Source organism: Yoonia sp. (assembly GCF_017854565.1).
Lineage (GTDB): Bacteria > Pseudomonadota > Alphaproteobacteria > Rhodobacterales > Rhodobacteraceae > Yoonia.
On the sequence record NZ_JAFMHJ010000015.1, the window covers coordinates 1 to 54,390 of the forward strand.

The following is a 54,390-nucleotide window of genomic DNA, read 5'->3' on the forward strand; positions in this document are numbered from 1 at the left end:
CAACTTCAAACCGCCGCCTGATCACGCCGTCACCAACTTTCGGGCATAGCTCTTCATCATGGAAGGTTGGCTTGTGTCGGTAGTTTTTTTGCTGAGTGGCTGAATGCCTGATCATCTGCCGCCGCCTATGATCAGGGCTGCATCAATCCTGCGTTTGTGATCGCGAAACCCTGCAGCGCCGATCGGATTCAAACGGCTGTCAGTCAGGCCATGTTCTTTTGCAGCAATGCAGGTATCGCGCTTTAGTCGCGGGTACCGGCGAACCGTTCTTCCCACTCTTCGCGTTCTTCATCCGTGATCTTGCGGAACAGGTTGTCGGGTACGGTAAAGCTTTGGCCAGCGGGCAGTGCCGCCACGGCGACCGCGATATCAGTGGGCCAGTCTTTGTCTTGGGTTTGCATGGCTGCGATCATTTCGGCCGCCGCATCCGGGATGAAGGGCGCAGAAAGAACGGCGTAGATGCGGATCAGGTTCAGTGCCAGACGAACCTGCATTGCCGCCGTTTCCGGATCGGTTTTGAATGTCGTCCATGGCGCGTTTGCCTGAAGGTATTCGTTACCCAACACCCAGATGGCGCGCAGTTCAGCCGCTGCTTTGCGGACTTCGATCCCATCCATGAACCCCTCGTAGGCGCGCAGGCGGGTTGTCAGGTCGGCAATCAGTTGTTCTTCGGCAGGGCCATAGCTGCCACCCGCGGGGACGATTTCGCCGAATTTCGAGCGGCAGAATTTCGTGATCCGGCTGACAAAGTTACCCAGCACGTCCGCAAGGTCTTTGTTGACGTCAGTCTGGAAGTTTTCCCAGGTGAATTCCGCATCAGAGCTTTCTGGTGCATGGCTCAGCAGCCACCAGCGCCAGTAATCCGGCGGCAGAATTTCCAGCGCTTGGTCCATGAATACACCGCGCCCGCGCGACGTGCTGAATTGACCGCCGTCATAGTTCAGGTAGTTGAAGGATTTGATGTAGTCGACCAGCTTCCAAGGTTCATTGGTGCCCATGATCGTGGCCGGGAACGACAGGGTATGGAACGGAACATTGTCTTTGCCCATGAACTGCGTATAGCGGACATCATCGGCGCCTTTGTCGGTGCGCCACCAGCGTTCCCAGTCCGTTCCTTTGCCCGCATCTTCCCATTCTTGCGCACAGGCAATGTATTCGATGGGCGCATCGAACCACACATAGAAAACTTTGCCTTCCATGCCGGGCCAGTCCGCGTCGCCCTTTTTGACGGGAATCCCCCAGTCAAGGTCGCGGGTGATGCCCCTGTCCTGCAGGCCGTCGCCGTCTGTGAGCCATTTTTTGGCAATAGATGTCGTCAGGATCGGCCAATCTTTCTTGCTGTCGATCCAAGCGGCCAGATCATTCTTCAGCTCGGATTGGCGCAGGTAGAGGTGCTTGGTCTCGCGCACTTCCAGATCTGTTGCGCCTGATATTGTCGAGTGTGGGTTGATCAGGTCGGTGGGGTCCAACTGCTTGGTGCAATTGTCACACTGATCGCCGCGCGCGCTTTCAAACCCGCAGTTGGGGCAGGTGCCTTCGATGTAGCGGTCCGGCAGGAACCGACCGTCGGCGACAGAGTAAACCTGTTCTTCGGTGACTTCCTTGATCAGGCCAACATCGGCCAAACGTCCAGCGAACGCTTGGGTCAGCTTGTGGTTTTGCGGGCTGGAGGACCGACCGAAGTGATCAAATGACAGCCGGAAACCATCAGCAATTTGCGCCTGAATGTCATGCATTTCGGCACAGTATTCTGCCACCGGCTTTCCTGCCTTGGCAGCAGCCAGTTCAGCGGGCGTTCCATGTTCGTCGGTGGCGCAGAGAAACAAGACCTCGTGTCCCCGCGCACGCTGGTAGCGCGCATAGAGGTCTGCAGGTAGCTGACTGCCGATAAGGTTTCCCAGATGCTTGATCCCGTTGATATACGGAATGGCAGACGTGATCAGATGGCGGGCCATGGGCGATATTCCTATACGTTTGCGTCTATCTAACGAGGCTGTGCCGTGAATGCCAGATGTTGTGTGGGTGCTGGTGTTTTGATGGGCTGTTGGCTAGGGTGTCGCCAGATAAAAACAGTAGGATTGACCGATGAAGACGCTGATTTCCGTTTTGTTTGCTGCCGTGATCGGCAGTGGTGCGAGCGCACAGGACTTTTACGCTGGTGCGACGCTTGACTATGGGCTGCCTCATTCGGGCGATGCGCAGACCGTTGGGTCGGTGATAGCCGGCGTCGGTCTGGGCGACGCCCAAATCGGCTATGGCGCAGAAGTCGAACTTGGGATGCATGTCGCGGGTGATGCCGATTACGACACGCAGCGATTCCGGTTTTGGGGCACGTATGGGCTGGGCGATATTTCTGCCCGTGTTGCGGGCGGCGTGACCCAGTTTGACACGGATAGTGGCATTGTGGATGGCTATAACCTTGGCCTTGGTGTGCAGCGCGATGTGTCGGACCGCCTGACAATGCGGGGCGAATTTATTCGTGATTTCCCCGACGACAGCGCGTTCCCTGCGGTGACCACGACCCGGATTGGCGTGACTTATAAATTCTAACTGTCTGGGTCGCGGCTGCGGCCCAGCAATCGGCCGATCACAAAGCTGGTGCGCGGCGCATAGACATAGCGCGTGCGATCTTCGGGCGCCCTGCGCACCCGCATCCGCAGGATGCCGAATATGATCAAGACGATATGGCCGATCGCGACAAAGTAGAACAACGCGGCCGGGCCAAACCCCGCGATTAGTGCCGACGTCGTGTAGGGGGCTGCAATCGCGCCTACTGCATAGAAAAACATCAGCGCGGCTGAGAGTTCGACCCGTTGGTCTGCGGTTGCAAAGTCATGGGCGTGGGCCGTCGCGACAGAATAGATCGGAAATGTCGTAAGGCCGAAAAACGCAGCTGCCCACAAGACGGCCATTGTGCCTTCGTTTGAGGTGGCGACCGTCGTTGCGCAGGAAGCGACCGCAGCGACGGATAGACCGATCATCACCCAGCGGCGGTCAAATTTGTCAGCAAGCCAGCCGATGGGGTATTGCGCAATGGCCCCACCAGCCACGTAGGCGGCCAGAAAATATCCGATTTGCTCAGCGCCCAATCCGACCCCTTGCCCATAAATCGGGCCGACCATCCGAAACGACGCGCTGGACAGGGCGGCAACAACGACCGCAGCCACCCCCAACGGCGAACACGCCCAGGCAAGGGCCGGGCGCAGGCGTGTCGCCTTGGGTGTCACGGGTTGGGTGGCGCGCGTCAGCACCAGCGGCAACAGCGATGCACAGCACAGAATCGTCAAAATATTATAGGCGATATACGTTTCAAGATCGGCCAGCGCCCCGATCATCAATTGCGCCACAAACGACGCGCCCATATCCGCGATACGGTAGCTGCCCATGGCACGCCCGCGCGTTTCATTGGTGACTTTGGCCTGCAGCCACGCCTCGATCACGGTATAGCACCCCGCGACGCAAACGCCGGACGCGATACGGAACAGGGCCCAATAGGCCGGGTCGGTCACGATCACATGCGCTGCCAGTCCGATCGCACCCATGGCTGTGAACGCGGCATACGCGCGACTGTGGCCGACGCTGCCCATCAACCGCGGTGCCCACCAGCAGCCGATGAAGAACCCAAAGAAATGGGAGGAACCCAAGAAGCCGACCTCGCCTGGAGAAAAGCCGCTTCTGAGGCCGGTCAAAGCATCAAGCGGGCCAACCCCGCCAGAGGAGAGTTGCAACAGGGCCACCGACAGGAACAGGGCCGCAAATGAGATGAGCATGCGCATGAGCGCGACCCTGCGTCAGGTTCTGCCGCGATACTAGGCCTTATTCGACGCGATGTGTCGCGAATGGTCATTGGGGCGGTGTTTTCAATTCGGTCTTGTCTCAGCGGTTGGCCACGCTAGGGTCTGCGCGAAACTGAATTGAAGGTAGGCAGATGAAAAAGATCCCTCTTGGCCGCAGCGATATCATGATCAGCGATTGGTGTCTGGGCTCCATGACCTTTGGCAATCAGACCCCGCAGGATGATGCGCATACACAGATTGATATGACAGTCGATGCGGGGATCAATTTCATTGATACAGCCGAGATGTATCCGGTGAACCCGATCCGGGCGGAAACGGTCGGGCTGTCCGAGACGGTGATTGGCAACTGGATCGCCAAGACGGGTCGCCGGGATGATGTGGTGATTGCGACCAAAGTATCGGGCAATAATCCCGGCTGGGTTCGCGAAGGGCGCGGCTATGACGGTGCGGTGATCCGCGAGGCGGTTGATGCGTCGCTGGAGCGGCTGCAAACGGATGTGATTGATCTGTATCAGATGCATTGGCCCGTGCGTGGGTCCTATATGTTTCGGCAAAACTGGACCTATGATCCGTCGGGGCAGGATCGGCAACAGACGCTTGATCATATGATGGATGTGCTGGGCGCGCTGGGCGATTGTGTCAATGCGGGCAAGATTCGTGCGATTGGTATGTCCAACGAAAGCGCGTGGGGTATGACGAAGTGGATAGATCAGGCCCAAGCGGCCGGTTTGCCGCGTATGTTTTCCGTACAGAACGAGTACTCGCTGCTATGTCGTTTGTACGATACGGACATGGCTGAGATGGCGGTGAACGAAGACGTCACGCTGCTGGCGTTTTCGCCGTTGGCATGTGGGCTGCTGACCGGAAAGTACCAAAACGGCGCAGTGCCCGATGGTAGCCGGATGTCGATCAATGGCGATTTGGGCGGTCGCATGACCGACCGCGTTTTACCGGTGACGCAGGCCTATTTGGACCTGGCTGCGGCGCACGGTCTGGACCCGGTGCATATGGCGATGGCTTGGCAGAGGACCCGCCCGTTCCCCGTTTCCACGATTTTTGGTGCAACGACGCAGGATCAACTAAGCCGGATACTTGCCGGACGGGACGTTGTGTTGACCGATGAGCTTGTCGCGGGGATTGATCAGCTTAACCGGGCCAATCCGATGCCTTACTGAACGTAAGGTGGGTCTTGACCCACCCTACGGGCGGGCACATTGCGTGGGCTTGCAGGCTTGTGTCCGCCGTTGTTTTCGGGGAATGTCCGCCCATACCTGAAGGAGGATCGCGCATGCCCTTGGCCATGAACCGCGAGGTTTTTATCACTTGTGCCGTGACCGGATCGGGTGCCACCCAAGACCGCAGCCCGCATGTTCCCCGTTCGCCGCGTGATATTGCCGCCAGTGCGATTGATGCGGCCAAGGCAGGCGCGGCTGTGGTGCATTGCCATGTGCGTGATCCAGAAACCGGCACGCCGTCGCGCGCGCTTGACCTGTACCGCGAGTTGGCAGAGCGGATACGCGCGGCCGAAGTCGATGTGGTCCTTAATCTTACGGCGGGGATGGGGGGCGATATCGTTTTCGGTGGATCGGAAACGCCGCTGCCGCCCGTTGCCGGGACCGATATGGTCGGGGCGACGGCACGTGTCGCACATATCGCGCAATGCTTGCCGGAAATATGCACACTTGATTGCGGCACGATGAACTTTGCCGAAGCCGATTATGTTATGACGAACACGCCGGGCATGTTGACTGCGATGGGGCGCATGATGACACAGCTTGGTGTCAAGCCAGAGATCGAGGCGTTTGATACCGGACATCTTTGGTACGCCAAACAACTGGTTGCCGACGGTGTTCTGGAACCTGATGCGTTGGTGCAGTTGTGTATGGGGGTGCCCTGGGGTGCGCCCGATGACCTGAATACGTTTATGGCCATGGTCAATAATGTGCCGGACAATTGGACGTTTTCGGCTTTTGGGCTGGGCCGATCACAGATGCCTTATGTTGCCGCGTCGGTTCTGGCGGGCGGGCATGTGCGTGTCGGGCTTGAGGATAATCTGATGTTGGATCGCGGCGTGCTGGCCACCAACGCGCAATTGGTCGAGAGGGCCGTCGGCATTGTCGAAAACCTTGGCGCGCGGGTGCTTGGCCCCGAAGAGGTGCGGGCCAAGCTGGGACTGGTCAAGCGTGCGCCGGTGGCCGCATGAGAGCGCTGATCTTGATCCTGTTGCTGGCGGGCTGCGGCAGCTTTGACGTTTACCGCGATACGGATGCGCCGATATCGTCCAAAGCTGTGTTCGCACCCGCGCGTTATGCAGGGCTTTGGCACGAAGTGGCCCGGTTTCCGGTTTTCTTTGAGGCGGGGTGTGTCGGTGTCACCGCCGAATACGGTTTGCGTGATGACGGGACGCTGTCGGTTCTGAACATATGCCGTAATGCTGATGGTTCCGAGCGGTCACGCATTGCGGGCACGGCGGAAATTGTGGGGCCGGGGCGGTTGAAGGTCCGCTTTGCGTCAGTGCCATTTGCTGCGGCGGATTATTGGGTTTTGTGGACCGATGACGATTATCAGACTGCGGTGGTGGGGTCGCCAAATGGTCGTGCGGGCTGGGTTTTGAACCGTAGTCCCGAAATACGGTCGGATCGCCTGAATGCAGCGCGTGATGTTTTGGCATTCAACGGTTATGACGTAAGCCGACTAATGGAGGTTTCCCAATGAAACGAGTCGTTTTGGTATGTGTCGTTGCGCTTGCTGCATGCGATGGGGTGCCCGCTGGCGGGTCACCGACGACATTTCGCGAATTTATGGTGATTGGCAATACAATGACGTTTGAGCAGTGCCGCGCACGCGGCGGCCTGATTATTCGCGATCCGGGCAGCCCCATGGTCGCCTGTGACCCGCATGTCGTCCGCGAGCCGGTTCCGGCGGATGAGTTTGATCATCCCGGCGCGCCGACCAGCGGCTGACAAGCAAAGGACGGACGATGCGGCAGGTTGCGGCGATCATTGGCGGCGGTGTTATTGGCGGCGGTTGGGCCGCGCGTTTCCTGCTGATGGGGTGGGACGTGCGTGTCTTTGACCCTGATCCTGACGCCGCGCGCAAACTGGGCGACGTGCTGGATAATGCGCGCAGGTCTTTGCCCGGCTTGTCGGACGTGGCGTTGCCTGCCGAAGGGCAGCTGACCTTTCATGATGCCATGTCCGAGTCTGTCAGCGGTGCTGCGTGGATTCAGGAAAGCGTGCCGGAACGTCTGACGCTCAAGCGCAAAGTGTATCAGACGCTGCAAGAGCATTGCGACCCAGCCGCTGTTATTGCGTCGTCTACAAGCGGGTTCAAGCCATCGCAATTGCAGGGATGTGCGACCCGCCCCGCGCAAATTATCGTCGCGCATCCGTTTAATCCGGTCTACCTTCTTCCTTTGGTCGAGGTTGTCCCAAGCGCGTTAAATCCACCTGATCTTGTCGAAAAAGCGAAGGCTGTTTTGACTTCTCTTGGTATGTATCCGTTGCATGTGCGTGCAGAAATTGACGCCCACATCGCGGACCGCCTGCTTGAGGCTGTGTGGCGCGAAGCGCTTTGGTTGGTCAATGACGGCGTCGCTACGACCGCCGAGGTGGATGATGCGATCCGGTACGGCTTTGGCCTGCGCTGGGCGCAGATGGGCCTGTTCGAGACCTACCGGATTGCTGGTGGCGAAGCGGGGATGCGCCATTTTATTGAACAGTTTGGCCCCTGCTTGGAATGGCCATGGACCAAGTTGATGGATGTGCCCAAGCTGACTGACGAGCTTATCGACAAGATCACGGACCAATCTGATCAACAATCCGGGGCTGTTTCGATCCGTGCGCTGGAACGGGCGCGCGATGACAATTTGGTGACCATCCTGCGCGGCTTGAAGGCGCGGGATTGGGGCGCCGGTACGTTGCTGAATGCCCATGACCGCCGGATTGAAGGGCCAGTGGCATTGCCCGACGACCTGAGCCACCCAATCGCTACGATGCAGCGCGCCGTGCCGCTTGATTGGACCGACTATAACGGCCACATGACCGAGGCGCGGTATCTGCATGCCTTCGGTGAGGCGACTGACCGGATGATGCTGCTGATTGGCTGCGATGCGGCCTATATTGCCGCCGGGGCAAGTTTTTTCACCGCTGAAACCCATATCCGGCATTTGGACGAGGTACACGCCGGTAGGGTCATCCTGATCGAGACGCAAGTGTTGGCGGGTGCGGGAAAAAAGATGCACCTTTTCCATCGTATGTCTACTGATGGCCGCCTGCTCGCCACTGGCGAACATATGCTGATCCATGTCAGCCTTGAAACACGGAGCGCATCAGAACCAAGCCCTGTTTTAGCGGCCACACTGGAACGTGTGGCACAGGCGCATGCCGCACTGCCCTTGCCGGAAGGCGCCGGAAAGGGAGTTGGCGTTCGTGGCGATTAAACGATGGGCGCAAGGTGCGCGCGCGTTCTGCGGCGTCGTGGCCTGTGCGGTAACAGGGCACTAGTGGAAATTTGGATCCCAATCACGTTGGGGGCGGCTGGCGCGCAAACCTTGCGGTTTATGCTGCAAAAACACTTGAAGACGACACAGTTGTCGACGGCTGGTGCGACTTTTGCGCGGTTTATCTATTCGTCGCCTCTTGTGATGCTGATTGCCGTTACATATGCGACGGCGACAGGGCAGGGTGCCCCCCAAATCCCTGTCGCGTTTTGGCCCTATGCCGTGGCTGGCGGAACATCACAAATTCTGGCGACGATGTGTATCGTTGCCCTGTTTGCGCACCGTAACTTTGCAGTCGGAATCACGTTCAAGAAGACCGAAGTATTATTAAGTGCATTGGTCGGCTTTGTCGTCTTGGGTGATGTGATCACCGGTGCCGCGCTTGGGGCGATTATTCTGGGTCTATTCGGTGTTTTGCTGTTGTCTGATCCGCCCGGCGGCATGGGCGCATGGTATCGGCGTATCGGCAACCGGGCGACGGCGCTGGGTCTGAGTGCAGGATTGCTTTTTGGGATTTCGGGCAACGGGTATCGCGGCGCGTCGTTGTCGTTGGGGGATGGGGATGTATTTTATCGGGCCATCGTCACGCTGGCCTTTGTGACTGCGTTTCAGACGGCCATCATGGCGCTGTGGCTGGGTTGGCGCGAGAAGGGGCAGATCCTGCGGGTCTTGCAGGCGTGGCGGATCGCCGGATTGGTCGGGTTGACCAGCATGGCAGGGTCAATCTGTTGGTTTACCGCTTTCACGTTGCAGAATGTGGCGTATGTGAATGCCCTAGGTCAGGTTGAACTGTTGTTTTCGCTGATCGTTGGTGCGTTTGTTTTCGGTGAAACGGTGACGCGACGGGAATGGCACGGGTTGCTGCTGTTGACGGGGAGCATCGTTTTGCTGGTGCTGGTCACCTAAAGCAGGCTTTGGGCACCAAGGCGACTGACCAGATGCGCCTCGTCATCGTTGCGAAAGAACGGAACACTGACAGGTGGGCCACCACGTTTGATATGGTTCACAAGTTCGGCCAGAACGACCTGCGTGATAAATGGGAGGTCAAAATGCCGGGCATCGCTCAACTGTACCCATTGCAGGTGGTTCAGTTCATCCTCGGCGTTTGAAAAATCATCGGGGTCAGTGATGAGGTCTTCGGCGGGCGCCAGAAAGAACCGCGCATCAAATCGGCGGGGCCTGCCCACAGGGGTGACAGCGCGGAAAAAGAACGTAAGGGCGGCGCCATTGGGCCGGTGACCGCTGGCCGCGAAGCCCCGCCAGCCTTGGGGGGCATCGTCCCACACCGCAGCTTGGCCAAGAACCTGGCCGGTTTCTTCCCATAATTCGCGGATGGCAGCGGCGGCAATCGCATTTGGTGCGACGTCGCTCGCGTGCAACAGGCGCGCTGCGCTGTCCGAATCAAGTGCGGTCAGGGGAACGCTTGCGTCGTTTGCATCAATGGCGCCGCCGGGAAAAACGAATTTACCGGGCATGAACGCGGCAGATGCACCACGCTGTCCCATCAAAACGGACGGTTGTGTCGCGGCGTCGCGCAACACGATAACCGTTGCCGCGTCGCGGATTTTTATTTTGTCCATTTGCCCGTCCTGCGTCGGCGTCATGCCGAGTGGCCAAACCCATGCATGCGTCGCGCCCATTGGATTCCGACAACCATCCCCTTGAGCCTTGGCAGAAGGTAAAGTGACAGGCCAACAGCGCCAACCGTCAACACGGTCGCCATCACCAGCGGCTCCGGTCGGAACTGAACCCACATGAAATGGATCGTAAAGCCAATGACATGGGCGACCAGGAGGATCGTCAAATACGCGGGGCCGTCATCGGCGCGGTGATGGAATAATTCTTCCTGACATACAGGGCAGGTATTGGCGACCTTGAGGTAACCGTCGAACATCAGGCCTTCGCCGCAGTTCGGACAGCGCCGGCACAGCCCGCGCCAGATGGCTGGTTTGGTTGGACGATCGTCGATAAGGGGCTCTTGGTCTGGCATGTTCAACTCCGGGGTATTTCTATCACATGGGCTATTGGTGGCTGTTTGGGAAGGGGTGCGCGCGATTTGCGGCGGCATGTCGCAAGCGATTGGTCCGGAATTTCAAAAACAAGCGACGGAATTGTTCATGCCACACGTTGAAGGTAGGTCAGCGGCGCAAAGTCGTGATGAAATGAAAAATGAGGAACGACAATGAAAACCAAGATTTTGATGGCAGCCCTTCTTTCCAGTGTCGTGATGACGGCAGGTGCCGCGCAGGCGCAAGGGCATCGCGAGCGTCCCGATTTTGCGAGCTTGGATGCGAATGGCGACGGACAACTGACGATGGACGAGATGGCGCAAAAAGCTGCGGCACGCTTTGCGGAGGTCGATGGCGATGCCGATGGAACCTTGTCCGCAGACGAGCTGACCGCTGCGGCGGCCAATAATGCCGCTGACCGGGCGGCGCGGATGATCGCGCATCTGGATGAGAATGACGATGGTGTCCTGCAACTGTCCGAAATGCAGCCACGCGGCGGAGAGCGGCGGGGCCGTATGCTCAGCCAAATGGACGCTGATGCTGACGGTGCCATTAGCGAGGAAGAGTTCCAAACCGCCAAAACGCGGCGTGATGAATGCCGGAGCAACGGTCATGGACCACGTGGGCGCGGATGATTTGCAGCTTGGAGGGGGCTGCGATGCCCCTTCCGAATTGCTAGTTCCGGGTGATGCAGATAGCACAATCAACGATGAAAGCCGCACCCGATCTTATTGTGCCCGTCCCCGACGACGCGCTATTGATTGCATTCGCCAATGGTGATGCGGCAGCCGCGCGCGACTTGGCAACGCGGTATTTGCCACGGGTTCTGGCGCAGGCGATGCGCATGCTCGCTGATTTGGCCGAGGCCGAGGACGTGGCCCAGGATGCCATGATACGGCTTTGGAAAATTGCGCCCGACTGGCGGCAGGGTGAGGCTCAAGTCAGCACTTGGCTTTACCGCGTGGTCGCGAATTTATGCACGGATCGTTTGCGCAAAAGGCGCGGCACCATTGCGATTGACGCTGTTACGGAGCCTGCTGACGGTCGGCCCGGGGCTGTGGCGCATATGCAGACCAATGCCCGCCTTGTGGCTTTGGCCGATGCGCTGGCTCAGTTGCCTGAACGGCAGGCGCAGGCGGTTGCGCTGCGGCATCTCGAAGGGCTTGCGAACCCTGAAATTGCGCAAATTATGGACATCAGCGTGCGGTCCGTGGAAAGTCTGACAGCACGCGGTAAACGGGCTTTGGCCCATATAATGGCCGGACGGAAGGCAGAACTGGGGTATTATGATGACTGACCCAAATGATGATATGCTTGACGATATTTTTGCGCAGGCACGTGCCGTTACCCCGGATCCAAGCGCGGATCTGATGGCGCGGATACTGGCGGATGTGGTCAGCCCCGCATCTGAGGCCACGCTGGTTGCCGGGCCGGGCCTGTGGGCGCGTCTTTCGGGTATGCTGGGCGGATGGCCGGCACTGGGCAGCCTGTTGGCCGCGACGGTTGCCGGAATCTGGATCGGCGTGGCGCCCCCTGCCACGGTCGAGGATTTTGCGGCGTCTTTGCTGGGTGATGCGGTGACGGTGAGCCTGTTTGCGCAAGATGGCATTTTTGATCTAGGAGATTTGGCAGATGGTTGATCAAGTGCGCGCTGTGGCCCAGCCATCGCGGCTTTGGCGGATTGTCTTGGTGGGGTCTCTTGCCGTGAACCTTGCAATTGCGGGCCTGATTGTTGGCTCTGCATTTTCTGGCCGACTGGGCGGAGGGCCACCACGGACGTTTGATCTGGGTGTTGGGCCCGTTGTGCGCGCACTGGACCGTGACGAACGGCGCCACATCGGTCTTGCCCTGCGGCGTGATCGTGGACTGCGCGACCTTGATATGCGCGCAAATGCCTCGGAAATGCTCGCTCTGCTTCGGTCTGATCCGTTCGATCCTGAAGCCCTTGGCGCAGTTTTTGCAGGACAGAATGCACAGCTTGCTTTGCTGCAGCAGCGCGCCCAAGGATTACTGCTGGCGCGGATTACGGCGATGTCCGCGGAACGTCGGGCTGTTTTCGCTGATCGGTTGCAGGAGGAAATGTCGCGTGCGCGTGCGCCGGGTGCGGGGCGATCAGGCGGCTGACATGCTCATCGCGACTTGATCGCGACCAGCGGATTTTGCTGCATAGAGCGCTGCGTCTGCCTGATCACACATCTTGTTCAGTTGCCGCTGCTCGATCCCGCCACGACCGCTGACAGCGACCCCAACCGAGACCGTCACGCCCAGTCGCGGCAATCCTTCGCCCAGCGCGAATGGCTGGCAATTCACCAGCCTGCGCAAGCGATCAGCGGCACCGCGCGCTTGTGCTGCGGTGGTGCGGGGCATCGCGACCAGGAATTCTTCACCACCAATGCGAGCCACCAGATCAATTGCGCGCAGGTTTTCGCGCAGCCGATCAGCCAGTTGGACAAGAACGTTGTCCCCGGCTGCGTGGCCATATGTGTCGTTGATGGATTTGAAATGATCAATGTCGATCATCATGACCGCAAGATCGAGACCCGAGTTCTTTGATTGCCGGGCAAGCTGTGCCAGATGCGGTTCCACATAGCGCCGATTGTACAGCCCGGTAAGCGGGTCGGTGATCGCTGCGTGAAGCCCATTGCGCACGGTATCGCGTAGCCGATCATGAAGCAGTTTGCGACGGATCAAAGCCTTGCATCTTAAAGTGATCTCTCCGGCAGAGGTGCCCCATGTGACAATGTCGTCCGCGCCGAGATCCAGAAACATCGCGGCCAGCTCTGGCTGATCGCGGGGCACAATTATAAGTTGTGTGGACTGGCGTGTCTCTGACCGGGACCGCAGATCAGATACCAGACTGAACAGTGTATTTTTCGGCCCGTCGACATCGGTGCCGTCAATGATGAAAAGATCAGGGACGGGTGTGACACCCGCCGCCTTCAGAACACAGCCAGGATCAAGCCGACGCATCGGCTGGGCCAGCCCATGTTTGAGGGTTTCGGTGAGTTGTGTCGCTGTCGTGCCTTCGGGTGACAGCAGGGCGACATGTGCAGCCGTTCCAAACGCAGCAGCTACTTCTTCGAAGCCCAGTGCGCGGCTTGTGCTGTCGCGCAGCAGTAATTCCTGACTGGCGCTGCGGACACGCAGCAGGCTGCGTATGCGAGCCAGCAAAAGGGTGTCATTCATGGGCCGAGGCAGCACGTCGTCGGCACCAACGTCCAGTGCGGCAAGGCGCGCCTTGGAGGTGTCGGCGACACCCACGGCGATGATCGCGATAGATGCGGTTTCGTGGTCCGACCTGAGCGCCTTGCAAAATTCATGCCGGTCTTCAGCCGGATCCGACAGGTTGATCAAAATCAGATCGGGCCGGTTCGCTATGATGATCGCCTGGGCCTCGATCCGCGTCGAGCAAGCGTCGACACTGAACTGTGCAGACAGCATTTTTACCTTTAACACGATACGATTGGTTGCAACTGTATCGACAATCAGGATTCGACCGGACATTTCTGTATCCTTATGTGGGGCTGCCACAGGTGTTTCGATACAATTTCGTCGAGAATGGTTAAAAAACGGTTGCCGGTTGAGTAGGGACTTTGAATGAAAGAAGAACGTGCGCAGGTTATCGCGCTTCAGGCGCTCAGCTGGTTGGCTGGCAATGAAGAGCTTTGGCCGGTTTTTTTGGGTTCAACGGGCGGGTCGGTCGATGACTTGCGCGAAAATGCTACTGACCCGGCATTTCAAGCCGCGATACTTGAGTTCATCACCATGGACGACGATTGGGTGATGGCGTTTTGTGACAGTATTGGATTGGGCTATGATCAACCGCTCAGGGCGCGCTATGCGCTGCCGGGGGCCGAAAACGTGCATTGGACCTAAAGATCAATTTCAAGCGTGCCGTCGGGCTCTGCGGCGCGGCTTTGGCACAAGATCATTTCACCCGCTTGTTGCGCCTTGGACAGGACGAAGTCACGGTGCTCGACTTTGCCACTGACGACGCGGCATTTACAGACCCCACACAGGCCATCCGCGCATTTGACATCCACATGTACCCCTGCGGCAATCAGGGCGTCAGCGGCGGATTGGTCAACGCAAACGCCTATATTGCGTCCGTCCTTTAAAGTCAGAGTAAAGGGATGGTTCGCGTATTCCGGTTGCTCTGGCGCTGCGAAATACTCCAAGTGGCGCGCGTCCTCGGGGTATCCGCTGTCGGTTGCTGCCGCCATGACGGCTGCCATGTATGCGTTTGGGCCGCAGGTGTAGATATGCGCACCTTTTTCATAGGTAATGAGGGTCGAAAAGTTGGCCCGGCTGCCTTCGTCTGTTATGTGTAGGTGGACTTTTCGCGCCCATGGCACGGTTGCGAGATCATGCAGAAAACCGGCACCCGCCCGGTTCCCGATGCTGTAGTGCAAGACAAATTCGGCACCGATCGCGTGCAGCCGATGCGCCATCGCGATCATCGGTGTGACCCCGATCCCGCCGCCCATCAAAAGGGTCATTTGCGCGTCCTCAACCAAGGGAAAATGGTTAATAGGGCGTGAAATGAAAACGCGCCGGCCTTCGGTGAATATCCGATGCATCAGCTTTGATCCGCCGCGCCCCGTGTCTTCGCGCAGGACGGCGATCTGGTACTTTGTCGGATCCGCAGGGTCACCTGAAAGAGAATACTGCCGAAAGAATTCAGGCGCCACCACAACGTCGATATGGGCCCCGGCAGTTGCGGATGGCAGGTCTGACCCGTCGGGCATCGAAAATTCATATTGCGTAATGCCCTTGGTCATCTTTGTGACCTTGCTGACAACCACCTGCATGACAGGCGCGTCGCCCTTGGCCGGGGTGTATATATGCTCTGGTGGTTGGCCTGCGGCGCGGCGTTTCTTGTGCGCATCGGCCGTGATCATGCCGTTGTATGCCGCGATCCCCGCCTCGCGGTCCATCGGGTACGGCCAGGGATAAGGCGGCGGTGCGAGGGGCGCAGGATAAACGGCAAGCGTTTGATCCGCGAATTTCAGGTCGAGGTCTTTTTGCAGCCTGCGCGCGTTGACCGGGTGGCGGGCTGGCCGGTATGCGCCGTCGTCCTCCATCTCAAGGTCCCACCACCATTTTTTGACCGTGTTGATCGCGCCGCGACCGAGACGATCATCAAGCGCGGCAAGCGCTTTGGCGGCCTGCGGGACGGCCATGGCCAGTTTGCGAAAAGGTGCTTCGGCAAACAGCCCTTCAAGGTTCCACGGGCAGGTTTTCATGCAACGCCCACACATGGCGCCGTTCTTTTGGCTGACCCGGTAGGTCGTGCATTTCTGGCTGTCGGATTTCCAGATTTCGTAGCCGTTGAACATGAGTTTTGGCCCGGCAGTGATTGCCCCTGACGGGCATTCGCGGGCGCATTTATTGCAGGCTCCGCAGAATTTCTGTAGGCCAAAGTCGATGGGCTTGTCATGCGTCATGGGCATGTTCGTGGTGACGATGCCGGATTTCAGACGCGGACCGAGGAACGGGTTCAGAATGACTTCACCGATGCGGCTCACCTCGCCTAAACCTGACAGCAACAAAAGCGGCGGATGCAAAACTTCGTCATCCATGACGGAGTGAACGCGGGCGGTGTATCCAAGATTGCGCAGGTGCTGGGCCAGCACGCCGCCCAAGAGCGAAAACCGCAGGTAGGCGCGCATGGATTGGGCGCAAGCGATCCAGTCGTCGCCTGATGCGCCTTCCATGGTTTCGTGGCCCTGATCAATGATCATGGAGATCGCATTGGTGTGGTATGGGGTGATCGGGTCACCGGCGGCGTCGTGACTATAGTAGGCCCAATCGGGGCAGGCCGAGAGGCCGACCGCATCCACGCCAAGAAAATAAAGTGCTGCTTTGATATTTTCTGCATTTTTAGACGCATTTTCAGCTTTTTTTTGCTTTGCCGCCTCGCCGTCTTGCAGCAAGACAAACGCCCCAAGCGATGGCCGGAACGCAAAAGCGGCAGCGGACTTGCGGACATAGTTGCCGTTTCTGGTGGCGTCCTGCACCTGTTTACCCAGATCTCCAAACAGCCCGCGGACAAACATATTGGCCCGTTTGGGAACGCGTGCGACGTTGGGCCGATCAATGTAGGTCGTAGGCGTATCCACGCGGCTGAGTGTCTCGAAGGGATGAGGGCCGAGGGCAAAATCGCGTTTGGCATAAGGATCGCGGGTGCGCGCAGATTTGGCATGGGTGCCCAAGCCCGTGCGATAGCTGGTCGGTAGTCGCTGACCGGGGCGCAGTGGTTGATCGGCGGCCAATTCCAGTGTTGTCGTAATGACGGCAAGACCAAAGCGATCTGCGGTGAACGGGTTCGACAATTGGCCGTTTTCAAACGTGACCAGCCCGGCCTGCAGTGCCAGTGCGCCCAGATGCACATCGCTGGCGGCCATGGAGTGCGCACGGGCCTCGTGACCGAGGGTGCGGATGTAGCTTGCCAGCGTCACAGCGGTTTCCATCCCGCGCAGGCACGCCCGGTGGTCAAGCGCGTCCTTGATCCAATCCGTCCCGGTTTCATCGGGGCGCAGATCACGGGAATGATCGTAAAGAAAGACTATCGCATGGGTGTGGTGGCGGCAATCGACGGGGGGCATGGCCATGCTTTCGCGCAGGCCCGCCATGATGACATCTATTCCAGCCGCCAGCGTCTTGGGCTGCATGGTGCGCAGTTTGTCGGCCAGCCGGTCAACGTCGGGGTTGCATATTGGCGTGTCCAACCACCCGGTGGTTGGCATGTCGCAGATCGCAACCATGCTGGCATCGCAATAGTAGCCGAATGCTTTGAGGTGGTTGGCACGTTCTGTCAGGTCGGAGGGGATCTCGGCCAATTCGCGTTTGACCAGGCCATCGCGTGTGGCGTCGAGCATCGCCTGATATTCGCCCATGGCGTTGACGATGCTGTGTGGGTCATCGGACCGGCGAAACGAAAGGCCCTTCATTGCAGGGACGCCGCGCAAATCAACCTCGGGCTGGCGCCTAAGCGATTCGAGCGGAAATGGCCCCAAATGCATCGGGCGCGAACGATAGGAACGGAGTTTCAACATGCTGATTGACACCGTTCATGTGCTGGGGTCGGGTGTCAATGCAGAACAACGCAGAGGCATCGCAAATGATCAAGGGCATCATCTTTGACAAGGACGGCACGTTATTTGATTTTAATGCCACATGGGGCACTTGGGCGCTGCGGATGCTGACCGCTGAGGTCGGACATGACCCGGTGCAATTTGCGGCTTTGGCTGATGTGTTGGGATTTGATGTGCCAACCGAGCAGTTTTTACCCGGCAGCATCGTGATTGCTGAAACGGTTGATATCGTTGCGGCCCGCATGTTGGATGTCCTGCACGATACGACAATGGATGCGTTGCGCGCGCGGATGAATGCCGCAGCGATCGGGGTTGCGCAGGTGGAGGCGACGCCGCTTTTGCCGTTTTTCGACGGGCTGCGCGGGTCGGGGCTGCGGCTTGGTATCGCGACGAATGACGCCGAAGCACCAGCCGTTGCGCATTTGGAACAGGCGGGTATTTTGGACCACTTTGACTTTATCGCGGGCTACGACAGTGGCCATGGTGCAAAGCCCGGCGCAGGCCAAATTCTGGCGTTTTTGACGCAGACCGGGCTGGCTGCAGACGAAGCGGTCATGGTGGGGGACAGCGTGCATGATTTGACTGCGGGTCGTGCTGCCGGTGTACGTACGATTGGCGTGCTGACAGGACCTGCCGCCGCGCCGGAACTGGCACCCCATGCGGATGTTGTGTTGCCGTCGATTGCGGATATTCCGGACTGGTTGGCCGGACAAACAGCGGCGGGAACACGACCTTCGTCCTGAAACCGACAGGAATTGTCGCAAATCCACGTACTTTTGTGGCTGGCAATGGCACCTTTGGCATGAAGCGAAAGGGCAAGCATGGCCGATGATGGGAAAGCAAGGCGGCGCGGTGGTGGTCGCGCAGGGGCGTCAGCCCGGCGCGGAACGGCAGTGATTGATCAGATGCCGTGGCGCCTGCCGATCAACACCGACCGCCCAACAGAACCTTTGGGTCCAGAGGGGGTGCATGCCATCCATGATGGCGCGATGCGAATCCTGGAAGAAATCGGGATTGAGTTTCTGAATGAAGAGGCGCTGGTGCTGTTTCAACAGGCCGGTTGCACTGTCAACGGCACCAATGTGCGGATGGGCCGCGATTGGGTGATGGAAATGCTGGCACACGCGCCGGCCCAGTTCGATATCACTCCGCGAAACCCTGATCGGAAGATTACGATCGGCGGCAAGCACATCCTGTTCGGGAATGTGTCATCGCCGCCCAATTACTTTGATCTGGAAATCGGTAAAAAGGTGTCGGGTACGCGCGCCCAATGCGCCAATCTGCTGCGGCTGACCCAGTATTTCAACTGCATCCACTTTGCGGGCGGCTACCCGGTTGAGCCTGTCGATGTGCACGCGTCTGTCCGGCATCTTGATGTTGTCTTTGACAAGATGATCCTAACGGACAAAGTCGCCCATGCGTATTCGCTGGGCAAGGAACGCGTCGAAGATGTCATGGAAATGGTGCGGATCGCAGGCGGCATGACCGAGGAGGAATTCGCAGCCAAGCCGCATATGTATACGAACATCAACTCGACCTCGCCGCTGAAACATGACGTGCCGATGATTGATGGCTGCCTGCGGTGTATCCGTCGGGGGCAGGCGGTCATTGTGACGCCATTCACGTTGGCCGGCGCGATGGCGCCAGTCACCATGTCGGGGGCTGTCACGCTTTCGATTGCCGAAGCGATAAGCGCGATTGCGCTGTTTCAATACGTTCGTCCCGGTGCGCCTTGCGTGATCGGGACCTTCACCAGCAATGTCGATATGAAATCGGGTGCGCCCGCGTTCGGGACCCCCGAATACATGCGTGCAACCCAGATGACAGGGCAGATGGCCCGGTTTTATGAGTTACCGATGCGCGCATCCGGTGTCTGTGCCGCCAATGTTCCGGATGGGCAGGCCATGTGGGAGACATCAAATTCGTTGTGGTCGGCGGTGCAGTCGGGGACGAATGTCGTCTATCACGCGGCAGGTTGGCTTGAAGGGGGGCTGATCGCCAGCCCTGAAAAATTCGTGATGGATTGCGAAGTATTGCAGATGATCCAGCGCTACATGGAACCCGAGGTGGTGGCGACAGGCCCAGAAGATATCGCATTCGATGCGATAAAGGAGGTCGGGCCAAATGGCCATTTCTTTGGCATTCAGCACACACAGGATCGTTATGAAAAGGCATTCTATCAGCCCATCGTTTCTGATTGGCGGAATTTCGAAGCATGGGAAGCAGATGGCAGTGTTTGGACGGCAGAGCGGGCGCATCGGACATATAAGGAAATCATTGCCAGTTTTGAGCCGCCGCCGATGGACATCGCCATCCGCGAAGAACTGACCGACTTTGTGACGCGCCGTAAGGCAGAGGGCGGCGCGCCGACGGATTTCTAATCTTGCGACAGGCAACCCGTGAAAGCGTTGGCGGCATTTCAGGCGTCAGTCGCAGCATTGCCAGGATCGGTTTCGATCAGTGCTGTCATGATCGCCGTGACCCAGATGCGTGCGACGGACGGTTCGCGCCAGCCAATGTCTAACCCAGACTGGCAGACCAGCATCGGCCAGTCGCCGTGCATCGGTTGGGCACAAGACAAAATCGTGCGGACCAATGGCAGGGGGCCGAATGGGGCGGGAAAATCCACCCTGCTGCGTTGATGTTTGGCGTAGGCACTATCGGCGGTAACTTGCGCGGTTTGGCGGGTAAGTGTCGCCGTACAGCCAAATGTTTGCCACAGGATTGCCCCTTTGACGGGTCACACATAGGAAACGCGCAGTGGCAAAGGGGACCCAACATGAAACGACTGGCTACCGTCGCAGCGAGTGTGGCTATCGCATTGCTGGGCGGCAAGGCGATGGCTGCTGATTGTGCCGCGCCTGCCAACGTGGATATATTATCCAGCGAGATTGCAGAGGGCCTGAACGCGAGCCGCCGTGCGAATGGACAGTCAGAGCTTCGGTTTAACCCCCGTCTGGGGCGGGCTGCCACGAGACACGCATGTGACATGCTTGCGCATGATTTTTTCGATCACCGTGGGTCTGATGGGTCGACGTCGCAAACGCGCGTGCAGGCTGCCGGCTACAAAGATTGTATCGTCGCCGAGAATATTGCCTGGGGCTACCCAAGCGCGCCTCAGATTATCGCGGGTTGGATGAACTCGCCCGGTCACCGCACCAACATGTTGCATCCCCGGATCGAGGAATATGGGGTCGGCATAACACAAGGCGCGCGTGGCCCCTACTGGGTATTGGTCGTCGGAAAACGCTGCTAGCCGTCGATCCAGATTGTGACCGGGCCGTCATTGATCAGGCCAACCGCCATATCGGCACCGAATGACCCTGTCGCGGTCATGACGCCCAATGCTTTCATCTCAGCGACGAAACGTTCGTAAAGCACGCGGCCATCGTCAGGGCTTGCCGCAGATGAAAAACCCGGACGGTTCCCGCGTGACGTATCCGCAGCCAAGGTGAATTGACTGACGATCAGCGCGCCGCCGCCCATGTCAACCAGTGACCTGTTCATTTTGCCGTTCGCGTCCTTGAAAATCCGCAGCTTACTGATCTTCGCGGCAAGCGTGGCGCACTGGGGCGCTTGATCGCCTTGCATGGCACAGACAAAAACAAGCAGGCCGGGGCCGATTTCACCGACTGTCTGGCCTTCGACGGTGACAGAGGCTTGCGTCACGCGCTGAATGAGCGCTCTCATAGTTCGGCGGCCCACGGGGGGTTGGCACCGGCGCGGCTGACGGTGATCGCGGCCGCCTTGGCCCCAAATGCCGCTGCCGCGCGCAGATCTTCTTCGGTGACGCTGCCCAAGGCCGTTTTGGTCAAAAGCCCACGCGCCTGAAGGGTGGCTGCAAAACCGGCGGTAAAGGTATCACCCGCACCGACCGTATCCACCACCGCAGTCTTTTCCGCCGGAACCTCGTAGTGGCCATCGGGTGTCACGATCACGACACCGTCACTGCCGCGGGTCAATAAGATGATCTTGGACGAGCCATGTGCAAAAAGCGCCGTCGCATCTGTGCCGCCGGTGATCCATGCAAGGTCTTCATCCGATGTCTTGATGATATCGGCGGCGCCCAGCATGCGGGTCAGGCGTGCGCGATAGCTTGCTTCACTGGTAATAAATGAGGGGCGGATATTGGGGTCGATGATTATGACCCGGTTGCGGGCCTCGCGCAGCATCAATGCCTCGTAGGCTGCGCCGCAAGGCTCGACGACCAAGCTGATACCGCCGAAAAACAGAGCATCGGCGGTGACATCAGGCAGGTCGTTTGTTCCCAACATGCGCCCTGCCGTGTTTTCATCGTAGAAAGCATACGAAGCGTGGCCATTGGTCAACGTCACAAAGGCCAGCGTCGTGGGCCGGTCGACGATGGCGGCGGGGCTACTGTCCACGCCAGATGCGGAAAGTTCCGACCGCAGAATGTCGCCGAATAGATCGGATGAAAGACCCGAAAAGAATTGTACCGGCGCGCCAAGTCGCCCCAGTGCGATGGCTGTATTGAAGACAGAACCGCCCGCATGGGGCGCAAAGGCGTTCTCACCATTTACCGTCTGCCGTGGCAGCATGTCTATCAGAGCTTCACCGCAGCATAGGATCATCGCGTCTCTCCCAGTTTTACTGATTGTTAGCGATAACAAATCCAGCGACAATCGCAAGGATCAGGCCGACGAAAATTGCAAATGCGATCTTCCACGCCGAGTAGGGACGTTCGCCCTGTACCCGACCTGTGCGGCCGTTAACCACAAAGCGAAAGGTTTTTCCCCGGTATTTATAAGCAGCCAGCCAGACGGGCAGCAGGATATGCTTGAAAGTCACATCGCTGATTGCCGTGTCCACGCGGCTGACCCGTTGTTCATCCCCGCCGATGTCATATTTAACGTCACGCAAGATCATCCGGTCCATATAAGACCGGGCTTCCTGAAAACCTTCGGCCAGTTCAACCTGATAGCCTTCGGCCCGAAACCCGGCAAGATACGCGGGCTTGTACGGCTCAAGCGCGGACAGGTCCCACGGTTCCAGCCCGTCGGTGTATTTCTTGGGCAGCGACCGTGATGCCAGAACTAGAACATCGTCAAAGAAACGCGCAACCCGCCCGGATGCACCGCGCCAGCGCGTCTTGCGCACGCGGACCTGCCTTTGCTTGCCGTCGCGCATGACAGTCCTTGTTTCGTAATAATGTGTGCCGCGTTGGCCGATATAGCTGCTTTTGGTATCTGCATCGAACGTCCAGTAGGGGACGTAAATACCGTTCATCTTGCGACCCTTGCGGGCATAGTCCATCAAGCCGCCCGGCGCGAACCACAAACGGCCAAGCCAGTCGTTCAGCGCCGCGCGCGCAGCACTTTCTTCCAACCCAAAGGGCAACAGTCCGCGCGGCTTGATATGGCGATGGGTGCCTGTATCGGTGACAACGGGTGTGGCGCAAAACGGACATTCCGCAGCATGTGTGTCAGTACTGATTTCAGTGCTTGCACCGCAATTGGGGCAGGTAATGACACGCGTTTCTTCGATTTCGGCCTCATCGAGGCGCAGTTCGATAGCCTTGCGAAAGTCGAGTTCCTTGATCCCGCCCGCAGTACGGCTGACGGCGTCGATCGATTCGATATTGCCACAGTGGTCACAGACCAATTGCTGTGAGGCGGGATCAAACCGCAGATCTGAACCGCAGGTATCGCACGGAAAGCGATGCTCGGTTGCGGGCGATTCGGGATCGTTTGGGGCGTTTGTGTCCATGTCCCACCATTACCAATGCTGCGAGGCCGACACCATGTCGGGATTTATGAAAACGGCGCTGCCTGGGTGCCGTGCCTTGCAGGGCGGCATTTTATCATCCGCGATCTGGGCTGACATGCGGCGCAATGTGACGTCTTTGACGACATCGTGATGCCAAATTGCAAATGCTGCATGCCCCAGCGCCAAAACCATCAGACCATTTGCAAGGATCGGATGCAGGTCTGCTGCGATAGCGATATGGCCATACCACGCTGCGGCACCCGCGAGCGGTACAAGGACCATCAGGACGCAAAGCAAACGATGCGCCCATGTGGCGACCATTTCCTGCCAAGCAGGTCCCGTCGCCTCTGACGCCTGCGCCCCTTGGATGCACCGGACAATGATCCGCACCAATACCAAGACAAACACGGCCCCGCCGATCCGGACATGCAGCGTATTGCCCAGGATGCCAGTTGTGACCCGCTGGCGCAGGGCGCGCGCTGTTCCGTCCCCGCTGTACCAAGCAACCCCAATCAGGATCGCTATCACCCAACGGAGTGTCATTTGCAGTGCAGAGTATCCGCGTCGCACAGCCATGGGAGCAATCCTTTTGCCGTGTTACCCTGATAATCCGCTTGGGGTGCGGTTCAGGCGTTTGGCGGCGGCGGGGGCATGACCGTGAACAAGGTGGCGAGTTCCCTTACGTCCTCTGCGCGCATCCATCCGTCTTGCCCCTGGGTCCAGACCATACTGTCACGTGTCAAAGCCCCTTCTGTGACCTTGCGGCCCATCGACGCTTTTGAGAACGGGCCGCTGACTGCGCCAGCGTCTGCGATGTGCCAGACATGTTCGATGGGTGGCTGTGGCGGTGCAGAAGCCGGTGGGGCGGCGCCCCATGGGCCTTGCTGTGCCATTTGGCCAGCCATCGCAATGCCCATGCCCGCACCAAGGCCCGCAGCCATTCCGCCACCTGACGGGTTTCCGGCGGCGGCTGTCATGGCTTCAGCTGCGGAATACTGCGTGAATTTGCCCAGATCACCAGCCAGCCCCATCGACGTGCGCTTGTCCAACGCGGCCTCGACTGCCGGGGGCAGGCTGATGTTTTCGATATAGAGCTCGGGGATCGTCAGCCCGTATTGCTGCATCGTGGCATCTATCGCGCTCGCGACCAATTTGCCCAGATCGGCAGTGTTGGCCGCCATATCAAGCACGGGAATACCGCAAGACGCGATGACGCGGGAAAATTCCTGCACGATGATATTGCGGATCTGGTAGCTGATCTCGTCCATGGTGAATTCGCCGTCTGTGCCCACGATTTCACGCATGAACACCGCAGGGTCGCTGACTTTGATCGTATAGGTGCCATAAGCACGCAGCCGGGTCGGCCCGAATTCCGGGTCCCGCAGCATGATTGGGTTCTTGGTGCCCCATTTGAGGTCAGAAAAACGGGTTGTGTTGACGTAGTAAATCTCGGATTTGAACGGGCTTTGGAACCCGTGATCCCAATGTTGCAGGGTTGTCATAACCGGCATGTTGTTGGTTTCGAGCATATAAAGACCGGGGGTAAAGACGTCAGCCAGTTGGCCTTCGTGGATGAACACGGCGGCTTGACCCTCGCGGACGGTCAGTTTGGCGCCATATTTGATTTCGTGGCCTTCGCGTTCAAACCGCCAGACCATCGTGTCGCGGGTGTCATCGGTCCAGGCGATGACGTCGATGAATTCACCCGTCAAGAAATCGAAAATGCCCATGTTAGTGGCCTCCTTGCAATGTTTGGTCCGAGATTGGTCGCATCAACTGGCCCCGTCTGACAGAATTTCGGTTGCGATATGGCGGGCAATGGGCGCGGCGACGGCGGGCGCCATACCTTCGCGCAGCCTTTGATCGTATAGCATGCGCAGCAGCAGTTCATCGTGAGAGGTCAGCAGCCCGAATTCTTCATCATCATTAAAGATGGAGGGTCTTGCATTGGGGCTGTCATTGGCCAAACCCATACCTTGGGCAAGCTCTTCGTGGATGCATGCCGTGCGCATGAGGCTGGGATGTTCGGCCCGGATCAGGGCAACCGATTGGCTATAGGTGGATTTGTCGGCCTCGAACGTTCCCACGACAACGCAAAGCTGGTCACGGGGCAGGTTGATCAAGGCCCGCATCGTTGCGCCCGAAAGGGTGGGGATGATCCTGCGGAGTTCATCTTCAAATTCAAGGCGGTCGTCTTCGCCGAGAAAATACACGTGAAAGTTGGGTGCATCGTCCGTGATTGTGATCGGCACGCCGCTGAGCCGTGACAACCGCGCGGCATAGGCGCTGACGCTTGCCTCATCCAGATCGCGTTGCGCCAGCGGCACAGTATCACCAAAACGCACTGTCATGCGAATGGGCTTGGTCCAACGGCGAAGTTTGGAAACGGTTGCTAGTGGGGCGCTGAAATCACCGTCGTCACGGTATTCGTTGAATAGCGCGATCCGTACAAAGTTGCGCGCCAGTTGTGTGTCGGTGAATGGGGTGTCGGGGCCGCCGCCATCGCCCCGCAGCAGACCTTGGGTCAGAAGGTCATTCTGCAGACGCCGATAAAAGATGGCAAGTTCCTGACTTTTGGCGCTGGGGGGTGTGACCGTCACAGCCGGCGGTACGGGTGCGTCTGGTGTGACCACAGGTGATGGCGGACCGGGGGCAGGATCGGGCAGCACCCACGCACAGCCCGCAGCCGCCGATATGCCGACGACTGCCAGACCGTGCCGTAATTTACCCCCGCACCCCATCGTTACCTAGTCATCCACAGCGCTGCCAATGTTTTGACCATCATCGGTCCCGCGCGCCTTGGCCGCCGCGAGCGTTTCTTTCAACTCTGATTCCATCTTTTGCAATTCGACCTCGGCTTCGGCGCGCTTGCGCTTGCCTTCGTCGGCAATTTCAAGGCTTTCATTGATTGTCGCGATCAGGTTGGCGTTTGCTTCCTTTACTGCGTTGATATCAAACACGCCGCGCTCCATTTCCGTGCGGATGGTACGATTGGCCTGACGTAGGTTTTCCGAATTTGCGGTCAGCAGTTCGTTCGTCAGGTCATTCGCATCGCGGACGGCACCTGCCGCTTCGGCGCTACGCTGTATTGTCACCGCCTGTGCCAGTTGCGTTTCCCAAAGTGGCACGGTGTTTACGAGGGTCGAGTTGATTTTGGTGACCAGCGATTTGTCGTTTTCCTGTACCAGACGGATCGAGGGCAGGGACTGCATCGTCACCTGACGGGTAAGTTTCAGATCGTGCACACGGCGTTCTAAATCATCGCGAACAGCGCGGGTGTCACGCAGCTCCTGCGCCTCCATTACCGCCTCATTTTCGGCGACGCCTTGCAGGCGCGTTTCCTTGGCAGGGATTGTCTTGGTGTCAAGCTCGACTACCTTTGCCTCACCGGCGGCAATATATAGCGCGAGTTCGTCGTAGAACTGCAGCGTCTTGTCATACAGCATGTCCAGGCTTTCGATGTCTTTGAGAAGTACATGTTCGTGCTTTAGAAGGTCATCGGTAATATGGTCAATCTGGCCTTGCACCTCTTCGAACTGCGCGGCAAATTTGGCCATTGGCGCCGCACGCCCCAACAGTCTTTCCCACCAGCTGCGTTTGCGCCGGACATCCAGTTCCGAGACTGAAAACCCGCGGATCGTGGTCACGATATCACGCAGGCTGTCGCCTGCAGGGCCAACGTCCTTGTTGCGCACACCGGCCAGCATGCTTTGGCTGATCACCTGTAATTCGGCCTGCGCAGATGATCCGAACGAAACGATGGAATTGGTGTCGGTGATGTCGATTTCAGCCATCCGCTTCGTGATCTCGTTGCTGGTCGGCGCATCTGCGTCGTCCAGCGTGATCAGCTCACCCTTCGGCTCTGGCAGGATTACGGCGGTCACCTTTGCAACTTCGGCAAGGGCCTCTTCAGCTTTTTGGCGGGTGGTCTCGGACATACTAATTTCCTTTTGGTTTCAGGCTGACGCCTTCGCGCTGCAATCGGTCGCGCAGTACATTGATCTCAATATCCATATCGCTGCGATCGTCGAGCAGCATTTTGTCAGTACGGGCCGCAAAATTCTGTTCAAGGTCGTCAAGCAGCGCCTCGAAATTACTGCGTGCTGCGGCATCCTTTGTTCTGCTGTACAGATCGACAAATCTGACCGTCGCATCCCGCGCACCCATCAGATACACGCCCAGAAACTTGCGGGCTCCTGATAGGTCACGGGGATCTTGTTCGACGGCGCGAATCATTTGGCGCGCAATCGCTTGGAATGTCGCAACCCGAAGTTCCAGCTTGCGGTCACCCAAAGCAGCAATCTGCGCTTTCATGACATCCAGATGTGCTTCTGCTGCGTCCACGACGCGGGCGACGCGATCTTGCTGAAACGTGTCGATCCCTTCCATGCGCTTGTCTTGCAACGGATCAATGCCAAATGCCGCGACGTGCAGACCCAGTGCGGCGATACCATAAAGCGCCGAGCCGATCAGCCCGGTGTCGCCCGTATATGCCGCCAGCGAAATACCCACGCCGGTCAGGAGCGATGCGATCATCTTGCGGGGCAGGGCGGGGCGGCGCGCCACACGGCGCGCGTCATAGGTCGCCTGGGCGCGCAGGCCCTCTTGTGTCAGCCATGCGGCCAAAGTCAAAACACCGCCACCGACAAGCGCGGTCACAAGTGCAGAAGGCCCATCATTCAGCGACGTTGCCACAAGAACAATCGCGGGGACATAAAGCAGCCGCCCCCGTGATCCCGCCAAATGGATTGCACGTTGATCAAGCGCCGCCTCGCGGTTTGCCGCGCCCTGCTTCGTTTCATCACCTGGGCTGTATTTGCCACCAAAGCGTTTTGCCATCAGGTCGCCTCCAACAAGCCTGACGTTACACCGAACATCAGGGCGATCAGAACCAGATAGGCTATTCTTTGAAACGTGTCTGGCATGCGGTCCTCTTGTTTGGCGCTCGCTAAAGATACGACCGCCTGCATTGTCCCCACCGCAGCGGTGAATGCAATCAGAACCGCCGCTGCCAAAAGAATTAACAGGATTAGACGCATCATTTCGGGCGCTCCATATCGTGTCTATATGTTGAAATAGGAGACCAGAGCAGGGATTGCGAGTTCTTTTGCGTTTGAGCTTGGATCAACGAAGTTGAATTGCCGGCATGATTATGCCGCCACAGCCGTAATGCCGGGGCAGTTCTACTTACTTTTGCCGCGTGGTGCGGATTTGGCCGGACGATTAACGGGTTTGCGCACCCGTGTCAGGGTGGGCTTTTCGGACAGTCCCAACTGGTCGCGCACGACGCGTTGCTTTAGCTCCTCGACCCCGCCCGGCTCTAGGTTGCCAAGCTGGAAGGGGCCATAGCTGACCCGGATCAAACGGTTCACGGTCACGCCGATGGCTTCCATGGCGCGGCGAATTTCGCGATTTTTTCCTTCGCGCAACGAGACCGTCAGCCACGCGTTCGCGCCCTGTTGGCGGTCAAACGTAATGACCATGGGTTGAAAACGTGTGCCGTCAACCTCGATTCCGGCCCGCAGTTGGTCCAGGCGGGCTTCGCTCACCGATCCGTTGATTCGCACGCGGTACCGGCGCAGCCAGCCGGTACTGGGCAGTTCCAGCTTGCGCTTGACGCCGCCATCGTTGGTCAGCAGCAAAAGACCTTCGGAGTTCAGGTCGAGCCGCCCGATTGACATCACACGGGGGAGATCATCGGGAAGGGTATCAAAGACCGTTTCACGGTCTTTTTCATCGCGCTCGGTTGTCACGAGGCCCGCAGGCTTGTGATACAGCCATATCCGCGGCGGTTCAGGTTCGCGCACAGGTTTGCCGTCGACGATGACCTTGTCAGAAGGTGTCACATTCAGGGCCGGGCTGTTGATGGTCTTGCCATTCACCTTGACGCGGCCTTCGGCAATCATACGCTCCGCCTCGCGGCGGCTTGCGATGCCGGCGCGTGACAGAACTTTGGCGATACGGTCGCCCTGAGGTGTGTTATCAGTCATGACTGTCCCATAGCCGCTTTGATCCGACCTTGCCAGTGGCATGGTAGACAGGGCATCAGATGTTATGATTTTTCGCAGTCACATGGAAACGGCACTAGATGAAGCACGCGCCGCGGGAAAGCGGGGTGAGGTCCCGGTCGGTGCTGTCATCGTCGGGCCGCAGGGTATCATATCGCAGGCTGGCAATCGCACCCGCGAACTGAATGATCCAACGGCACATGCGGAAATGATGGCCATTCGGGCTGCCTGTGCCGTGCTGGGTCAGGAACGTCTGACTGGATGCGATCTGTACGTCACGCTGGAGCCGTGCCCGATGTGTGCCGCCGCGATCAGCAACGCCCGGATCGCACGTCTGTATTACGGTGCCGCCGATCCCAAGTCGGGCGGTATCGCGCAAGGCCCGCGCATTTTCAGCCACCCGCAGTGCCACCACCGGCCCGAAGTCTACGACGGACTGGCCGCGACGCAGTCCGAAGACCTGATGAGGGCATTCTTTGCCGCACGCCGCTAAAAGCTGAGCGTCTCCATCACATCCGGCGTGGGTACGTTGACGCCGGGCAGGGCGTCAACCAACGGCTGTGCAGACTGTGCAAGTAGTGGGAATGTCTTGTAGTGGCAGGGGATAACGGTCTTGAAATCAAAGTAGCGCTTTGCGGCATAGGCTGCGCGGTCCATGTCCATCGTGTAATGTCCGCCACAGCACAAAATGCCGATATCGGGTTTGTGGTAATCGCCCATCCAATCCATATCGGCCATGATGTCGGTGTCACCGCTGACGTAGATCGTGTGGCCTTCGCCCGCGATCATGAACCCTGCCTCGGATCCGGCATAGGTCGGGCGACCGCCTTCAAAATCAACGCTGGATGAATGTACCGCGTTCACCATCGTGACCCGGACATCGCCCAAAGCGACGGTGCCGCCTTTGCTGAAACCACGGGTCTGGACACCTTTGGTGGCAGCCCAATAGCTGGCCAATTCGTGAATGCACAGAATCGGAATATCTGCCGTCTTGGCGATGGCCAATGTGCTGCTGGCGTGGTCGCCGTGCCCATGTGTCACCAAAATATGCGTAGCCCCCGCAATCGCTTCGGCGTGCCGGTCGGCTGGCAGCATGGGATTTCCGGCCAGCCAAGGGTCAATCAGCAGAATTTGATCTGCGATTTCGATACGAAAACTGGAATGTCCAAGCCATGTGATTTTCATCGCGCCCTCCGTTGTGAAGCTCTCAGACTATCTGCAATCTGCTGCGGTGCAAGATGGATTGGTTCACTGCCAATCGACGTTCATGCTGGCATTTGCTTGCGGGCGCTGCTGCAGGGCGGTACACGCAGACAACAAATTTATCGGAGATGCGTTCCATGTCGATTGACACAGAAACCGCCCGCCGGGTGGCAAAACTTGCCCGGATCAAGGTCGAAGACGATGCACTGCCTGCTTTGGCCGCTGAATTCAGCGCGATCCTGGGGTTCATTGAGCAACTCAACGAGGTGGATGTCGAGGGGATCGAACCCATGACATCCGTGACGCCGCAGCGTTTGAAGCGACGCGCAGATGTCGTGACCGATGGAAACCAGCAAGCGGCGATCCTTAAGAATGCGCCTGATGCGCGTGAAGGGTTCTTTGCTGTCCCGAAGGTGGTGGAATAATGACTGAGCTGACCAAACTGACAATCGCGGGTGCCCGCGATGCAATGCGCAATGGCGACACCACGAGCGCTGAAATTACGAACGCCTGTTTGACCGCCATCGAAGGCGCCGATGCGCTGGGCGCATTCGTGCATAAGACGCCCGAAATCGCCGCGGCACAGGCCGCTGCAGCCGACGTGCGGATCAAGGCGGGCGATGCGCCCGACATGTGCGGCATTCCATTGGGCATCAAGGATTTGTTCTGCACCAAAGGTGTGCCATCGCAAGCGGCGTCCCGCATCCTTGAAGGGTTCAGGCCAGAGTACGAATCAACGGTCACGACGCAGCTTTTTGATGCGGGTGCTGTGATGTTGGGTAAGCTGAACATGGACGAATTCGCCATGGGATCGTCGAATGAAACCTCCGTTTACGGCAATGCCGTCAACCCTTGGCGGCGTGGCGGTGACGATGCGGCGCTGACGCCCGGCGGCTCATCGGGTGGATCTGCCAGCGCTGTTGCTGCGGATCTGTGCCTCGCGGCCACAGGCACCGACACCGGCGGGTCAATCCGCCAGCCTGCGGCATTTGTCGGGATCACCGGTCTGAAGCCAACATATGGCCGCGTGTCGCGCTGGGGTATCGTTGCCTTTGCGTCCTCGCTTGATCAGGCAGGTCCTATGACCAAGGACGTGCGCGACGCCGCGATCATGCTCAAGGCGATGTGCGGGCATGATCCCAAGGACAGCACAAGCGCAGATATCCCCGTGCCCGATTTCGAGGCTGCTTTGACAGGCGATATCAAAGGCAAGGTCATTGGGATTCCAAAAGAATACCGCATTGACGGAATGCCCGAAGAGATCGGCAAGCTATGGGCCGATGGCGCTGCTATGTTGAAAGACGCAGGCGCGATCATCAAAGACATTAGCCTGCCGCACACCAAATATGCGCTGCCCGCCTACTATGTCATCGCGCCCGCCGAAGCTTCATCGAACCTGGCGCGCTATGACGGTGTGCGCTTTGGTCACCGCGCAAAGCTGGCTGCGGGCGATGGAATCACCGAGATGTATGAAAAAACGCGGGCTGAAGGGTTCGGGGCAGAGGTGCAACGCCGCGTGATGGTGGGAACCTACGTGCTTTCCGCAGGCTTTTATGATGCGTATTACAACCGTGCGCGCCGCGTGCGGGCGCTGATCAAGCAGGATTTCGATCGGGTCTTTGCGGATGGCGTGGATGCCATTCTGACGCCCGCCACACCATCAGCCGCATTTGGGTTGGGTGAAATGACCAATGCCGATCCGATCCAGATGTACCTGAACGACGTGTTCACTGTGACCGTCAATCTTGCCGGACTTCCCGGCATTGCCGTGCCGACAGGGATCGACGTCCAGGGGCTACCGCTTGGCCTGCAGTTGATTGGTCGTCCATGGGAAGAAGGCGACTTGCTAAACGTTGCCTACGCCCTCGAACGTGCGGCGGGATTTGTAGCCAAACCGCAAAAGTGGTGGTAAGCCCTCGAAAAACGAAATTTAGTGCGACAGGTGGTTGCTGATGAATAAAGGTTTGGTAATAGCTGCGGCATTGGCAGGTCTTGCCGCATGCAGTGCTGCGCCCGCACCCGATCGCGGGCGGGGCGTTGGTTTCGATGATTATGCGCAATTCGAGCTTGAACGCGCCCAGCGTGAGGCCGCACTTTCGGCACCTGATGGCACGATCATCCCGGCAGCGCGCGTGAACACGATAGCGTCGCCGGTTTCACCGCCGTTCATAGTGCCGGGCACGCCGTCGACATCTGTGCCTGCCGCAGTGATCCCGTCAAGCGCGCTAGCCGAGGCTGGCATTGGGCGGTCTGTGGTGCAACAGACCGCGCCGCTGAACACAGGGGGCGATCCAACCCGCATACAGGGTGTGGATGCATCGCCCGGCAACCCAACGCCCGCGATCATCAACAATCCCGGTATTTCGGACGAGCAGAATTTTGACGCGGTCGCTGGTCGGGAAACGATCCAAAGCGATGCGGACCGCCGCGCAGCGCAAGCCGCCGCGCGCGAGCAGATACAGCCAACGGCAGTGCCTGAACGCCCCAGCAATACAGGCCCGAATATCGTTGAATATGCGATCAATGCGCCCAATGTGAAAGGACAGGAGTGGTACAGCCGTTCGCTTTTGTCTGGACAGGGCCGGTTCCAACGTAACTGCGCCGGATATGGCACCGCTGATGATGCGCAGCGTGATTTTTTGGCCCGTGGCGGGCCCGAACGCGATCGCCTTGGCATAGATCCTGACGGCGATGGCTTTGCCTGTGGCTGGGACCCGGCGCCCTACAAGCGGGCTGCTGGCAACTGAAGCTGACGTCCCACCCGTCGCCCAACTGTGGGCCACGCCGCAGTGGTGTTGCGCCAGATATGGTTGTTATTCACTACACCGCGATGCGATCAACGCAGGCTGCGTTGAAAACGCTGTGCGATCCACAGACGGAAGTATCCGCGCATTACCTGATTTCGGAAACTGGCGACGTTCTGTCGCTGGTACCCGAGGCGATGCGTGCGTGGCATGCAGGTGCGGGGCGCTGGGGCGGGGTTGCGGACGTTAATAGTCACTCAATTGGCATAGAGCTGGCCAACGATGGGTTCAGCCCCTTTGCGGCACCCCAAATGGATGCTCTGACCGCTTTGCTGCGGGGTATCCGCATCCGCTGGGATATCCGGCCAGAACGGGTCATCGGCCATTCTGACATGGCGCCGGGGCGCAAGATTGATCCCGGTCCACGGTTTGACTGGCGCAGGTTGGCGCGCGAGGGGCTGTCGGTGTGGCCGCTGTCAGACGGACCACATGATATTTCAGCCTTTGCTCGGATGATGCGGCTTTTTGGTTATAGCGCCAGCGACGAAACAGATTTGCTGCTGCAAATCTTCCGTTTACGGTTTCGCGCGCACCATGATGGACCGTTGGATGCAACCGACGCAGGCATGATCTTTGATCTGGCGGGGCGTTTCCCCGTTGACGTAAACGCCGCTTGGGCCTAACTGCCCAATTGCGCGGATGGCTGGATGGCTGCGGGCCTTTGGGTCCGAGGAAAGTCCGGACTCCAAAAAGCACGGTGCCGGGTAACGCCCGGCGGGGGCAACCCTAGGGAAAGCGCCACAGAGAACAGACTACCTCGCATGCGGGGTAAAGGTGAAACGGTGGAGTAAGAGCCCACCGCGCGACTGGCAACAGAAGCGGCACGGCAAGCCCCACCGGGAGCAATGCCAAATAGGGACCGCGTGCGGTGCTGATCCTGCAAGGGATATCAGCCGTAGGGATGCTTGAACCTGAGCGGTCCGGGTTGGCAGCTAGAGGGCACTTGGCAACAGGTGCTCTAGATGAATGGTCATCCAGCCTCAGATCTCGGTCTGGGGGGGACAGAATCCGGCTTATAGGCCATCCGCGCATTATCTGGCTGCCGTTACGTGGGTTTACGGTTGACTCGGCCAAGGGTGGCGGTAAAAGGCAGCTTCAATGAGATTTATGCGAAGTGCCGATAACGGCCCGCAACCAGGAGAGATGAGACATGGCGAAGCCTACCACCATCAAAATCCGCCTAAACTCCACTGCGGGGACTGGGCATTTTTACGTGACCAAGAAGAACGCACGCACCATGACGGAGAAAATGACGGTCAATAAATATGACCCCGTCGTGCGCAAGCACGTTGAATATAAAGAAGGCAAGATCAAGTAATTGATCGCTACACTGTATTCTGACAAAAGGCCGCGCAAATTGCGCGGCCTTTTTTTTGCGACCATTGGCGAGTGAGACAACAAAAAGGGCCGGTGTTTCCACCGGCCCGATCAGAACGTTGTGCTCTGGCGGTTATTCGCGGTTGCCGAAAAGTTGCAGCATGAACAGGAACATGTTGATGAAATCCAAGTAGAGGGTCAGCGCACCCATCACGGCCGCCTTGCCCAACCACTCGCTGTCGCCCTGCGACGCATGTGCAACATACTCACTCTTGATCTTCTGCGTGTCATAGGCTGTCAGACCCGCAAAGATCAGCACGCCGATGGCAGAGATGGCGAACATCATCGCTTCGGACTGCAAGAAGATGTTGATGACCATGGCGACGATCAGGCCAACGACGCCCATGATCAGAAATGACCCCCATGCAGAGATGTCTTTTTTGGTTGTATATCCCCACAAGGACAGGCTGGCAAAGGCGATCGCTGTGATCAGGAATATCTGGATGATAGAGTAGCCCGTGTAGATCAGAAAGATCGAGCTGAGCGACAGGCCAACAGCGGCAGCATAGGCGAAGAAGTACGTGGAAAGTCCCGATGCAGACAGCTTGTTTGCGGCAACACCGAAGCCGAATACCATCCCCAAAGGCAACAGGAACAGGACCCACTTCAGTGGCGTCGCATAGATCATATAGCCAAGTTGGGTCAGATATTCATTGGCACCGATTTGATATTCGGTTGGCACTGTTGTTGTCGCGAGGCCAGAGATGGCCCAAGCCGCAGCAGCCGTGATGATCATGCCGATGGACATCGTGCCATAGACTTTGTTCATATGGGCGCGCAGGCCCGCGTCGATTGTTGCGGTGCGCACACCACCGACTGTTTTCGTTGCGTCGTACTGAGCCATTCATACCTCCATAATAATCAGCGGAGCTGCGAAGCAGCATGCTTGGGTTTGATATTGGCAGATGCATGTACTTTTTCAAGGTTCGCAATGCACGAAACGTGCAAATCTGATCGTTTTGGACAGGAATGTGGCAATGCGCCGCAATTGGCGATTATTTTCGCCGCTGCAATGGGACGTGCCAGATTGGTCGATGGGCTTCGATCCGGGCCGCGCAACGGCTGACGCCGATATCATTCAGCCTGTAATCATCAAGATTATCCAACGCGCGTCGTTGCCTTGCAACCGCCATTGCGCCAGCAAGCGCGTTCCAGAAACCCCGCCTGTTATTGGCGAAGGGGATAGACAGACGCTGCACGTTGCGGTTCGCTAAAGCTGTCATTGTGTGGTCCTTTCTTGATCTGTCCGGTGTTGGGATGCTTGATATCTAGCGTCGCTTTTGCCATGTTTAAAATGAATGATTGATGAGTTATGTATCAGGAATATTGATATGGCGCGAAATTTGGACACGACAACTTTGCGGTCTTTTGTTGCTGTTGCGGATACGGGCGGCGTGACAAAGGCATCGGGGTTATTGAACCTGACGCAATCGGCCGTCTCGATGCAGCTCAAGCGACTGGAGGAATCGCTGAACACCACATTATTGGACCGATCGGCGCGCACGATTGGCCTGACACCGCAGGGTGAGCAATTGCTCAGCTATGCGCGGCGGATGTTGGCGCTCAACGATGAAATATATGGCAAGCTGACAGCGACCGAATGTGAAGGGGAGGTGGTTTTGGGTGTCCCGCATGACATCGTTTACCCCGTCATACCCATCGTCTTGCAACGCTTTGCGATAGCCTATCCCAAAGTTCGGGTGCAGCTTGTTTCATCATTTACACGAAAGCTGATGGATGAGTTCAATCGCGGAGAGATCGACGTTATTTTGACGACGGAGGACAGCGTCGGAAATGGCGGTGAAACCCTGACCCAGACCCCGTTGATTTGGGTGGGTGCCCCCGGCGGCAATGCCTGGAAACAGCGCCCGCTCAGGCTCGCGTTTGAACAACGTTGCATCTTTCGTCAGTTCGTACAGCGGCGGCTCGATGATGAAGGCATTTCGTGGGACATGGTGGTGGACAGTAATTCCAGCCGCACGATCGAGGCGACAGTCAGCGCGGATCTGGCCGTTCATACAATGCTCGAAGGGACAGAGCCCCAGCATTTTGAGCGGATCAACCATGGCGGCAGCTTGCCTAGCCTGCGCAAGATGAACGTGAATCTCTACCAGTCTGGCCTGAAGGACGAACCTGTTGTCGCTGAACTTTCCAGCCTGATCAGGGAAGGCTTCTATACCATGAAGGCACCAGTCAAGGCGTAATCACAACCTTGCCGGTCGATGTCCGGGTGCGCATTAACTCCAACGCCTCTGCGGCAGCATCAAGTTGCAATATGTGGCTGACATGTGGGCGCAGGCGGCCCTGTGCATACCATGCCATCAGTTCAGAAAGGCTGTCACCGAGCGCCTTGGGGTTAAAGCGAAGATAACCGCCCCAGTAAAATCCGATCAAGGTGATGTTTTTCACCAAAATAATATTCGCTGGTATCTTCGTAATTTCGCCGCTGGCAAAGCCTATGATAAGGACGCGCGCCTCGCGGTTGCAGGCGCCCAGCACGGCTTTGAACGCATCGCCGCCCACCGGATCATATACAACGTCCGCGCCACCCAGCGCCTTTACGGCTGCTTTTACGTCATCAGTATCGCTGTTGATAAGATGATCGGCGCCCGCCGCCTTTGCTACCGCAAGCTTGTCAGCGCCGCGTGCGACTGCGATCACAGTGGCGCCCAAGGCCTTGCCAATCTCTACGGCGGTCAGCCCAACGCCGCCGGCGGCCCCCAGCACCAGCAAGGTTTCGCCTTTTTGAAGCTGTGCGCGACGGGTCAGCGCAAGGTGCGAGGTGCCATAGGCCACCATAAATCCGGCGGCGACTTCGGCAGGCATTTCATCAGGGACGGATCGGCATAACGCGGCCGGAAACGCGCCTTTTTCCGCCATGCCACCTTGGCCACCAAAAACGGCGACACGTGCGCCGATTGCGGGTTCGATCACGCCAGGTCCCTGTGCAATAACGGTGCCGCAGACCTCCATCCCGAGTGTGAATGGTGGCTCTGGCGTGTCCTGATAGGTGCCGTTTGCCATCAGAAGATCGGCAAAGTTCAAACCACAGGCGGCAATCTGCAACAATACTTCACCGGGCTGTGGCGCTGGATCTGCGATCACGACAAGTGCGGGTGGGCTGCTGAACGAACTGACTTGAAATGCGCGCATTGTCATCGAATCCTCTGAGCTATTCGTTTGTTAATCATTATACTCACAACATTACCGCTGATCGGACAGCCCCGTTTTGACCGAACGGCAAAAAAATGCATCATGAACCTGTCTTTAAGGTAAGGTCGAATACTGCAACCGTTGCGTGTTCTACTGCAATGATGTCATGCAACTTGGGGGGCGTAACACTTTGGTGGTTTCGACCAAGTGTTGAACGCGGCATCGGGCACAGGCGAGACGTTTGCCGTGTTCTTTTAAACCAAGGGAATGAACTATGAAACATCCGGTAGACGTACATGTTGGCAAGCGTATCCGTCATCGCCGTTGGATGAACGGGACGACGCAGCAACAGTTGGCCGAAAATGTTGGCATCAAATTTCAACAAATTCAGAAGTATGAAACAGGCATGAACCGTGTCAGCGCATCGCGGCTGTGGGACATTGCGAAGGTACTGAATGTGCCGGTGTCTTTCTTCTTCGAAGGGTTGGATGCTCAACCCACGGCTGATACTGGGAATAGTGATATGCCTGCAGATATCCTGACTGACAAAGAGGCGCTGGAGCTTTTGCGGTCCTACTACGCAATCCCGGAAAATCAGAGGCGTCGCCTGTTCGACCTGGCGCGCGTACTTAGCGAGGCTGCGTAAAGCAGCCTTGACCATGCTGACTGCCCCGCGCTACCGCAGTGCATGAACGCGGAGCAGACAGGACCCAAGCTTATGGCACTGGATAAAACCACCCAGACGGAATTGATCCGTGTCGCACATTTGCTGGCCGATGCTGCGCGACCTGAAACCCTGCGTCTTTTTCGGTCGGCTGAGCTGATCGCCGACGACAAGGGAGCAACTGCTTTTGACCCGGTGACAGCCGCAGATCACGCATCTGAGCAGGTTATGCGCAATATTTTGGCGCGCGAACGTCCAGACGATTCGGTTCTGGGCGAAGAGTTTGGCAGCCATGAGGGCACAAGTGGCTTGACTTGGGTGCTCGACCCGATTGACGGCACGCGCGGTTATATCAGTGGAACACCGACTTGGGGCGTTCTGATTTCCGTCGCAGATGCAACCGGCCCACGATTTGGCCTGATTGATCAGCCCTATATTGGCGAGCGTTTTGCTGGCGGGTTTGGTACGGCACAGGTCGTGGGGCCGCACGGCACGATGCCGCTGCGGGCCCGTCATGGCAGTACCCTGCAAAATGCAACGGTTCTGAGCACCTTTCCCGAGATTGGCACGCCGCTGGAAATGCGCGCATTTCAGGCCGTATCAGCGCGTGCGCGGCTCACCCGCTATGGGATGGATTGCTATGGTTACGCGTTGCTGGCGGCGGGCCAAGTCGATCTGGTGATCGAGGCGGGGCTAAATGCCTATGACATTCATGCCCCGATTGCAGTGATTGAGGCCGCTGGCGGCATGGTCACGGACTGGACGGGGGCGCCCGCACATCATGGTGGTCGCGTGATTGCAGCAGCTAATCCCACGGTCCACGCCGCCGCGCTTGCGATCCTGCAAGGGGTGGTCAATGCCTGACACCCTCATCAAAAATGCAGCGGCTGTGTTGACGATGAACGATCAAAGGTCCGAACTGCGTGGTGCGGACATTCTTTTACGTGGTGGTATCATCGCCGCGATAGGTGCAGGGCTGGTCAGCGACGATTGCCTGGTCGTGGATGCGGCAAATGCCATCGTGACACCGGGCCTCGTCAACACCCATCACCATCTCTTTCAAACCCTCACGCGCGCTGTGCCGGGCGGGCAGGATGCATTGCTTTTCGGATGGTTGCAGACGCTTTATCCGATCTGGTCCCGTTTCGGCCCTGAAGAGATGTTTGTTTCAGCGCAGATTGGTCTGGCCGAACTGGCGTTGTCCGGCTGCACCATGACTTCTGATCATATGTATCTGTTTCCCAACGGCGCGCGCCTGGACGACACAATCGCAGCTGCGGGCGAGGTGGGCCTGCGTTTCCACGCGTCACGTGGCGCGATGAGCATTGGGCAAAGTGATGGGGGGCTTCCACCGGACAGTCTTGTTGAAGATGAGCAGGTAATCCTGAACGATTGCATTCGCGTTATTGACGCTTTCCACGACCCCAATCCGGGGGCCATGGTGCGGGTGGCTGTTGCCCCATGCAGTCCTTTTTCAGTCAGCCGGGACTTGATGCGTGACGCTGCACTGCTGGCCCGCGACAAAGGCGTGATGCTGCATACGCATTTGGCCGAAAACGACGAAGATATCGCGTATTCGCTGGCGAAATTCGGCTGCCGCCCTGGTCAATATGCCGAGGATCTTGGCTGGACTGGCGATGACGTCTGGCATGCCCATTGTGTCAAGCTGGATGCCCAAGAGATTAGTTTATTCGCAAAAAGCCGGACGGGTGTGGCACATTGTCCGTGTTCGAACTGCCGGCTTGGGTCCGGTATTGCGCCTGTGCGTGCGATGCGGGATGCAGGCGTGCCTGTCGGTCTTGGGGTCGATGGATCGGCGAGCAATGACACCGGAAATCTGGTGGCCGAAGCGCGGCAAGCCCTGTTATTGCAGCGCGTTCATAATGGCGCCGATGCGATGTCGGCACGCGAAGCGCTGGAAATCGCGACGCGTGGCGGTGCACAGGTCCTGGGCCGTGACGATTGCGGGCAGATTGCAGTTGGCAAACGCGCCGATATTGCGATTTGGGATGCGCAGGCCGTTGAAAATGCCGGCTCATGGGATTCCGCAGCTTTGGTGTTGGCTGGACCCACGAAGGTGCGGGACCTTTTTGTCGAAGGCCGCCGGATTGTTGCCGATGGCCAGCTTCAGACGATTGATCTTGGGCGCACGATCACACGGCAAAATACGCTGGCCAAGCGCCTTGCTGGGTGGTTGCACTAGCGTCGCGGATTAGCATGCGGGTGCCAATCGTCATGCTTTGGGGTTCTTTGCTGGCTGCGCGCAGCGGCGTCCCGCAATCCACACGTCCTGCACTGCGCGATCATCGCCCATCATGATGGTCGGAAAAACCGCATCCCAGATATCGTCTGCACGGGCGCTACGTTGGGCGATCGCTGGGGTCGATGCCAAGTCAAGAATGACAATATCCGCCATGCCACCCGCGCCAAGGTGCCCGATTTCACCGGACATATGCAGGGCTTTGGCCGAGCCTTCGGTCGCCAACCACATCAGTTGCGCCGGGTGCAGCGCGGCCCCTCTTAATTGTCCGATTTCGTAGGCCGCGGCCATTGTTCGCAGCATTGAAAAGGACGAACCGCCGCCGGTGTCTGTGGCCAGCCCGATGCACAGTCCAGCCGTGGCCAGTCCCATCATGTCGAACAGACCCGAGCCAATAAACGCATTTGACGTCGGGCAGTGGATCACGGCCGCGCCGACCTCTGCCAGTCGCAGGGTTTCACGAGGTTCCAGATGGATCGCGTGGCCATAAAGCCCGCGTTCACCAAGCAAGCCATATGCCTCGTATGTGTCAAGATAGTCGCGGGCCGTTGGAAACAGGTTTTTGACCCATGCAATTTCCGGGTGCTGCTCGCTGAGGTGGGTTTGCATCAGGCAGGTAGGATTTTCAGCCCAAAGCACACCAAGCGCTTCAAGCTGGGCGGGTGTTGAAGTGGGTGAAAAGCGTGGTGTGATCGCATATGTCGCGCGCCCCTTGCAGTGCCAGGCTTCAAGCAAGCGCCTGCTGTCATCATAGGCAGATTGCGCGGTGTCGCGCAGGTCATCGGGGGCATTGCGGTCCATGCAGGTTTTACCGGCGACCACCGCCATATTCCGCGTGGCGGCGGCAGCAAATAACGCGTCAACGCTTGCTGGGTGGATCGTGCAAAAACTGGTCAGCGTTGTGGTGCCATGGGCCAGGGCCAAATCCAATGTCCTACCTGCCACATCTTGGGCGTAGGCGGGATCGGCAAAGCGGGCTTCTTCGGGGAAGGTATATGTATTGAGCCATTCGATCAGTTGTTTGCCCCAACTGGCGATCATGCCGGTCTGGGGGTAATGCATGTGCGCATCCACAAACCCCGCGCTGATCAGGGCTGCGCCATAGTCTGTGACGATGGCATCCGGATGGCGCTGGCGCAGTGTCGCCCCGTCACCGACGACACTGATCTTTGTCCCCTCGATCAATACGCCGCCATGGCGCGCGTAGTGCGCGACGTCGGCCCAGTCATTGATGAACGGGTCGCCCGAAAATCCAAGGGTCTGACCCAGAAGCAGATGTTTTTTCATAGCCTTACCTTATGGGGCGGTTGGGCGGGCGTAAATCGCTGAATGACCGTTGTACGAGCGGCCCAGTTGTCTATGTTGCATAACCAACAGGGGGTGGCATGGCCGATCATACCGAGACCAGCGACGACGAAGCATTTGGCATCACGGACCGGTTGATCGCCGACGTGATGGAGGCCGTGGAGGCGGGCACATCGGACGCGATTGACGTTCTACTCGATCCGCTGCACCCAGCCGACATTGCCCACCTTCTTGAACAGCTTGGAAGCCGCGACCGCCGCGACCTGCTAAGCGTCTGGAAAGGCGGAATGGACGGCGACATCCTTTCCGAGCTGGACGAAAAGCTGCGTGAGGAAGTGATTGGGCAGTTGGCGCCATCCGAGCTTGCGGATGCTGTTCGCGACCTTGAAAGCGATGATGTTGTCGATCTGGTCGAATATCTGGACGTGCAACAGCAGGAAGCAGTGCTTGATGCGCTGGATGCCGGGGACCGCGTCGTTGTCGAACAGGCCCTGTCATACCCAGAGGAATCCGCAGGCCGTCACATGCAGTCCGAGTTGGTGCGTGCGCCAGAACATTGGACAGTGGGCGATGCGATTGATTATATGCGGTCCGATGTGGTGTTGCCCGGTCAGTTTTATCACGTGATCCTGGTTGATCCGCGCCTCAAGGCCGTTGGCTATGTCACGCTCGGCCGGATCCTAAGCCATCCGCGTGCGACGCTGTTGCGCGATCTGACCGAAGACACGTTTCGCACTTTTCACGTCACGCAAGATGTCGAAGAGGTGGCTCAGGCCATCAACCACTACCATATGATCACTGCGCCGGTGGTTGATGACGATGACCGGATCGTCGGTGTGATTACCATCGACGATGCCATGGCCTTCCTTGAGGAAGAGGCGGAGGAGGACATCCTGCGCCTGGCCGGTGTTGGCGAGGGGAGTCTGTCAGACCGCGTGATCCAGACCACCAAGCAGCGGTTTCCGTGGTTGGCGGTCAATCTGATCACCGCGATTCTGGCCTCGATGGTGATTTCGTTGTTTGAAGCGACGATTGCCGGTCTTGTGGCGTTGGCGGTGTTGATGCCGATTGTCGCCTCAATGGGCGGAAATGCCGGTACGCAGTCGCTGACAGTGGCCGTGCGCGCGATTGCAACGCGCGACTTGACGGGCGCGAATCTGTGGCGGGTGATCCGGCGCGAGGTTTTTGTCGGGCTCATCAATGGTCTGGTGTTTGCTGTTGTCATGGCCATTGTCGGGATCGTGTGGTTTGGGTCGCCCATGTTGGGAGCGGTTATCGGCGTGGCGATGGTCATCAACATGGTGATTGCGGGCCTTGCAGGTACGGCCATACCTGTTGTGCTGGACCGCATCGGCGTGGACCCGGCGCTGGCATCCGGGGCCTTTGTGACGACGGTGACAGATGTGGTCGGCTTTTTCGCGTTCCTGGGTTTGGCAGCGGTTTGGCTACTGTGATGGACAAGTCCGAAGCGCGTGAGGCGGCCTTTGCCCGCCGCAAGTTGGCACATGAGGCTGGCATTGCTACAACGCGGTATCTGGCGGATGTGCTGGCGGGTTACCGGCGTGCACCGCTGGCCGGATACATGGCGATGCGAACCGAGATTGATCCGACCACCGCGATGGAAGAGGCCGCAGGGCATGGGCCCGTCGGCGTCCCGGTTATCATGGGGGCAGGGCTGCCGTTGCGGTTTCGACGATGGGTGCCCGGATGCGCGATGGTTCGGGGTACGTTTGGCGCCCAGATTCCCGAAACGGGCGATTGGATGACCCCCGAAATCGTGATCGTGCCGCTGGTGGCGTTTGATCGCAGCGGCGGTCGGCTGGGCTATGGCGGTGGATTTTACGACCGTACCCTTCAGCAGTTGCGCGCACTGCGGCCGACACTGGCCATCGGTTTTGCCTACGCTGGACAGGAAGATGCAGCACTTCCGTTGGAGCCGACAGATCAACCGCTTGATCTCATCGTGACCGAGGTGGGCGTGATCAAGCCTACGTGATTATTCTTCGGAAAAGGCAGCCATCACATCATCCGACGCTTCGAAGTTGGCGGTGACCCGCTGCACGTCGTCATCGTCTTCCAGGGTGTCCAACAGCTTCATCAGCTTGGTAAGCCCGTCCAGATCAATTTCTGTCGTCATGTTCGGCTTCCAGATCAGCTTGGTTGACTCTGATTCGCCTAATGCGGCTTCGAGCGCGGTCGACACGTCGTTCAAATCGGTGTCGGCGCAATAGATGACGTGGCTGTCATCGTCGCTTTGCACATCTTCTGCACCGGCGTCTATTGCGGCCATCATCACCGTATCCGCATCGCCGACAGAGGCAGGATAGACCACCTCGCCTTTGCGGTCGAACATGAACCCGACCGATCCGGTTTCGCCCAGATTGCCGCCATTCTTGGTAAAGGTCGAGCGGACGGTCGATGCCGTGCGGTTCCGGTTGTCGGTCATCGCCTCTACAATGACGGCGACGCCATTGGGGCCGTAACCTTCATAGCGGATTTCGTCATAGCTCTCAGCGTCACCGCCTTGCGATTTCTTGATCGCACGATCAATGACGTCTTTTGGGACAGAACTCGACTTTGCCTCTTTGACGGCCATCCGCAGGCGCGGGTTTTTGTCGGGGTCGGGGTCGCCCATTTTGGCGGCTACGGTGATTTCCTTTGCAAGCTTGGAAAACAGCTTGGAGCGCAGTTTATCCTGCCGTCCCTTGCGGTGCTGAATATTCGCCCATTTAGAATGGCCAGCCATCGGAAACCTCGTATTGGTGGATGTAAATCTGCGTCTCTATAGGGCATCCCCGCCCACCCCTGCAACCCCGCTAAAGTGGCCAGATGTGTGGGATCACAAACGATACGATTGGTGCGAGCGATAGATTGAGCGGAATCCCGAACTTTAGAAAATCCCCGAATTTATATCCTCCGGGGCCATAGACCAGCGTGTTGGTTTGATAACCGATCGGCGTCGCGAAACTGGCACTTGCGGCGATCATCACGGCCACAACCAGCGGGCGCGGATCGACGCCAAGGGCGCCTGCCAGCCCGATGGCAATTGGGGTCATCACGACCGCAACTGCATTGTTTGACACAAGTTCGGTTAGGAAACTGGAAAGGACATAGACGGTCAGAACGATAAAGAAAGGCGGTAGGATTAGCATGACAGGCGACAGCGTATCGGCAATCAGGCCCACTGCGCCCGACGATTGCAGTGCTGATCCAACGCCCAGCATTGCGAAAATCAGGGCGAGCAGACGGCCTTCGACATAGGAAAATGCCTCGTCTGCGTCAATGCAACCGGTCGCCAGAACCAGCGTTACACCGATCATGGCGAGCATCAGAATCGGTGCGACACCAAGCGCAGAGAGCACCACGACACCCAGCAATACGCCAATCGCGATCGGGGCGCGATTGCGCCGATAGGCCCGTTGTGACGGCTTCGACACGTCGCCAAGGTTCATGTCTTCCGCCAGCCGCTGGATGTCTTCAGGTGCGCCTTCGAGCAGCAGCGTGTCGCCGACGCGCACCACCAGATCCTCCATCTGTTGTCCGATGTTGGTGTCACGCCGATGCACGGCCAGCGTATAAACGGCATAGCGCCGCCGCAGGCGGAGCGAACCCAACCTGCGACCAACCATTTTGCAGTTGGGCGTAATCAATACCTCAACTGTTGTGGTTTCGACCGCCGAAACCTGATCGACCCTGCGCAGGTCTTTGGTCGCCTGCAGCGACAGCAACTCGGCCATCTCGGTGCGCAAAACAACCCGGTCGCCCAACTGCAGGGTCACATCATTAAGGTTGCGTCTGAGTGACGTGTCGCCACGGACGACGTCGATCAGCCGGACGCCGTCACGCTTGAACAGCTGCACACTGGTGACCTCGCGACCGATCAGGTTGCTTTCGGGGGGGATCACGGCCTCGGAGAAGAAGCGCATCTTGGACCTGTCAGACAGCATCGTCGCCATGCTGGGGCGGTCGGGCAGCAGGCGTGGACCCATGAAATAAAGGTATGTGAATGTCCATGCAACGACGACGATGCCGACGGGCAGAATCTCCAGGATGCCGAAGGGTTCCATGCCCGACGCCCGGGCGACGCCGTCTACCAATAGGTTGGTCGAGGTCCCTAGCAACGTCATCGTACCGCCAACAATCGCTGCATAACTCAGCGGAATCAGCAGTTTTGACGCCGAGGTGCCCAGCGTGCGGGCAAGTTGGACAAAGACCGGGATCATGACAACAACCAATGGTGTGTTATTCATGATCGCGCTCGCGAACGCGACGAACAATAGCCCGCCACCAATCGCACGGGCCGGGCTGACCTTTGCCTGCCGTTCTGCGACCTGGGTCATGGCATTCAGCGCGCCGGTGCGTACCAAGGCGCCCACGATGATAAACATTGCTGCAATCGTCCACGGCGCGGGGTTGGCCAAGGTGATGACTGCTGCGTCATATGGTAAAACACCTGCCACAAGCAGGGTTGAAACACCGATCAGGGCGACAACCTCGGTCGGGTAGGCCTCGCGCAGGAACATGATGAACATGCCCACGACGACGGCCATGGTCAGAAACGCGGATTGCATTTGGGTCAGTTGAATAAAGTTACCCATGACTTGCAGTCTTGCGAAGTGGCGTGCCTTGGGCAAGCACAACCGGCGTCATATGGGTCCGGCCTGTGTCAACCGCCCACCTTGGCGGACCATTTCTATGCGCGTGGCCTTGCCCGTTCGATCATCGGTCTCAACATAAAGTCCGGACAATGTGGCCTCTTCGGCCGCAGGGGTGAAACGGGCCTTGGGCATCCCTGTGATGAACCGGCGCAGCGGTTCGACCTTGTCCATCCCGATGACGGAATTGTAGTCGCCGCACATGCCGGCATCGGTCATATACGCGGTTCCGCCGGACAGGATCATGGCGTCGCTTGTTGGAACGTGGGTATGGGTGCCGACAACAATGCTGGCGCGGCCATCGCAGAAGTGACCCGTTGCCATTTTTTCGGACGTTGCCTCGCAATGGATGTCGACCAGACTGGCCTGAATTTGCCCACCCATTGGATATTGACGCAAAATTCCATCAAGCGCAGAGAAAGGGTCATCAAACGGTCGCTTCATAAAGACCTGACCCAGGACCTGTGCGACCAATACCTTGCGCCCGCCGGGCGCATTGAAGACCCGCGCGCCAACCCCGGGTGCCGCTTTGGAGAAATTGATCGGGCGGATAATTCGGGGTTCTTTTTCGATGAACGCCAGCATGTCCTTTTGGTCAAAGGCATGGTCACCCAAGGTTATCACATCGGCGCCCGCATTTAGCAGCGCCTGGGCATGATCGCCAGACAGCCCCATGCCAGAGGTTGCATTTTCGCCATTGACCACAACGAAGTCGAGCCGCCATTCTGTCCGCAAGCGCGGCAGATGTGCTGCAATCGCCGCCCGGCCGGCCCGGCCCATGACATCACCAAGAAACATTATTTTCATAGGCCCTAGTTACGGCCTGACGCGGCATTCTTCTAGAAGATTTTTCAGCTATGATTTTTCTGGAAAAATCGGACCGCAGGCTGCTTGCTATCGCCGTCGCTTGGTGCCACGGATATTCCTATGCAAACCTTACCACAAGCACGGCCCTTGGCGGGCATACTCTGGATGGTGGTCACAGGTCTGATGTTTGTGGCCGTGACTGCAATCGTTAAATATGTGGGCCAAGATATACCCGCTGCCGAAGCTGCATTTTTGCGCTATATTCTGGGTCTTGTTTTTCTGCTGCCGATGATTGGGCCAATCCTTGCGGCGCGGCTGACATCGCGCCAGTTATGTCTGTTTGGGCTGCGCGGGGTCGTTCATACGTTTGCGGTGATTTTGTGGTTTTTTGCCATGGCCCGCATTCCGTTGGCTGAAGTCACTGCGATGAATTATCTGTCACCCATCTATGTTTCTTTGGGTGCTGCGCTGTTTTTGGGCGAAAAGCTACCGCCGCGCCGCATGGTTGCTGTGGTGGTTGCCCTGATTGGCGCCCTGGTGATCCTGCGTCCTGGTGTCAAAGCGGTGGAACTGGGCCATATTGCAATGCTTGGCACCGCAATCTTTTTTGCAATCGGTTATCTGATTGCAAAACAGTTATCCGGAGAGGTGTCGCCTGCGGTTGTCGTGGGGATGTTGTCGATTACCGTAACGATCGGTCTGGCACCATTCGCTTTTGCCGTCTGGGTGACACCCACGCTACCGCAGTTGGGCTGGTTGTTTCTGGTCGCCTGTTTCGCGACTGCGGGGCACTATGCCATGACGCTGGCCTTTGCGGCCGCTCCGCTGACTGTGACCCAACCTGTGACGTTCCTTCAACTGGTTTGGGCGGTGCTGTTGGGCGTAACCGTGTTTGGCGAGGTGCTGGATGGTTGGGTGGTGTTGGGCGGCATGATTATCATGACCTCGGTCAGTTTCATCACCTGGCGCGAGGCTGTCGCCCGTCGTGCCATTATGCCGGCTGCACCTGCAACAAAGGTATGAAGTGCGCTTGCCAGCGCCGCCTGCGGCGGGCGCGCCCCGCTGTCTTACGTATTTGGCGCAATTTTCGAGGGCAGATGCCTCCGGCGGGGATACTTCTACTCGGAAGAAGCCGGGGCGAGGCGCGCCAGAAGTGAGGTTTGGGTTATCACGCCGATGGGTCGGCCATTTTCCGTGACCTGCAGTGGTGTGGTTCTGATCAGCTGGATGATGCTCTGGACGGGAGTTTCCACATCTATTGACGGACCTTCGGCGTCGCCGGATGTCATCACGTCGCGCGCGGTCAGCACACCCAGCGGGTTCATGTGGGCGACGAATTCCGCTACGTAACCATTGGCTGGGTTCGTGAAGATTTCGCGCGGGGTGCCGCATTGGACGATCCGTCCGCCTTCCATGATCGCGATACGGTTGCCGATCTTGAAAGCTTCATCAAGGTCGTGGCTCACAAAGATAATCGTGCGGCCCCGTTGTTTTTGGAGATCAAGCAGTTCGTCCTGCAAGCGGGTGCGGATCAGGGGGTCAAGCGCCGAGAATGGTTCGTCCATCAGAAGGATCGGAGCATCTGTGGCAAACGCACGGGCCAGACCGACCCGCTGTTGCATGCCGCCCGAAAGTTCGCCAACCAGTGCGTCAGCACGGTCATCAAGACCGACCATCTTTAGTTCTTCGTCGACACGTGCCGTGCGTGCGGTTTTGTCCAGCCCGGCAAGTTCGAGGCCAAGACCGACGTTTTCGCGCACGGTGCGCCAGGGCAAAAGGCCAAATTGCTGGAACACCATGGAGACGCATTTGCGTCGGATCCGGCGCAGATCCGCCGCAGATCCATTGCCAACGCTGCAGGTCCAATCGTCATCATGGATGCGCACCTCGCCCCGGATGACCGGATTGAGACCATTGACGGCCCGCAAGAGTGTGGATTTCCCTGAACCTGAAAGCCCCATGAGCACGAGGATTTCGCCCTCGGCCACGTTCAGAGAACAGTCGTGCACGCCCAGCACCTGACCGGTCGCTTCGCGGATTTCGGCGCGTTCCAACCCCTGATCCATGAGCGGCAGGGCCGTTTCCGGCTTGTCGCCAAAGACGATCGAGACATTATCAAATTCAACAGCGTTCATTTGCTTTTCACCCGCAGCATCCGATCCAACATGATGGCGACAACGACAATCACAAAGCCGCTTTCAAAGCCAAGTGATGTATTCACCGTATTGAGCGCGCGGATCACCGGAACACCCAGCCCGCTGGCCCCGACGAGCGCGGCGATAACGACCATCGAAAGCGAAAGCATGATAGTCTGGTTCAGGCCCGCCATAATCTGGGGCATGGCCGAGGGTAGTTCGACCTTGAACAGCACCTGACGTTTCGTGGCACCAAATGCTTGAGCCGCTTCCAGCAGAGGTGTCGGTGTGGAGGATACGCCAAGATAGGTCAGCCGTATCGGCGCTGGCAGCACAAAAATCACCGTGGCGATTAGGCCAGGGACCATGCCGATGCCGAAAAAGACAATCGCAGGGATTAAATACACAAAGGTTGGCAGTGTCTGCATCAGGTCCAATACCGGCACCATAGCGCGATACAGGCGGGGCCGGTGTGCCGCTGCGATACCGATGGGAACGCCTACCCCCATACAGACCACGCAGGCCGATAGGACAAGGGTCAGCGATTGCATCGTTTCTTGCCAATAGTCCTGATTCAGAATGAACAAGAAGCCCAATATGATGAAAAGAGGTGTTTTCCAGTTGCGTTGCATCGCGTAGGTCAAGGTCGCAAAGACCGCAATGATCGCGAAGGGATGCGGCGTTTCAAGCACCCATAGGGTCGCGTCGATCAGCGATTCCATTGCATCAGACAGCCAATCAAAAAAGAACCCCAGATTGTCGTTCATCCAATCGAAGATCTGTTTTGCCCATTTGCCGATGGGAATCTTGTTGTCGGTCAGCCAATCCATATCGGATCCTTTGATCGTTGGAGAGGGGCAGGCCCCAAAAGGGACCTGCGGGGAGGTGATTTACATGCCTAGTGATGCTTTGACAGCCGCGACGGCATCGCCGCCATCCAATGTGGTCACGCCGTCCAGCCAGCTTATGTAGGCATCCGGGTTGGCGACCAGCCACGCTCTTGCCGCATCGGCTGGATCGGTGCCGTCATCAAGAATTGCGGCCATGATCTCGTTCTCCATAGCCAGCGTGAATTCAAGGTTGCCCAGCAGCTTGCCAACGTTGGGGCAGCGATCGACATAGCCCGCAGAGGTATTGGTGAACACAGTTGCACCGCCAAGATTCGGCCCAAACCAATCGTCGCCACCGGTCAGATAAGACATATCGAAATTGGCGTTCATTGGGTGCGGTTCCCAGCCAAGAAAGACAATCGGCTCATCCCGACCAGAGGCGCGGTCAACCTGTGCCAGCATCCCCTGCTCAGAGCTTTCGATGACTTCGAACCCGTCCAGCCCGAATGCCCCGGCCTCGATCATATCCATGATCAGGCGGTTGCCGTCATTGCCCGGCTCGATCCCGTAGATTTTGCCATCCAGCGCATCGGCGTTGGCGGCCAGATCAGCAAAGTCAGCGATACCCATGTCGGCAGCGGTTTTGTTGACCGCAAGGGTGTATTTCGCCCCCTCAAGGTTCGCGCGGACAGTATCCACGGTACCTGCGTCGCGGTAGGCCGCGATGTCAGCTTCCATCGTGGGCATCCAGTTGCCCAAGAAGACGTCAATGTCACCCTCGGCCATCGAAATATAGGTCACGGGGACAGACAGAACCTTGATGTCGGTTTCATATCCCAACGCTTCAAGCACGACCGACGTGGCGGCGGTCGTGGCGGTGATATCGGTCCAGCCAACATCCGAGAATGTCACGGACTCGCAGTTGGCGAATGCAGGCATGGCGGCGCAGATTGCCACCACGGAAAGTGCGGATTTAAGTATCATTGGTCTCTCCTCTGTTTTTCTTGATTGACGAGTCAATAAAGAACGATTTATCTGCTGTGGCAATCCAAACCTGAGGATCAGATGCCAAAGCTTGGAATGGAACCTATCCGCCGCGCCGCTTTAGTGAAAGCCACGATTGATGAAATCGGGGCGATGGGCAATTTGGACGTAACAGTTAGGGATATTGCTAAGCGTGCAGGGATGTCGTCGGCCTTGGCGCATCATTACTTTGGTGGAAAAGACCAGATATTTCTCGCAGCCATGCGCCATACATTAACGATATTCGGGGCTGAGGTGCGTGCGGCGTTGGCTGGTGCCAAAGGCCATCAAGCCCGTGTCGCGGCGATCGTCCAGGCGAGCTTCGCGTCCACAAACTTCCAGCCCAAGGTCATTGCTGCGTGGCTCAACTTTTACGTGCTGGCGCAGACATCGGCAGACGCGCAACGGCTTCTACGCATATATCAGCGGCGGTTGCACAGTAATTTGGTTCATGATCTGCGGCCATTACTTGGCGGTCGGGCGCAAGGCGCTGCAACCCGCATCGGCAGCCTGATCGACGGGCAGTATCTGCGCCAAGGGTTGCTGCGCGATGCGGGTGGTACGGCGGATGCGACAACACTTGTTCTGGCGTTGCTGGAATTGGAACTCAGTAGAGGTGCCGAATGACCAAACCAAACATCCTGATCATCATGGTCGATCAACTGAACGGCACGTTGTTCCCCGACGGCCCGGCCGACTGGCTGCATGCACCAAACCTGAAAGCCTTGGCCGCAAGGTCAACCCGTTTTGCCAATGCCTATACGGCATCGCCGCTATGCGCGCCTGCGCGGGCATCGTTTATGTCCGGCCAGTTGCCATCGCGCACGGGGGTCTATGACAATGCGGCAGAATTTGCGTCCACGATCCCAACCTATGCGCATCATCTCCGCCGCGCGGGCTATCAGACCTGCCTGTCAGGCAAGATGCATTTCGTCGGCCCCGACCAGATGCACGGGTTCGAGGAGCGTTTGACAACTGATATCTACCCGGCGGATTTTGGCTGGACCCCGGATTACCGCAAGCCGGGCGAACGGATCGACTGGTGGTATCACAACATGGGGTCCGTCACGGGCGCCGGTGTGGCCGAGATTACCAACCAAATGGAGTACGATGACGAGGTGGCCTATAATGCGACCCGAAAGCTCTATGATCTGTCCCGCGGCCATGATGACCGGCCTTGGTGCCTGACAGTCAGTTTCACGCATCCACATGACCCGTATGTGGCGCGGCAGAAATACTGGGATCTCTACGAAGACTGCGACCATCTGATGCCGCAGGTCGGTCCGATCCCTTACGCCGATCAGGATGCACATTCCCAGCGCATCCTAGACGCCAACGACCGCGACAACTTTAATATCACCGAGGATCACATCAAACGCGCCCGCCGCGCCTACTTTGCCAATATTTCGTATATCGACGACAAGATCGGTGAGGTTCTTCAAACGCTCAAAGACACCCGGCAGGACGCAACGATCCTGTTTGTCTCCGATCATGGCGATATGCTGGGCGAACGGGGCCTGTGGTTCAAAATGTCATTCTACGAAGGCGCGTCTCGTGTTCCGCTGATGATCGCCGCACCTGGCATGACGCCGGGCCTGAACGCAACGCCGGTAAGTACGATCGACATCACGCCAACGCTTTGTGAACTGGCCGGCGTGGATATGTCCGAAGTCATGCCATGGACCAGCGGTCAAAGTCTGGTTTCCCTAGGCCATAGCGGCACGCGCGATGCTCCCGTCGCCATGGAATACGCCGCCGAAGGGTCGCAGGCGCCGCTGGTCTGCCTGCGCTATGGCAAATGGAAATACACCCGCTGCACGCTGGACCCGGACCAATTGTTCGACCTCGACACCGACCCGCACGAGCTTGCAAACCTCGCGGGCATAGCCGCTCATCAAGGCACGCTGAGCCAGCTGCGCGCCAAGACCGAAGCGCGCTGGGATCTCGCGCGATACGACGCTGACGTGCGCCACTCCCAAGCCTGCCGTTGGGTGGTGTATGCGGCATTGCGCAACGGCAATTATTACCCGTGGGACTACCAACCGCTGCAAAAAGCGTCAGAGCGTTATATGCGCAACCACATGGACCTGAACATTCTCGAAGACGGCCAGCGCTTTCCGCGCGGCCAGTAACCGCTTCTTATGTCTGAAAACACTCCCGCCGGAGGCATCCACACCATGAACGTCCAACCCACCGCCAGCCATTTTGTCGATGGCAGATATGTCGAAGACACAGCTGGGGAAATCATCACCGTGATTTACCCAGCAACCGGCGAAGTCATCGCCACACTTCATTCCGCAACCCCGGCAATTGTAGATCAGGCATTGACCGCCGCCAAACGCGCACAAAGGGAATGGGCGGCATGGACTGCAACCGCGCGGGGTCGCGTCCTGCGGCGGGCTGCTGATATCATGCGCGCGCGCAATCATGATTTGTCGGTGCTGGAAACCTACGATACGGGCAAGCCCTATCAGGAAACCAGTGTGGCTGACGCCACATCTGGCGCCGACGCATTAGAGTATTTCGGCGGGCTTGCCGCCACAATTACGGGCGAGCATATCCAGTTGGGCGATGATTTTGTCTACACGCGCCGTGAACCGCTCGGTGTCTGCGTCGGCATAGGGGCATGGAACTACCCGACGCAAATTGCCTGCTGGAAGGCGTCACCCGCCCTTGCGTGCGGCAATGCCATGGTGTTCAAACCCTCTGAAACCACACCGCTCTGTGCCCTCAAAGTCGCAGAAATCCTGCACGAGGCAGGGGCACCAGCAGGCGTTTACAACGTGATTCAAGGCTATGGCGCGGTTGGTGCGGCGCTGGTCACCGACCCACGCGTGGACAAGGTATCGCTGACCGGATCAGTCCCCACTGGCCGCAAAGTCTATGCCGCCGCAGCCGAAGGCATCCGGCATGTGACGATGGAGCTGGGCGGCAAATCACCGCTGGTCATCTTTGATGATGCCGACCTTGAAAATGCAGTGTCCGGCGCGATCCTTGGCAACTTCTATTCCTCTGGGCAGGTCTGTTCCAACGGC

The 54,390-nt window shown here is 58.2% G+C and carries 60 protein-coding genes and 1 other RNA gene (1 of these 61 only partly in view); 33 read left to right on the plus strand and 28 right to left on the minus strand.

The window, feature by feature from the left end:
• Positions 1–242: 242 nt before the first annotated feature.
• Entirely contained in the window at positions 243–1,955 is a 1,713-nt protein-coding gene (gene metG, locus QZ196_RS08165) for a methionine--tRNA ligase (protein WP_296425348.1), read from the minus strand.
• Between the two features lie 130 nt (positions 1,956–2,085).
• Here metG and QZ196_RS08170 point away from each other — a divergent pair, with 130 nt between their 5' ends.
• On the plus strand, positions 2,086–2,550 hold the full coding sequence (locus QZ196_RS08170; protein WP_296425349.1) for a hypothetical protein: 465 nt from the start codon (positions 2,086–2,088) through the stop codon (positions 2,548–2,550).
• Here QZ196_RS08170 and QZ196_RS08175 read toward each other — a convergent pair.
• A complete protein-coding gene (locus QZ196_RS08175; protein WP_296425350.1) occupies positions 2,547–3,776 on the minus strand; it encodes an MFS transporter in 1,230 nt (409 codons plus the stop codon). The two genes, QZ196_RS08170 and QZ196_RS08175, sit on opposite strands and share 4 nt — an antisense overlap.
• Positions 3,777–3,928: 152 nt before the next feature.
• Here QZ196_RS08175 and QZ196_RS08180 point away from each other — a divergent pair, with 152 nt between their 5' ends.
• From QZ196_RS08180 to QZ196_RS08205, 6 genes are all read left to right on the plus strand, one after another.
• Positions 3,929–4,972 carry an aldo/keto reductase gene (locus tag QZ196_RS08180; protein ID WP_296425353.1) on the plus strand — a complete coding sequence of 348 codons (1,044 nt, stop codon included), beginning with the start codon at positions 3,929–3,931 and terminating at the stop codon, positions 4,970–4,972.
• Between the two features lie 113 nt (positions 4,973–5,085).
• Positions 5,086–6,000 (plus strand): 3-keto-5-aminohexanoate cleavage protein, encoded by a 915-nt coding sequence (locus QZ196_RS08185; RefSeq protein ID WP_296425356.1) that lies wholly within the window; start codon positions 5,086–5,088, stop codon positions 5,998–6,000.
• Positions 5,997–6,512, plus strand: coding sequence for a lipocalin family protein (locus tag QZ196_RS08190; protein ID WP_296425359.1), 516 nt, complete (start codon positions 5,997–5,999; stop codon positions 6,510–6,512). The genes QZ196_RS08185 and QZ196_RS08190 overlap by 4 nt, the downstream gene beginning before the upstream one ends.
• A complete protein-coding gene (locus QZ196_RS08195; protein WP_296425360.1) occupies positions 6,509–6,760 on the plus strand; it encodes a hypothetical protein in 252 nt (83 codons plus the stop codon). Before QZ196_RS08190 ends, QZ196_RS08195 begins: the two co-directional genes overlap by 4 nt.
• Before the next feature lie 17 nt (positions 6,761–6,777).
• The gene (locus tag QZ196_RS08200; RefSeq protein ID WP_296425362.1) at positions 6,778–8,238 is read left to right on the plus strand and encodes a carnitine 3-dehydrogenase; all 1,461 of its coding nucleotides are present in this window, start codon (positions 6,778–6,780) and stop codon (positions 8,236–8,238) included.
• A gap of 63 nt (positions 8,239–8,301) precedes the next feature.
• On the plus strand, positions 8,302–9,204 hold the full coding sequence (locus QZ196_RS08205; protein ID WP_296425364.1) for a DMT family transporter: 903 nt from the start codon (positions 8,302–8,304) through the stop codon (positions 9,202–9,204).
• Here QZ196_RS08205 and QZ196_RS08210 read toward each other — a convergent pair.
• Both QZ196_RS08210 and QZ196_RS08215 read right to left on the minus strand, forming a co-directional pair.
• Complete coding sequence (locus tag QZ196_RS08210; RefSeq protein ID WP_296425365.1) at positions 9,201–9,878, minus strand: NUDIX hydrolase; 678 nt, start codon at positions 9,876–9,878, stop codon at positions 9,201–9,203. The genes QZ196_RS08205 and QZ196_RS08210 overlap by 4 nt on opposite strands.
• A 20-nt stretch (positions 9,879–9,898) precedes the next feature.
• On the minus strand, positions 9,899–10,288 hold the full coding sequence (locus QZ196_RS08215) for a DUF983 domain-containing protein (protein ID WP_296425367.1): 390 nt from the start codon (positions 10,286–10,288) through the stop codon (positions 9,899–9,901).
• On the opposite strand from QZ196_RS08215, the gene QZ196_RS08220 reads away from it, so the two are divergent.
• From QZ196_RS08220 to QZ196_RS08240, 5 genes are all read left to right on the plus strand, one after another.
• Entirely contained in the window at positions 10,287–10,484 is a 198-nt protein-coding gene (locus QZ196_RS08220; protein ID WP_296425370.1) for a hypothetical protein, read from the plus strand. The two genes, QZ196_RS08215 and QZ196_RS08220, sit on opposite strands and share 2 nt — an antisense overlap.
• Positions 10,481–10,942 carry a hypothetical protein gene (locus QZ196_RS08225; protein WP_296425372.1) on the plus strand — a complete coding sequence of 154 codons (462 nt, stop codon included), beginning with the start codon at positions 10,481–10,483 and terminating at the stop codon, positions 10,940–10,942. The genes QZ196_RS08220 and QZ196_RS08225 overlap by 4 nt, the downstream gene beginning before the upstream one ends.
• A gap of 74 nt (positions 10,943–11,016) precedes the next feature.
• Complete coding sequence (locus QZ196_RS08230; RefSeq protein ID WP_296425486.1) at positions 11,017–11,604, plus strand: RNA polymerase sigma factor; 588 nt, start codon at positions 11,017–11,019, stop codon at positions 11,602–11,604.
• Positions 11,597–11,947 carry a hypothetical protein gene (locus tag QZ196_RS08235; protein ID WP_296425373.1) on the plus strand — a complete coding sequence of 117 codons (351 nt, stop codon included), beginning with the start codon at positions 11,597–11,599 and terminating at the stop codon, positions 11,945–11,947. Before QZ196_RS08230 ends, QZ196_RS08235 begins: the two co-directional genes overlap by 8 nt.
• Entirely contained in the window at positions 11,940–12,431 is a 492-nt protein-coding gene (locus QZ196_RS08240; protein ID WP_296425375.1) for a periplasmic heavy metal sensor, read from the plus strand. The genes QZ196_RS08235 and QZ196_RS08240 overlap by 8 nt, the downstream gene beginning before the upstream one ends.
• Here QZ196_RS08240 and QZ196_RS08245 read toward each other — a convergent pair.
• Positions 12,420–13,811: a diguanylate cyclase gene (locus tag QZ196_RS08245; RefSeq protein WP_296425377.1), complete on the minus strand. Its 1,392-nt coding sequence runs from the start codon at positions 13,809–13,811 to the stop codon at positions 12,420–12,422. The genes QZ196_RS08240 and QZ196_RS08245 overlap by 12 nt on opposite strands.
• 93 nt (positions 13,812–13,904) lie before the next feature.
• On the opposite strand from QZ196_RS08245, the gene QZ196_RS08250 reads away from it, so the two are divergent.
• The gene (locus QZ196_RS08250; protein ID WP_296425381.1) at positions 13,905–14,183 is read left to right on the plus strand and encodes a DUF3572 domain-containing protein; all 279 of its coding nucleotides are present in this window, start codon (positions 13,905–13,907) and stop codon (positions 14,181–14,183) included.
• Here the strand turns inward: QZ196_RS08250 and QZ196_RS08255 are convergent.
• Positions 14,180–17,365 (minus strand): 4Fe-4S double cluster binding domain-containing protein, encoded by a 3,186-nt coding sequence (locus QZ196_RS08255; RefSeq protein ID WP_296425383.1) that lies wholly within the window; start codon positions 17,363–17,365, stop codon positions 14,180–14,182. The genes QZ196_RS08250 and QZ196_RS08255 overlap by 4 nt on opposite strands.
• Positions 17,366–17,403: 38 nt before the next feature.
• Between QZ196_RS08255 and QZ196_RS08260 the strand changes: the two genes are divergently transcribed.
• Positions 17,404–18,147 carry an HAD family hydrolase gene (locus tag QZ196_RS08260; protein ID WP_296425385.1) on the plus strand — a complete coding sequence of 248 codons (744 nt, stop codon included), beginning with the start codon at positions 17,404–17,406 and terminating at the stop codon, positions 18,145–18,147.
• Positions 18,148–18,225: 78 nt separating this feature from the next.
• Positions 18,226–19,785, plus strand: a complete 1,560-nt coding sequence (locus QZ196_RS08265) for a trimethylamine methyltransferase family protein (protein ID WP_296425388.1) — start codon at positions 18,226–18,228, stop codon at positions 19,783–19,785.
• A gap of 38 nt (positions 19,786–19,823) precedes the next feature.
• Here the strand turns inward: QZ196_RS08265 and QZ196_RS08270 are convergent, their stop codons facing one another.
• Positions 19,824–20,033, minus strand: a complete 210-nt coding sequence (locus QZ196_RS08270) for a hypothetical protein (protein WP_296425391.1) — start codon at positions 20,031–20,033, stop codon at positions 19,824–19,826.
• A 150-nt stretch (positions 20,034–20,183) separates the two neighbouring features.
• Between QZ196_RS08270 and QZ196_RS08275 the strand changes: the two genes are divergently transcribed.
• Entirely contained in the window at positions 20,184–20,660 is a 477-nt protein-coding gene (locus QZ196_RS08275) for a CAP domain-containing protein (RefSeq protein WP_296425393.1), read from the plus strand.
• On the opposite strand, the gene dtd is transcribed toward QZ196_RS08275, so the two are convergent.
• The 10 genes from dtd to QZ196_RS08325 form a co-directional block, all read right to left on the minus strand.
• Positions 20,657–21,094, minus strand: coding sequence for a D-aminoacyl-tRNA deacylase (gene dtd, locus QZ196_RS08280; protein WP_296425395.1), 438 nt, complete (start codon positions 21,092–21,094; stop codon positions 20,657–20,659). The genes QZ196_RS08275 and dtd overlap by 4 nt on opposite strands.
• Positions 21,091–21,996, minus strand: a complete 906-nt coding sequence (locus QZ196_RS08285) for a carbohydrate kinase (protein ID WP_296425397.1) — start codon at positions 21,994–21,996, stop codon at positions 21,091–21,093. Before QZ196_RS08285 ends, dtd begins: the two co-directional genes overlap by 4 nt.
• A 16-nt stretch (positions 21,997–22,012) precedes the next feature.
• Positions 22,013–23,131 carry a TFIIB-type zinc finger domain-containing protein gene (locus QZ196_RS08290; RefSeq protein ID WP_296425399.1) on the minus strand — a complete coding sequence of 373 codons (1,119 nt, stop codon included), beginning with the start codon at positions 23,129–23,131 and terminating at the stop codon, positions 22,013–22,015.
• Positions 23,132–23,140: 9 nt separating this feature from the next.
• Positions 23,141–23,707 (minus strand): cytochrome b/b6 domain-containing protein, encoded by a 567-nt coding sequence (locus QZ196_RS08295; protein ID WP_296425400.1) that lies wholly within the window; start codon positions 23,705–23,707, stop codon positions 23,141–23,143.
• 50 nt (positions 23,708–23,757) lie between these two features.
• Complete coding sequence (locus QZ196_RS08300) at positions 23,758–24,861, minus strand: SPFH domain-containing protein (protein WP_296425401.1); 1,104 nt, start codon at positions 24,859–24,861, stop codon at positions 23,758–23,760.
• A gap of 42 nt (positions 24,862–24,903) precedes the next feature.
• Positions 24,904–25,731: a DUF2927 domain-containing protein gene (locus QZ196_RS08305; RefSeq protein WP_296425403.1), complete on the minus strand. Its 828-nt coding sequence runs from the start codon at positions 25,729–25,731 to the stop codon at positions 24,904–24,906.
• Between the two features lie 147 nt (positions 25,732–25,878).
• Entirely contained in the window at positions 25,879–27,069 is a 1,191-nt protein-coding gene (locus QZ196_RS08310) for a toxic anion resistance protein (RefSeq protein ID WP_296425406.1), read from the minus strand.
• Between the two features lies 1 nt (position 27,070).
• Positions 27,071–27,970, minus strand: coding sequence for a 5-bromo-4-chloroindolyl phosphate hydrolysis family protein (locus QZ196_RS08315; protein ID WP_296425407.1), 900 nt, complete (start codon positions 27,968–27,970; stop codon positions 27,071–27,073).
• Positions 27,970–28,173 (minus strand): hypothetical protein, encoded by a 204-nt coding sequence (locus QZ196_RS08320; RefSeq protein ID WP_296425409.1) that lies wholly within the window; start codon positions 28,171–28,173, stop codon positions 27,970–27,972. Before QZ196_RS08320 ends, QZ196_RS08315 begins: the two co-directional genes overlap by 1 nt.
• 141 nt (positions 28,174–28,314) lie before the next feature.
• A complete protein-coding gene (locus QZ196_RS08325; RefSeq protein WP_296425411.1) occupies positions 28,315–29,121 on the minus strand; it encodes a pseudouridine synthase in 807 nt (268 codons plus the stop codon).
• A 64-nt stretch (positions 29,122–29,185) separates the two neighbouring features.
• Here QZ196_RS08325 and QZ196_RS08330 point away from each other — a divergent pair, with 64 nt between their 5' ends.
• Positions 29,186–29,632: a nucleoside deaminase gene (locus QZ196_RS08330; protein ID WP_296425412.1), complete on the plus strand. Its 447-nt coding sequence runs from the start codon at positions 29,186–29,188 to the stop codon at positions 29,630–29,632.
• Here QZ196_RS08330 and QZ196_RS08335 read toward each other — a convergent pair.
• Positions 29,629–30,324: a metal-dependent hydrolase gene (locus tag QZ196_RS08335; RefSeq protein WP_296425413.1), complete on the minus strand. Its 696-nt coding sequence runs from the start codon at positions 30,322–30,324 to the stop codon at positions 29,629–29,631. The genes QZ196_RS08330 and QZ196_RS08335 overlap by 4 nt on opposite strands.
• Positions 30,325–30,479: 155 nt before the next feature.
• On the opposite strand from QZ196_RS08335, the gene gatC reads away from it, so the two are divergent.
• The 6 genes from gatC to rpmG all read left to right on the plus strand — a co-directional run bounded on the left by gatC (position 30,480) and on the right by rpmG (position 34,464).
• Positions 30,480–30,767, plus strand: coding sequence for an Asp-tRNA(Asn)/Glu-tRNA(Gln) amidotransferase subunit GatC (gatC, locus tag QZ196_RS08340; RefSeq protein ID WP_296425415.1), 288 nt, complete (start codon positions 30,480–30,482; stop codon positions 30,765–30,767).
• Positions 30,767–32,254 (plus strand): Asp-tRNA(Asn)/Glu-tRNA(Gln) amidotransferase subunit GatA, encoded by a 1,488-nt coding sequence (gatA, locus tag QZ196_RS08345; protein WP_296425417.1) that lies wholly within the window; start codon positions 30,767–30,769, stop codon positions 32,252–32,254. The genes gatC and gatA overlap by 1 nt, the downstream gene beginning before the upstream one ends.
• A gap of 40 nt (positions 32,255–32,294) precedes the next feature.
• Entirely contained in the window at positions 32,295–33,089 is a 795-nt protein-coding gene (locus tag QZ196_RS08350; protein WP_296425419.1) for a hypothetical protein, read from the plus strand.
• Between the two features lie 59 nt (positions 33,090–33,148).
• On the plus strand, positions 33,149–33,769 hold the full coding sequence (locus QZ196_RS08355) for an N-acetylmuramoyl-L-alanine amidase (RefSeq protein WP_296425421.1): 621 nt from the start codon (positions 33,149–33,151) through the stop codon (positions 33,767–33,769).
• A gap of 12 nt (positions 33,770–33,781) precedes the next feature.
• Positions 33,782–34,178, plus strand: an RNA gene (gene rnpB / locus QZ196_RS08360) — RNase P RNA component class A.
• Between the two features lie 118 nt (positions 34,179–34,296).
• A complete protein-coding gene (rpmG, locus tag QZ196_RS08365) occupies positions 34,297–34,464 on the plus strand; it encodes a 50S ribosomal protein L33 (RefSeq protein WP_011750518.1) in 168 nt (55 codons plus the stop codon).
• A 132-nt stretch (positions 34,465–34,596) separates the two neighbouring features.
• Here the strand turns inward: rpmG and QZ196_RS08370 are convergent, their stop codons facing one another.
• Together QZ196_RS08370 and QZ196_RS08375 are read right to left on the minus strand one after the other, a co-directional pair.
• A complete protein-coding gene (locus QZ196_RS08370) occupies positions 34,597–35,367 on the minus strand; it encodes a Bax inhibitor-1/YccA family protein (RefSeq protein WP_296425422.1) in 771 nt (256 codons plus the stop codon).
• 151 nt (positions 35,368–35,518) lie between these two features.
• The gene (locus QZ196_RS08375; protein ID WP_296425423.1) at positions 35,519–35,746 is read right to left on the minus strand and encodes a DUF1127 domain-containing protein; all 228 of its coding nucleotides are present in this window, start codon (positions 35,744–35,746) and stop codon (positions 35,519–35,521) included.
• A gap of 108 nt (positions 35,747–35,854) precedes the next feature.
• Here QZ196_RS08375 and QZ196_RS08380 point away from each other — a divergent pair, with 108 nt between their 5' ends.
• Positions 35,855–36,727 carry a LysR family transcriptional regulator gene (locus QZ196_RS08380; protein WP_296425425.1) on the plus strand — a complete coding sequence of 291 codons (873 nt, stop codon included), beginning with the start codon at positions 35,855–35,857 and terminating at the stop codon, positions 36,725–36,727.
• Here QZ196_RS08380 and QZ196_RS08385 read toward each other — a convergent pair.
• Complete coding sequence (locus QZ196_RS08385) at positions 36,717–37,676, minus strand: NADPH:quinone oxidoreductase family protein (RefSeq protein ID WP_296425427.1); 960 nt, start codon at positions 37,674–37,676, stop codon at positions 36,717–36,719. The two genes, QZ196_RS08380 and QZ196_RS08385, sit on opposite strands and share 11 nt — an antisense overlap.
• A 274-nt stretch (positions 37,677–37,950) precedes the next feature.
• Between QZ196_RS08385 and QZ196_RS08390 the strand changes: the two genes are divergently transcribed.
• The 3 genes from QZ196_RS08390 (at position 37,951) to QZ196_RS08400 (ending at position 40,543) form a co-directional block, all read left to right on the plus strand.
• Positions 37,951–38,322, plus strand: a complete 372-nt coding sequence (locus QZ196_RS08390; protein WP_296425429.1) for a helix-turn-helix transcriptional regulator — start codon at positions 37,951–37,953, stop codon at positions 38,320–38,322.
• Positions 38,323–38,394: 72 nt separating this feature from the next.
• Complete coding sequence (locus QZ196_RS08395) at positions 38,395–39,204, plus strand: inositol monophosphatase family protein (protein WP_296425431.1); 810 nt, start codon at positions 38,395–38,397, stop codon at positions 39,202–39,204.
• Positions 39,197–40,543, plus strand: a complete 1,347-nt coding sequence (locus QZ196_RS08400; RefSeq protein ID WP_296425433.1) for an 8-oxoguanine deaminase — start codon at positions 39,197–39,199, stop codon at positions 40,541–40,543. Before QZ196_RS08395 ends, QZ196_RS08400 begins: the two co-directional genes overlap by 8 nt.
• Positions 40,544–40,573: 30 nt before the next feature.
• Here QZ196_RS08400 and guaD read toward each other — a convergent pair whose 3' ends face one another.
• Positions 40,574–41,887: a guanine deaminase gene (guaD, locus tag QZ196_RS08405; protein WP_296425435.1), complete on the minus strand. Its 1,314-nt coding sequence runs from the start codon at positions 41,885–41,887 to the stop codon at positions 40,574–40,576.
• A gap of 98 nt (positions 41,888–41,985) precedes the next feature.
• Between guaD and mgtE the strand changes: the two genes are divergently transcribed.
• Together mgtE and QZ196_RS08415 are read left to right on the plus strand one after the other, a co-directional pair.
• Complete coding sequence (gene mgtE, locus QZ196_RS08410) at positions 41,986–43,359, plus strand: magnesium transporter (protein ID WP_296425437.1); 1,374 nt, start codon at positions 41,986–41,988, stop codon at positions 43,357–43,359.
• On the plus strand, positions 43,359–43,901 hold the full coding sequence (locus tag QZ196_RS08415; protein WP_296425439.1) for a 5-formyltetrahydrofolate cyclo-ligase: 543 nt from the start codon (positions 43,359–43,361) through the stop codon (positions 43,899–43,901). Before mgtE ends, QZ196_RS08415 begins: the two co-directional genes overlap by 1 nt.
• Here the strand turns inward: QZ196_RS08415 and QZ196_RS08420 are convergent, their stop codons facing one another.
• The 3 genes from QZ196_RS08420 to QZ196_RS08430 form a co-directional block, all read right to left on the minus strand.
• Positions 43,902–44,651, minus strand: a complete 750-nt coding sequence (locus QZ196_RS08420; RefSeq protein WP_296425440.1) for a YebC/PmpR family DNA-binding transcriptional regulator — start codon at positions 44,649–44,651, stop codon at positions 43,902–43,904.
• A 70-nt stretch (positions 44,652–44,721) separates the two neighbouring features.
• The gene (locus QZ196_RS08425) at positions 44,722–46,503 is read right to left on the minus strand and encodes an SLC13 family permease (RefSeq protein ID WP_296425441.1); all 1,782 of its coding nucleotides are present in this window, start codon (positions 46,501–46,503) and stop codon (positions 44,722–44,724) included.
• Between the two features lie 48 nt (positions 46,504–46,551).
• On the minus strand, positions 46,552–47,367 hold the full coding sequence (locus QZ196_RS08430) for a TIGR00282 family metallophosphoesterase (RefSeq protein WP_296425442.1): 816 nt from the start codon (positions 47,365–47,367) through the stop codon (positions 46,552–46,554).
• A 120-nt stretch (positions 47,368–47,487) separates the two neighbouring features.
• On the opposite strand from QZ196_RS08430, the gene QZ196_RS08435 reads away from it, so the two are divergent.
• Positions 47,488–48,390 (plus strand): DMT family transporter, encoded by a 903-nt coding sequence (locus QZ196_RS08435; RefSeq protein WP_296425444.1) that lies wholly within the window; start codon positions 47,488–47,490, stop codon positions 48,388–48,390.
• A 95-nt stretch (positions 48,391–48,485) separates the two neighbouring features.
• Here the strand turns inward: QZ196_RS08435 and choV are convergent, their stop codons facing one another.
• The 3 genes from choV to choX are packed head-to-tail and all read right to left on the minus strand — an operon-like array spanning position 48,486 to position 51,316.
• Complete coding sequence (gene choV / locus QZ196_RS08440; protein WP_296425446.1) at positions 48,486–49,502, minus strand: choline ABC transporter ATP-binding protein; 1,017 nt, start codon at positions 49,500–49,502, stop codon at positions 48,486–48,488.
• Positions 49,499–50,332, minus strand: coding sequence for a choline ABC transporter permease subunit (gene choW, locus QZ196_RS08445; RefSeq protein WP_296425447.1), 834 nt, complete (start codon positions 50,330–50,332; stop codon positions 49,499–49,501). Before choW ends, choV begins: the two co-directional genes overlap by 4 nt.
• 60 nt (positions 50,333–50,392) lie before the next feature.
• On the minus strand, positions 50,393–51,316 hold the full coding sequence (gene choX, locus QZ196_RS08450; protein WP_296425448.1) for a choline ABC transporter substrate-binding protein: 924 nt from the start codon (positions 51,314–51,316) through the stop codon (positions 50,393–50,395).
• 81 nt (positions 51,317–51,397) lie between these two features.
• Between choX and betI the strand changes: the two genes are divergently transcribed.
• The 3 genes in view from betI to betB are tightly spaced (at most 45 nt apart) and all read left to right on the plus strand, a layout consistent with a single transcriptional unit that may run on beyond the window.
• A complete protein-coding gene (gene betI, locus QZ196_RS08455) occupies positions 51,398–51,982 on the plus strand; it encodes a transcriptional regulator BetI (RefSeq protein WP_296425450.1) in 585 nt (194 codons plus the stop codon).
• A complete protein-coding gene (gene betC / locus QZ196_RS08460) occupies positions 51,979–53,487 on the plus strand; it encodes a choline-sulfatase (protein WP_296425451.1) in 1,509 nt (502 codons plus the stop codon). Before betI ends, betC begins: the two co-directional genes overlap by 4 nt.
• 45 nt (positions 53,488–53,532) lie before the next feature.
• On the plus strand, positions 53,533–54,390 hold the 5' portion of the coding sequence (gene betB, locus QZ196_RS08465) for a betaine-aldehyde dehydrogenase (RefSeq protein ID WP_296425488.1). Its footprint extends 594 nt past the window's final position; the window shows 858 of its 1,452 coding nt (coding positions 1–858); the start codon lies at positions 53,533–53,535; its stop codon lies beyond the right edge, outside the window.

What these genes read in the sequence shown, in the direction of transcription:
- metG (WP_296425348.1), bottom strand. Translation starts at nt 1,955, where the DNA reads ATGGCCCGCCATCTGATCACGTCTGCCATTCCGTATATCAACGGGATC.
- QZ196_RS08170 (WP_296425349.1), top strand. Translation starts at nt 2,086, where the DNA reads ATGAAGACGCTGATTTCCGTTTTGTTTGCTGCCGTGATCGGCAGTGGT.
- QZ196_RS08175 (WP_296425350.1), bottom strand. Translation starts at nt 3,776, where the DNA reads ATGCGCATGCTCATCTCATTTGCGGCCCTGTTCCTGTCGGTGGCCCTG.
- QZ196_RS08180 (WP_296425353.1), top strand. Translation starts at nt 3,929, where the DNA reads ATGAAAAAGATCCCTCTTGGCCGCAGCGATATCATGATCAGCGATTGG.
- QZ196_RS08185 (WP_296425356.1), top strand. Translation starts at nt 5,086, where the DNA reads ATGCCCTTGGCCATGAACCGCGAGGTTTTTATCACTTGTGCCGTGACC.
- QZ196_RS08190 (WP_296425359.1), top strand. Translation starts at nt 5,997, where the DNA reads ATGAGAGCGCTGATCTTGATCCTGTTGCTGGCGGGCTGCGGCAGCTTT.
- QZ196_RS08195 (WP_296425360.1), top strand. Translation starts at nt 6,509, where the DNA reads ATGAAACGAGTCGTTTTGGTATGTGTCGTTGCGCTTGCTGCATGCGAT.
- QZ196_RS08200 (WP_296425362.1), top strand. Translation starts at nt 6,778, where the DNA reads ATGCGGCAGGTTGCGGCGATCATTGGCGGCGGTGTTATTGGCGGCGGT.
- QZ196_RS08210 (WP_296425365.1), bottom strand. Translation starts at nt 9,878, where the DNA reads ATGGACAAAATAAAAATCCGCGACGCGGCAACGGTTATCGTGTTGCGC.
- QZ196_RS08220 (WP_296425370.1), top strand. Translation starts at nt 10,287, where the DNA reads ATGTTCAACTCCGGGGTATTTCTATCACATGGGCTATTGGTGGCTGTT.
- QZ196_RS08215 (WP_296425367.1), bottom strand. Translation starts at nt 10,288, where the DNA reads ATGCCAGACCAAGAGCCCCTTATCGACGATCGTCCAACCAAACCAGCC.
- QZ196_RS08225 (WP_296425372.1), top strand. Translation starts at nt 10,481, where the DNA reads ATGAAAACCAAGATTTTGATGGCAGCCCTTCTTTCCAGTGTCGTGATG.
- QZ196_RS08230 (WP_296425486.1), top strand. Translation starts at nt 11,017, where the DNA reads ATGAAAGCCGCACCCGATCTTATTGTGCCCGTCCCCGACGACGCGCTA.
- QZ196_RS08235 (WP_296425373.1), top strand. Translation starts at nt 11,597, where the DNA reads ATGACTGACCCAAATGATGATATGCTTGACGATATTTTTGCGCAGGCA.
- QZ196_RS08240 (WP_296425375.1), top strand. Translation starts at nt 11,940, where the DNA reads ATGGTTGATCAAGTGCGCGCTGTGGCCCAGCCATCGCGGCTTTGGCGG.
- QZ196_RS08245 (WP_296425377.1), bottom strand. Translation starts at nt 13,811, where the DNA reads ATGTCCGGTCGAATCCTGATTGTCGATACAGTTGCAACCAATCGTATC.
- QZ196_RS08250 (WP_296425381.1), top strand. Translation starts at nt 13,905, where the DNA reads ATGAAAGAAGAACGTGCGCAGGTTATCGCGCTTCAGGCGCTCAGCTGG.
- QZ196_RS08255 (WP_296425383.1), bottom strand. Translation starts at nt 17,365, where the DNA reads ATGTTGAAACTCCGTTCCTATCGTTCGCGCCCGATGCATTTGGGGCCA.
- QZ196_RS08260 (WP_296425385.1), top strand. Translation starts at nt 17,404, where the DNA reads ATGCAGAACAACGCAGAGGCATCGCAAATGATCAAGGGCATCATCTTT.
- QZ196_RS08265 (WP_296425388.1), top strand. Translation starts at nt 18,226, where the DNA reads ATGGCCGATGATGGGAAAGCAAGGCGGCGCGGTGGTGGTCGCGCAGGG.
- QZ196_RS08275 (WP_296425393.1), top strand. Translation starts at nt 20,184, where the DNA reads ATGAAACGACTGGCTACCGTCGCAGCGAGTGTGGCTATCGCATTGCTG.
- dtd (WP_296425395.1), bottom strand. Translation starts at nt 21,094, where the DNA reads ATGAGAGCGCTCATTCAGCGCGTGACGCAAGCCTCTGTCACCGTCGAA.
- QZ196_RS08285 (WP_296425397.1), bottom strand. Translation starts at nt 21,996, where the DNA reads ATGATCCTATGCTGCGGTGAAGCTCTGATAGACATGCTGCCACGGCAG.
- QZ196_RS08290 (WP_296425399.1), bottom strand. Translation starts at nt 23,131, where the DNA reads ATGGACACAAACGCCCCAAACGATCCCGAATCGCCCGCAACCGAGCAT.
- QZ196_RS08295 (WP_296425400.1), bottom strand. Translation starts at nt 23,707, where the DNA reads ATGGCTGTGCGACGCGGATACTCTGCACTGCAAATGACACTCCGTTGG.
- QZ196_RS08300 (WP_296425401.1), bottom strand. Translation starts at nt 24,861, where the DNA reads ATGGGCATTTTCGATTTCTTGACGGGTGAATTCATCGACGTCATCGCC.
- QZ196_RS08310 (WP_296425406.1), bottom strand. Translation starts at nt 27,069, where the DNA reads ATGTCCGAGACCACCCGCCAAAAAGCTGAAGAGGCCCTTGCCGAAGTT.
- QZ196_RS08315 (WP_296425407.1), bottom strand. Translation starts at nt 27,970, where the DNA reads ATGGCAAAACGCTTTGGTGGCAAATACAGCCCAGGTGATGAAACGAAG.
- QZ196_RS08320 (WP_296425409.1), bottom strand. Translation starts at nt 28,173, where the DNA reads ATGATGCGTCTAATCCTGTTAATTCTTTTGGCAGCGGCGGTTCTGATT.
- QZ196_RS08325 (WP_296425411.1), bottom strand. Translation starts at nt 29,121, where the DNA reads ATGACTGATAACACACCTCAGGGCGACCGTATCGCCAAAGTTCTGTCA.
- QZ196_RS08330 (WP_296425412.1), top strand. Translation starts at nt 29,186, where the DNA reads ATGATTTTTCGCAGTCACATGGAAACGGCACTAGATGAAGCACGCGCC.
- QZ196_RS08335 (WP_296425413.1), bottom strand. Translation starts at nt 30,324, where the DNA reads ATGAAAATCACATGGCTTGGACATTCCAGTTTTCGTATCGAAATCGCA.
- gatC (WP_296425415.1), top strand. Translation starts at nt 30,480, where the DNA reads ATGTCGATTGACACAGAAACCGCCCGCCGGGTGGCAAAACTTGCCCGG.
- gatA (WP_296425417.1), top strand. Translation starts at nt 30,767, where the DNA reads ATGACTGAGCTGACCAAACTGACAATCGCGGGTGCCCGCGATGCAATG.
- QZ196_RS08350 (WP_296425419.1), top strand. Translation starts at nt 32,295, where the DNA reads ATGAATAAAGGTTTGGTAATAGCTGCGGCATTGGCAGGTCTTGCCGCA.
- QZ196_RS08355 (WP_296425421.1), top strand. Translation starts at nt 33,149, where the DNA reads ATGGTTGTTATTCACTACACCGCGATGCGATCAACGCAGGCTGCGTTG.
- rpmG (WP_011750518.1), top strand. Translation starts at nt 34,297, where the DNA reads ATGGCGAAGCCTACCACCATCAAAATCCGCCTAAACTCCACTGCGGGG.
- QZ196_RS08370 (WP_296425422.1), bottom strand. Translation starts at nt 35,367, where the DNA reads ATGGCTCAGTACGACGCAACGAAAACAGTCGGTGGTGTGCGCACCGCA.
- QZ196_RS08375 (WP_296425423.1), bottom strand. Translation starts at nt 35,746, where the DNA reads ATGACAGCTTTAGCGAACCGCAACGTGCAGCGTCTGTCTATCCCCTTC.
- QZ196_RS08380 (WP_296425425.1), top strand. Translation starts at nt 35,855, where the DNA reads ATGGCGCGAAATTTGGACACGACAACTTTGCGGTCTTTTGTTGCTGTT.
- QZ196_RS08385 (WP_296425427.1), bottom strand. Translation starts at nt 37,676, where the DNA reads ATGCGCGCATTTCAAGTCAGTTCGTTCAGCAGCCCACCCGCACTTGTC.
- QZ196_RS08390 (WP_296425429.1), top strand. Translation starts at nt 37,951, where the DNA reads ATGAAACATCCGGTAGACGTACATGTTGGCAAGCGTATCCGTCATCGC.
- QZ196_RS08395 (WP_296425431.1), top strand. Translation starts at nt 38,395, where the DNA reads ATGGCACTGGATAAAACCACCCAGACGGAATTGATCCGTGTCGCACAT.
- QZ196_RS08400 (WP_296425433.1), top strand. Translation starts at nt 39,197, where the DNA reads ATGCCTGACACCCTCATCAAAAATGCAGCGGCTGTGTTGACGATGAAC.
- guaD (WP_296425435.1), bottom strand. Translation starts at nt 41,887, where the DNA reads ATGAAAAAACATCTGCTTCTGGGTCAGACCCTTGGATTTTCGGGCGAC.
- mgtE (WP_296425437.1), top strand. Translation starts at nt 41,986, where the DNA reads ATGGCCGATCATACCGAGACCAGCGACGACGAAGCATTTGGCATCACG.
- QZ196_RS08415 (WP_296425439.1), top strand. Translation starts at nt 43,359, where the DNA reads ATGGACAAGTCCGAAGCGCGTGAGGCGGCCTTTGCCCGCCGCAAGTTG.
- QZ196_RS08420 (WP_296425440.1), bottom strand. Translation starts at nt 44,651, where the DNA reads ATGGCTGGCCATTCTAAATGGGCGAATATTCAGCACCGCAAGGGACGG.
- QZ196_RS08425 (WP_296425441.1), bottom strand. Translation starts at nt 46,503, where the DNA reads ATGGGTAACTTTATTCAACTGACCCAAATGCAATCCGCGTTTCTGACC.
- QZ196_RS08430 (WP_296425442.1), bottom strand. Translation starts at nt 47,367, where the DNA reads ATGAAAATAATGTTTCTTGGTGATGTCATGGGCCGGGCCGGCCGGGCG.
- QZ196_RS08435 (WP_296425444.1), top strand. Translation starts at nt 47,488, where the DNA reads ATGCAAACCTTACCACAAGCACGGCCCTTGGCGGGCATACTCTGGATG.
- choV (WP_296425446.1), bottom strand. Translation starts at nt 49,502, where the DNA reads ATGAACGCTGTTGAATTTGATAATGTCTCGATCGTCTTTGGCGACAAG.
- choW (WP_296425447.1), bottom strand. Translation starts at nt 50,332, where the DNA reads ATGGATTGGCTGACCGACAACAAGATTCCCATCGGCAAATGGGCAAAA.
- choX (WP_296425448.1), bottom strand. Translation starts at nt 51,316, where the DNA reads ATGATACTTAAATCCGCACTTTCCGTGGTGGCAATCTGCGCCGCCATG.
- betI (WP_296425450.1), top strand. Translation starts at nt 51,398, where the DNA reads ATGCCAAAGCTTGGAATGGAACCTATCCGCCGCGCCGCTTTAGTGAAA.
- betC (WP_296425451.1), top strand. Translation starts at nt 51,979, where the DNA reads ATGACCAAACCAAACATCCTGATCATCATGGTCGATCAACTGAACGGC.